At 71.3% G+C, this 57,671-nt stretch carries 51 protein-coding genes and 1 tRNA gene (1 of these 52 cut by a window edge); 41 read left to right on the top strand and 11 right to left on the bottom strand.

Annotation, left to right across the window (positions count from 1 at the left end):
• On the top strand, positions 1-384 hold the 3' portion of the coding sequence (locus ACZ5NW_RS26025; protein WP_468746334.1) for a hypothetical protein. The gene continues 207 nt to the left of window position 1, outside the view; only the last 384 of its 591 coding nucleotides appear in the window; its start codon lies off the left edge, out of view; its stop codon occupies positions 382-384.
• A gap of 88 nt (positions 385-472) precedes the next feature.
• Positions 473-3,208 (top strand): exo-rhamnogalacturonan lyase family protein, encoded by a 2,736-nt coding sequence (locus ACZ5NW_RS26020; protein WP_468746333.1) that lies wholly within the window; start codon positions 473-475, stop codon positions 3,206-3,208.
• Between the two features lie 75 nt (positions 3,209-3,283).
• On the opposite strand, the gene ACZ5NW_RS26015 is transcribed toward ACZ5NW_RS26020, so the two are convergent.
• The gene (locus ACZ5NW_RS26015) at positions 3,284-5,698 is read right to left on the bottom strand and encodes an SCO7613 C-terminal domain-containing membrane protein (protein ID WP_468746332.1); all 2,415 of its coding nucleotides are present in this window, start codon (positions 5,696-5,698) and stop codon (positions 3,284-3,286) included.
• Between the two features lie 125 nt (positions 5,699-5,823).
• Here ACZ5NW_RS26015 and ACZ5NW_RS26010 point away from each other — a divergent pair, with 125 nt between their 5' ends.
• Positions 5,824-6,270 carry an SRPBCC family protein gene (locus ACZ5NW_RS26010; protein ID WP_468746331.1) on the top strand — a complete coding sequence of 149 codons (447 nt, stop codon included), beginning with the start codon at positions 5,824-5,826 and terminating at the stop codon, positions 6,268-6,270.
• 39 nt (positions 6,271-6,309) lie between these two features.
• Positions 6,310-6,381, top strand: a tRNA-Val gene (locus ACZ5NW_RS26005).
• A gap of 65 nt (positions 6,382-6,446) precedes the next feature.
• On the opposite strand, the gene ACZ5NW_RS26000 is transcribed toward ACZ5NW_RS26005, so the two are convergent.
• Positions 6,447-7,172, bottom strand: coding sequence for an exonuclease domain-containing protein (locus ACZ5NW_RS26000; RefSeq protein WP_468746330.1), 726 nt, complete (start codon positions 7,170-7,172; stop codon positions 6,447-6,449).
• 168 nt (positions 7,173-7,340) lie between these two features.
• Here ACZ5NW_RS26000 and ACZ5NW_RS25995 point away from each other — a divergent pair, with 168 nt between their 5' ends.
• The 3 genes from ACZ5NW_RS25995 to thrS all read left to right on the top strand — a co-directional run bounded on the left by ACZ5NW_RS25995 (position 7,341) and on the right by thrS (position 11,188).
• On the top strand, positions 7,341-7,907 hold the full coding sequence (locus tag ACZ5NW_RS25995; RefSeq protein WP_468746329.1) for a DUF4365 domain-containing protein: 567 nt from the start codon (positions 7,341-7,343) through the stop codon (positions 7,905-7,907).
• Positions 7,904-9,121: a serine/threonine-protein kinase gene (locus ACZ5NW_RS25990; protein ID WP_468746328.1), complete on the top strand. Its 1,218-nt coding sequence runs from the start codon at positions 7,904-7,906 to the stop codon at positions 9,119-9,121. The genes ACZ5NW_RS25995 and ACZ5NW_RS25990 overlap by 4 nt, the downstream gene beginning before the upstream one ends.
• 90 nt (positions 9,122-9,211) lie before the next feature.
• On the top strand, positions 9,212-11,188 hold the full coding sequence (gene thrS / locus ACZ5NW_RS25985) for a threonine--tRNA ligase (RefSeq protein ID WP_468746327.1): 1,977 nt from the start codon (positions 9,212-9,214) through the stop codon (positions 11,186-11,188).
• 24 nt (positions 11,189-11,212) lie between these two features.
• Here the strand turns inward: thrS and ACZ5NW_RS25980 are convergent, their stop codons facing one another.
• Positions 11,213-11,866: a potassium channel family protein gene (locus ACZ5NW_RS25980; RefSeq protein ID WP_468746326.1), complete on the bottom strand. Its 654-nt coding sequence runs from the start codon at positions 11,864-11,866 to the stop codon at positions 11,213-11,215.
• A gap of 67 nt (positions 11,867-11,933) precedes the next feature.
• On the opposite strand from ACZ5NW_RS25980, the gene ACZ5NW_RS25975 reads away from it, so the two are divergent.
• Positions 11,934-12,491 carry an HIT family protein gene (locus ACZ5NW_RS25975; protein WP_468746325.1) on the top strand — a complete coding sequence of 186 codons (558 nt, stop codon included), beginning with the start codon at positions 11,934-11,936 and terminating at the stop codon, positions 12,489-12,491.
• 53 nt (positions 12,492-12,544) lie between these two features.
• Here the strand turns inward: ACZ5NW_RS25975 and ACZ5NW_RS25970 are convergent, their stop codons facing one another.
• The gene (locus ACZ5NW_RS25970) at positions 12,545-14,206 is read right to left on the bottom strand and encodes a hypothetical protein (protein ID WP_468746324.1); all 1,662 of its coding nucleotides are present in this window, start codon (positions 14,204-14,206) and stop codon (positions 12,545-12,547) included.
• A 187-nt stretch (positions 14,207-14,393) separates the two neighbouring features.
• The gene (locus tag ACZ5NW_RS25965) at positions 14,394-16,589 is read right to left on the bottom strand and encodes an elongation factor G-like protein EF-G2 (RefSeq protein ID WP_468746323.1); all 2,196 of its coding nucleotides are present in this window, start codon (positions 16,587-16,589) and stop codon (positions 14,394-14,396) included.
• 294 nt (positions 16,590-16,883) lie between these two features.
• Between ACZ5NW_RS25965 and pgsA the strand changes: the two genes are divergently transcribed.
• The 15 genes from pgsA (at position 16,884) to ACZ5NW_RS25890 (ending at position 32,386) form a co-directional block, all read left to right on the top strand.
• Positions 16,884-17,561: a phosphatidylinositol phosphate synthase gene (gene pgsA / locus ACZ5NW_RS25960; protein ID WP_468746322.1), complete on the top strand. Its 678-nt coding sequence runs from the start codon at positions 16,884-16,886 to the stop codon at positions 17,559-17,561.
• Positions 17,558-18,475, top strand: a complete 918-nt coding sequence (locus tag ACZ5NW_RS25955; protein WP_468746321.1) for a phosphatidylinositol mannoside acyltransferase — start codon at positions 17,558-17,560, stop codon at positions 18,473-18,475. The genes pgsA and ACZ5NW_RS25955 overlap by 4 nt, the downstream gene beginning before the upstream one ends.
• Positions 18,472-19,644, top strand: coding sequence for a glycosyltransferase family 4 protein (locus ACZ5NW_RS25950; RefSeq protein WP_468746320.1), 1,173 nt, complete (start codon positions 18,472-18,474; stop codon positions 19,642-19,644). The genes ACZ5NW_RS25955 and ACZ5NW_RS25950 overlap by 4 nt, the downstream gene beginning before the upstream one ends.
• A gap of 422 nt (positions 19,645-20,066) precedes the next feature.
• Positions 20,067-20,609 carry a LemA family protein gene (locus tag ACZ5NW_RS25945; RefSeq protein WP_468746319.1) on the top strand — a complete coding sequence of 181 codons (543 nt, stop codon included), beginning with the start codon at positions 20,067-20,069 and terminating at the stop codon, positions 20,607-20,609.
• Between the two features lie 150 nt (positions 20,610-20,759).
• Positions 20,760-21,665 (top strand): pyridoxal 5'-phosphate synthase lyase subunit PdxS, encoded by a 906-nt coding sequence (gene pdxS / locus ACZ5NW_RS25940; protein WP_468746318.1) that lies wholly within the window; start codon positions 20,760-20,762, stop codon positions 21,663-21,665.
• Between the two features lie 13 nt (positions 21,666-21,678).
• Positions 21,679-22,284, top strand: a complete 606-nt coding sequence (pdxT, locus tag ACZ5NW_RS25935; RefSeq protein ID WP_468746317.1) for a pyridoxal 5'-phosphate synthase glutaminase subunit PdxT — start codon at positions 21,679-21,681, stop codon at positions 22,282-22,284.
• Between the two features lie 48 nt (positions 22,285-22,332).
• Positions 22,333-23,085, top strand: coding sequence for a YebC/PmpR family DNA-binding transcriptional regulator (locus tag ACZ5NW_RS25930; protein ID WP_468746316.1), 753 nt, complete (start codon positions 22,333-22,335; stop codon positions 23,083-23,085).
• A gap of 118 nt (positions 23,086-23,203) precedes the next feature.
• The gene (gene ruvC, locus ACZ5NW_RS25925; RefSeq protein ID WP_468746315.1) at positions 23,204-23,746 is read left to right on the top strand and encodes a crossover junction endodeoxyribonuclease RuvC; all 543 of its coding nucleotides are present in this window, start codon (positions 23,204-23,206) and stop codon (positions 23,744-23,746) included.
• On the top strand, positions 23,743-24,348 hold the full coding sequence (gene ruvA / locus ACZ5NW_RS25920; RefSeq protein ID WP_468746314.1) for a Holliday junction branch migration protein RuvA: 606 nt from the start codon (positions 23,743-23,745) through the stop codon (positions 24,346-24,348). The genes ruvC and ruvA overlap by 4 nt, the downstream gene beginning before the upstream one ends.
• Positions 24,349-24,380: 32 nt before the next feature.
• Positions 24,381-25,448 carry a Holliday junction branch migration DNA helicase RuvB gene (gene ruvB, locus ACZ5NW_RS25915; RefSeq protein ID WP_468746313.1) on the top strand — a complete coding sequence of 356 codons (1,068 nt, stop codon included), beginning with the start codon at positions 24,381-24,383 and terminating at the stop codon, positions 25,446-25,448.
• A 187-nt stretch (positions 25,449-25,635) separates the two neighbouring features.
• The gene (yajC, locus tag ACZ5NW_RS25910) at positions 25,636-26,136 is read left to right on the top strand and encodes a preprotein translocase subunit YajC (RefSeq protein WP_468746312.1); all 501 of its coding nucleotides are present in this window, start codon (positions 25,636-25,638) and stop codon (positions 26,134-26,136) included.
• 132 nt (positions 26,137-26,268) lie between these two features.
• Complete coding sequence (gene secD / locus ACZ5NW_RS25905; RefSeq protein ID WP_468746311.1) at positions 26,269-28,059, top strand: protein translocase subunit SecD; 1,791 nt, start codon at positions 26,269-26,271, stop codon at positions 28,057-28,059.
• Between the two features lie 3 nt (positions 28,060-28,062).
• Entirely contained in the window at positions 28,063-29,145 is a 1,083-nt protein-coding gene (gene secF / locus ACZ5NW_RS25900) for a protein translocase subunit SecF (RefSeq protein WP_468746310.1), read from the top strand.
• Positions 29,142-29,690, top strand: coding sequence for an adenine phosphoribosyltransferase (locus ACZ5NW_RS25895; protein WP_468746309.1), 549 nt, complete (start codon positions 29,142-29,144; stop codon positions 29,688-29,690). The genes secF and ACZ5NW_RS25895 overlap by 4 nt, the downstream gene beginning before the upstream one ends.
• Before the next feature lie 170 nt (positions 29,691-29,860).
• Entirely contained in the window at positions 29,861-32,386 is a 2,526-nt protein-coding gene (locus ACZ5NW_RS25890; protein WP_468746308.1) for a RelA/SpoT family protein, read from the top strand.
• Between the two features lie 74 nt (positions 32,387-32,460).
• On the opposite strand, the gene ACZ5NW_RS25885 is transcribed toward ACZ5NW_RS25890, so the two are convergent.
• Both ACZ5NW_RS25885 and ACZ5NW_RS25880 read right to left on the bottom strand, forming a co-directional pair.
• On the bottom strand, positions 32,461-33,690 hold the full coding sequence (locus ACZ5NW_RS25885; protein WP_468746307.1) for a DUF349 domain-containing protein: 1,230 nt from the start codon (positions 33,688-33,690) through the stop codon (positions 32,461-32,463).
• A gap of 140 nt (positions 33,691-33,830) precedes the next feature.
• Positions 33,831-34,646, bottom strand: a complete 816-nt coding sequence (locus tag ACZ5NW_RS25880) for a peptidylprolyl isomerase (protein WP_468746306.1) — start codon at positions 34,644-34,646, stop codon at positions 33,831-33,833.
• 188 nt (positions 34,647-34,834) lie between these two features.
• Here ACZ5NW_RS25880 and ACZ5NW_RS25875 point away from each other — a divergent pair, with 188 nt between their 5' ends.
• Together ACZ5NW_RS25875 and hisS are read left to right on the top strand one after the other, a co-directional pair.
• Positions 34,835-35,548 carry an MBL fold metallo-hydrolase gene (locus ACZ5NW_RS25875; RefSeq protein WP_468746305.1) on the top strand — a complete coding sequence of 238 codons (714 nt, stop codon included), beginning with the start codon at positions 34,835-34,837 and terminating at the stop codon, positions 35,546-35,548.
• A gap of 12 nt (positions 35,549-35,560) precedes the next feature.
• Positions 35,561-36,823 (top strand): histidine--tRNA ligase, encoded by a 1,263-nt coding sequence (hisS, locus tag ACZ5NW_RS25870; protein WP_468746304.1) that lies wholly within the window; start codon positions 35,561-35,563, stop codon positions 36,821-36,823.
• A gap of 93 nt (positions 36,824-36,916) precedes the next feature.
• Here hisS and ACZ5NW_RS25865 read toward each other — a convergent pair whose 3' ends face one another.
• The 4 genes from ACZ5NW_RS25865 to ACZ5NW_RS25850 all read right to left on the bottom strand — a co-directional run bounded on the left by ACZ5NW_RS25865 (position 36,917) and on the right by ACZ5NW_RS25850 (position 40,531).
• Entirely contained in the window at positions 36,917-37,543 is a 627-nt protein-coding gene (locus ACZ5NW_RS25865; RefSeq protein ID WP_468746600.1) for a response regulator, read from the bottom strand.
• A 65-nt stretch (positions 37,544-37,608) separates the two neighbouring features.
• On the bottom strand, positions 37,609-38,826 hold the full coding sequence (locus ACZ5NW_RS25860) for a sensor histidine kinase (RefSeq protein WP_468746303.1): 1,218 nt from the start codon (positions 38,824-38,826) through the stop codon (positions 37,609-37,611).
• A complete protein-coding gene (locus ACZ5NW_RS25855) occupies positions 38,823-39,668 on the bottom strand; it encodes an ABC transporter permease (protein WP_468746302.1) in 846 nt (281 codons plus the stop codon). Before ACZ5NW_RS25855 ends, ACZ5NW_RS25860 begins: the two co-directional genes overlap by 4 nt.
• Positions 39,665-40,531 carry an ABC transporter ATP-binding protein gene (locus ACZ5NW_RS25850; RefSeq protein ID WP_468746301.1) on the bottom strand — a complete coding sequence of 289 codons (867 nt, stop codon included), beginning with the start codon at positions 40,529-40,531 and terminating at the stop codon, positions 39,665-39,667. The genes ACZ5NW_RS25855 and ACZ5NW_RS25850 overlap by 4 nt, the downstream gene beginning before the upstream one ends.
• Before the next feature lie 146 nt (positions 40,532-40,677).
• Here ACZ5NW_RS25850 and ACZ5NW_RS25845 point away from each other — a divergent pair, with 146 nt between their 5' ends.
• From ACZ5NW_RS25845 to nusB, 16 genes are all read left to right on the top strand, one after another.
• Complete coding sequence (locus ACZ5NW_RS25845) at positions 40,678-41,337, top strand: vitamin K epoxide reductase family protein (protein WP_468746300.1); 660 nt, start codon at positions 40,678-40,680, stop codon at positions 41,335-41,337.
• Positions 41,338-41,379: 42 nt separating this feature from the next.
• The gene (locus tag ACZ5NW_RS25840) at positions 41,380-42,735 is read left to right on the top strand and encodes a replication-associated recombination protein A (RefSeq protein ID WP_468746299.1); all 1,356 of its coding nucleotides are present in this window, start codon (positions 41,380-41,382) and stop codon (positions 42,733-42,735) included.
• Between the two features lie 314 nt (positions 42,736-43,049).
• Positions 43,050-43,664: a 30S ribosomal protein S4 gene (rpsD, locus tag ACZ5NW_RS25835; RefSeq protein ID WP_468746298.1), complete on the top strand. Its 615-nt coding sequence runs from the start codon at positions 43,050-43,052 to the stop codon at positions 43,662-43,664.
• 212 nt (positions 43,665-43,876) lie between these two features.
• Positions 43,877-44,314 (top strand): DUF948 domain-containing protein, encoded by a 438-nt coding sequence (locus ACZ5NW_RS25830; protein WP_468746297.1) that lies wholly within the window; start codon positions 43,877-43,879, stop codon positions 44,312-44,314.
• 16 nt (positions 44,315-44,330) lie between these two features.
• Positions 44,331-44,678: a hypothetical protein gene (locus tag ACZ5NW_RS25825; protein WP_468746296.1), complete on the top strand. Its 348-nt coding sequence runs from the start codon at positions 44,331-44,333 to the stop codon at positions 44,676-44,678.
• On the top strand, positions 44,678-47,350 hold the full coding sequence (alaS, locus tag ACZ5NW_RS25820; protein ID WP_468746295.1) for an alanine--tRNA ligase: 2,673 nt from the start codon (positions 44,678-44,680) through the stop codon (positions 47,348-47,350). Before ACZ5NW_RS25825 ends, alaS begins: the two co-directional genes overlap by 1 nt.
• Positions 47,351-47,352: 2 nt before the next feature.
• Complete coding sequence (ruvX, locus tag ACZ5NW_RS25815; RefSeq protein WP_468746294.1) at positions 47,353-47,817, top strand: Holliday junction resolvase RuvX; 465 nt, start codon at positions 47,353-47,355, stop codon at positions 47,815-47,817.
• 124 nt (positions 47,818-47,941) lie between these two features.
• A complete protein-coding gene (mltG, locus tag ACZ5NW_RS25810) occupies positions 47,942-49,678 on the top strand; it encodes an endolytic transglycosylase MltG (protein WP_468746293.1) in 1,737 nt (578 codons plus the stop codon).
• Positions 49,659-50,498, top strand: a complete 840-nt coding sequence (locus ACZ5NW_RS25805) for a shikimate dehydrogenase (RefSeq protein ID WP_468746292.1) — start codon at positions 49,659-49,661, stop codon at positions 50,496-50,498. Before mltG ends, ACZ5NW_RS25805 begins: the two co-directional genes overlap by 20 nt.
• 75 nt (positions 50,499-50,573) lie before the next feature.
• Positions 50,574-50,924: a hypothetical protein gene (locus tag ACZ5NW_RS25800; protein ID WP_468746291.1), complete on the top strand. Its 351-nt coding sequence runs from the start codon at positions 50,574-50,576 to the stop codon at positions 50,922-50,924.
• Positions 50,925-51,084: 160 nt separating this feature from the next.
• Positions 51,085-52,269 carry a chorismate synthase gene (gene aroC, locus ACZ5NW_RS25795; protein WP_468746290.1) on the top strand — a complete coding sequence of 395 codons (1,185 nt, stop codon included), beginning with the start codon at positions 51,085-51,087 and terminating at the stop codon, positions 52,267-52,269.
• Positions 52,266-53,909, top strand: coding sequence for a 3-dehydroquinate synthase (gene aroB, locus ACZ5NW_RS25790; RefSeq protein WP_468746289.1), 1,644 nt, complete (start codon positions 52,266-52,268; stop codon positions 53,907-53,909). Before aroC ends, aroB begins: the two co-directional genes overlap by 4 nt.
• 218 nt (positions 53,910-54,127) lie before the next feature.
• Entirely contained in the window at positions 54,128-55,210 is a 1,083-nt protein-coding gene (locus tag ACZ5NW_RS25785; protein WP_468746288.1) for an AAA family ATPase, read from the top strand.
• A gap of 92 nt (positions 55,211-55,302) precedes the next feature.
• Positions 55,303-56,409 (top strand): aminopeptidase P family protein, encoded by a 1,107-nt coding sequence (locus tag ACZ5NW_RS25780; RefSeq protein WP_468746287.1) that lies wholly within the window; start codon positions 55,303-55,305, stop codon positions 56,407-56,409.
• A gap of 51 nt (positions 56,410-56,460) precedes the next feature.
• Complete coding sequence (efp, locus tag ACZ5NW_RS25775) at positions 56,461-57,027, top strand: elongation factor P (RefSeq protein WP_403332981.1); 567 nt, start codon at positions 56,461-56,463, stop codon at positions 57,025-57,027.
• A gap of 2 nt (positions 57,028-57,029) precedes the next feature.
• Positions 57,030-57,458, top strand: coding sequence for a transcription antitermination factor NusB (gene nusB / locus ACZ5NW_RS25770; protein WP_468746286.1), 429 nt, complete (start codon positions 57,030-57,032; stop codon positions 57,456-57,458).
• Positions 57,459-57,671 lie beyond the last annotated feature (213 nt).

The following is a 57,671-nucleotide window of genomic DNA, read 5'->3' as shown; positions in this document are numbered from 1 at the left end:
TTCCGGGCCGCCGCGCGCGGCGGCTGGGCCGTCGGGCTCGCCGGGTGGGCGGCCGCGGCCGCGGTCTGGGTGGACGTCCAGGCGGCCCGGGCCGGGCTGCCCGGCGGGCCGCTGGTCGGGGCCGTCGGACTGTTCGCGCTGATCGGCGCCGCGGTCGCCGGGCTGCGCGCGGCCGCGGTGTGGACGCCCGGCGACACCTGGCGGGCCCTGCTCGCCCGGGCCGGCCGCCGTACGGTCCTCGATCCTGCCGGATCCTTCCTGCTCACCGCCGGGATGGCGGTCGTGGCCCTGTCCGGATGGTTCGTCACGCCGCTGGCGGTCCCCGTCCTGGGGGCCGTCGCGGCGGCGGCCGTCGCCGTGGAGGAGCGGTACCGGCACCGCTGACCGGCGGTGCCCCTTTCGTCAAGGTCGGCGCCCTGCGTGCCTACCTCTCTGTCATGCCCCTGACCGGCTGCCCATGGAAGGAATGGCCATGTCTCCCATCCCCCGCAGGTCCCTCCTCAAAGCCGCGGCCGCCGCCGGAGCCGCCGCGCAGTTCAGCTGGGCGCTGGGGGCGAGGGAAGCGCAGGCCGCCCCCAGCGCCGAGGCCGCCGACGCGGATCCGGTGACCCTCGACTGGCTGGAGGACGGTGGCCTCGGCGCCGCCCCCGGCTCCACCGTCGGCGTGCCCTGGCCGATGGGTGCCCACCAGGAGGACCAGACCTTCGCGCTGACGGACGCCGACGGCAAGGCCGTCCCCGTACAGTCCTGGCCGATCGCGTACTGGCCGGACGGTTCCCTCAAGTGGACCGCCCACGCGGTGAGTTCGGGCTCCGGCAAGCTCACCCTGTCGGCCGGTGAGGCCGCCGCCCCCGACCAGAGGGTCACCGTCGACAAGAGCGGCGGCACCATCGACGTCTCGACCGGTGTGATCACCGCGAAGATCGGGAAGTCCGGCGCCACCCTCGTCAAGTCGGTCACCCGTGGCTCCACCGAGATCGCCCGCAACGGCCGGCTCGTCCTCATCCGCCAGCCCGAGATCGAGGACGAGGACCAGGGCACCGTCAAGACCGAGCGCTTCGACGGCGCCATCGACACGGTCACCGTCGAACAGGACGGCCCGGTCCGCGCGGTCGTCCGCATCGACGGCAAGCACCGCAAGGGCGACCGCGGCTGGCTCCCCTTCTCGATCCGCCTCTACTTCTACGCGGGCGCCGACTCCTTCCGCATGGTCCACACCATCACCTACGACGGCAGGCAGGAGCCCGGCAAGGCGAGCGGCGACTTCATCCGGGGCCTCGGCGTGCGCTTCAGCGTGCCGATGCGCGACCCGTCGTACGACCGCCACATCCGCCTCGGGGGCGAGGGCACCGGCCTGCTGCGCGAGGCGGTCAAGGGCATCACCGGGCTGCGCCGCGACCCCGGAACCGCCGTCCAGGAAGCCCAGTTCGCCGGGAAGAAGCTGCCCGACCCGGCCACCTGGGACCAGCGGGTGACGACCCGGCTCCAGTACATCCCCGAGTGGGGCGACTATACCCTCTCCCAGCTCTCCGCCGACGGCTTCACCCTGCGCAAGCGCACCAAGAAGGGCTACGGCTGGATCGCCGCCGGCGGCGGAAAGCGGGCCTCCGGCTTCGGATACGTCGGCGGCGCCGGCGGCGGATTCTCCTTCGGGCTCCGGGACTTCTGGGAGCGCCATCCCTCCCAGCTCGACATCCGCGACGCCCACACCGACGAGGCCGAGGTCACCCTCTGGCTCTGGTCGCCCGAGGCACAGCCCATGGACCTGCGCTTCTACCACGACGGCATGGGCCAGGACACCTTCGCCGAGCAGCTGGAGGGCCTCAACATCACCTACGAGGACTACGAGCCCGGCTTCGGCACCCCCTACGGCATCGCCCGCACCTCCGAACTCCTCTTCTGGGCCAACGCCTCCACGCCCACCCCGGAGAAGCTCGCCCAGCAGATCGAGGCGGTCCGGGTGCTGCCCCAGCTCGCGGCGCCGCCCCAGCAGCTCATCAAGGCGAAGGTCTTCGGCCCGGGCCTCTACTCCGAGCCCGACCGCTCCACCCCGGCCAAGGCGAAGATCGAGGACCACCTCGACTTCCTCTTCACCTACTACAAGGACCAGGTGGAGCAGCGCCGCTGGTACGGCTTCTGGGACTACGGCGACATCATGCACACCTATGACACGGTGCGGCACCAGTGGCGGTACGACATCGGCGGCTACGCCTGGGACAACTCCGAGCTCTCGCCCGACCTGTGGCTCTGGTACGCGTATCTGCGCAGCGGCCGCGCCGACATCTTCCGCTTCGCCGAGGCGATGACCCGGCACACCGGCGAGGTCGACGTCTACCACCTCGGCCAGTGGGCCGGCCTCGGCACCCGGCACGGCGTCCAGCACTACGCCGACAGCGCCAAGCAGCAGCGCATCGCCAACACCACCTACCGCCGCTTCTACTACTTCCTCACGGCGGACGAACGCGTCGGCGACCTCATGCACGCCAACGTCGACTCCGACGAGACCTTCCTCGTCCTCGACCCGCTGCGCAAGGTCCGCACCGACCCCTACACGCCCGACCGGCACGCCCTGTCGATCGGCTTCGGCACGGACTGGAGCGGCCTGGTCTCGGCCTGGCTGACCGAGTGGGAGCGCAAGGGCCCCAAGTGGGAGAAGGCCAAGGCGCGCGTGCTGTCCACGATGGAGGGCATCGCCGCCCAGCCCAACGGCTTCGTCCAGGGCAGCGGGCTGTACGACCTCGACACCGGCAGGTTCGCCGTCGCCACCGCGCCCGTCGTCGCCGTCTCCCATCTCTCGGCCGTCTTCGGCCTCAACGAGCTGTGCGCGGAGCTGATCCACCTCGTGGACATGCCGAAGTTCCACGAGGCGTACTACGACTACTGCCGCTACTTCAACGCCACCAAGGCCGAGCAGGCGGCCCGGTACGGCTCCCACTTCGGCACGCTGCTGCTCTTCCAGGGACACTCGCGCCTCGACGCGTACGCCGCCGTGCAGACCGGCGACGCGAAGCTCGCCGCGCGGGCTTGGCAGAAGTTCTACAACTCCGATGGGTACAAGGAGTCCGCGCCGTGGGCCACGGAGGCGGTGACCGGGCCGATGGCGCTGGTCGCCGGGAGCGAGGCTGCTTGGGTGTCCACGAATGACACGGCTCTGTATGGGCTTGCGGCCATTGAGAATCTGGCGCTGGTGGGGGACAAGATGCCGTAGTGCTTGAGGTTGTGGGGAACTGCGCGTCCGTCGTGGCTGGTTGCGCAGTTCCCCGCGCCCCTGTCGGGGCGCTTCTCAGGTCATCTTTCCCAGGATGTCCCGCGCTCTTCTCACGTCTCGGATGCGTTGTTCGTATGTTGCTCCCAGGGCCAGGAGCAGGAGGCCTGCCAGGGCCGGAGGGGCCCAGCGGGGGAGGAGGCCCGCCACCTGGATCAGGTAGGGCGCCAACTCGTGCAGGGCGTCCAAGGTGAGGACCGCGCCGCCCAGGACCAGCGGGGCCTGGAGGCTGTGGCCGCCGCCCAGCAGGGTGAGCGCCAGTGCGGCCAGGCCCAGGATCAGGGGGCGGGTCCAGTCCGGGTCGGTCCAGGTCGCGGTCAGGCTCGGGAGCAGCGTGGCCGCCAGGCCGGGGCCGTACGCCGTCCAGGAAGAGGTCAGTGGATCGCGGCGTCTGCGCCACGCGCCGACGAGCAGGGCGGGGACGGTCACCGGGAGGGTGTACGCCTCGGGCGTGCCGACCCCCCAGGCACCCAGTCGTACCCAGGTGGCCAGGACGAACAGGGCGGTGGCCGCGTAGCCGACGGACCGGCGCTCGGGGCGTACGGCCGTCCCCGCGGCGATCACTCCGAGCAGGGCCAGCACCAGGGCCAGCATCGGGGCGTCCATGGCGGCGAGGCCGACGGCCACGAGCCCGGCGACGGCCCCGGTCACCTCGGTGGCGAGCTGCGCGGCACCGTCGAGACGCGGTGCGAGCAGGGCCGCCAGTGCCGGCACCGTCAGGACGAGCACGGCCGTGTACTGCGGCTGCCAGTCCGCCGCGGTACCGATCGCGCAGGCCAGCGCGGTCGCGTACGCCACGGTGGTCGGGGCGGTGAGCGCGGCGAGGCGGAGGCGCGTCGACGCCCGCGCGAAGAGCACGGTGATCGCGGAGAGTGCGGCGAGGGTCGCCGTCCGGTCGGCCAGGGCCTGCAAGGCGAGGTCGAGGGAGGCGGCGAGAGCCAGGAGCGTTCCGGTGAGCGGGAGGGCGCCCTTCAGCGCGGTGGGCCGGAGGACCGCTGCGGCCAGGGCGGCAGCGGCGAGCGCGGCCGGGACCAACAGGCCGATCGCATAGGGGAGTTGGAAGACCGGCGGGAGGGTGAGGGCGGTCACCCAGCCCAGGGTGGTCGCCGCGATCAGCGCGCGCGGGCGCCAGACCGCGTCCCGGACCGTCACGGCCAGGACAGCGGTGACGACCACGATGACGACCAGGGCCTGTGCGGACCACCACGGCCAGGGCGCGTACTCGCCCAGTGCCGCCCGAGCGTCCGCCGGTGCCCCCGTCCACGGTCGCGCGGCCCAGTCGAGGGGGCCCAGGACGACGGCCCCGACCAGCGGCAGCGCACTCAGCAGGCCCAGCGCCTGCACCGAACCGGAGGTCCAGGCCAGGCCGTCGCGCACGGGCTCGGGCAGCCGACCCCGCAGCGCCGCGAGGAGAGCGGCCGCGCAGAGCACGTACGCGGGCACCCACCAGTCATCGGGCAGGGCGTTCCGCAGGATGCCGCCGGCCGCCGCGACGAGGAGCAGCGCACCGAGCGCGGTGGTGCCGGTGGCGATGAGCGGGAGGCCCGATGTGCCCTCCGTCTCGTTCGCCGCCGCATCCGGCGCCTGCGCCAGGCGCCACGCCGCTGCGACCGCGATCGCCGCGCCGAAGGTCAGGAGCGCCGCCGCACGGGCGACGGCGCTCGGGCCGGTTGCCGTCAGGGACAGCGAACCGGCCGCCAGTGCGCCCCAGGCGCCCAGGCCGTACGCGCCGATCGCGGCGATGATCCGTACGGGCCGGGCGGTCGTCCGCAGGGCCACCGCCGTGTCGGCCGCCGCCGTCACCAGCAGCGCGGCCGGGACGCCGTAGTCGCCCGCGTCCAGCGCCGACGCGCCCAGCCACAGCGGGAGTTGGGCGGCGACCAGGGCCGCCGGCAGCGGCAGGCGCAGCGCGCCCAGGGCCCTGCCGTACGCCGCCCACCCGACCGCCAGGACCGACGCCGCGACCGCCGCGTACGCCGTGCCGTCCGTGCCCGCGAGCGCGGCCTCGTGCAGGGCGTAGGCGTCCAGCACCGTCAGCGCCAGCCCCAGCCCGGCCACCGACTCGGCCGTCGAGCCCAGCCCCCGCCGCAGCAGGAACACCGGCGCGGCCAGCGTCGCCGCCGTCACCGTGCCGAGCACCGCGGCCCGCCCGGCGATCCCCAGGTGCCCCCAGCTGACCAGCGTGAACGCCATCGCGGCGATGGTGAGCAGCACCCCGCCGAGCACCAGCAGCACGTTCTGCACGCGTGGCGGCGACGCCTCGACGGGGCGCGGGGCGACCGGCGCCGGGGCGGGGGCGGGCGGCGCCAACTGCCGCAGGGCCGCGACCAGCCAGGCGCGGCGGGCCAGCAACTGGGCGCGCCGGGCGTCCAGTTGCCGGAGCTCGGCGTCGAGGAGCCGCAGTTCCTCGGCCGGGGGCGGAAGGTACGTCATGCCCCGGAGTGTGGTTCGCGTCACGGCCGCGGGGCATGAGTGCGGGTACTCAGGACGTACTCAGATCCGGGGGAAAGGCGCTGCGTACAGGGGAGATCCGGGCGGGATCCGGGCACACTGCCCGCATGGACTGGACCCATTACCGCTTCCTCAGCCTGTGGTCCCTGCCCGCGCCCGTCACGGCCGTCTACGACGTGCTGGAGCGGGCCGAGGAGTACCCCGACTGGTGGCCCCAGGTGCGCGCGGTGACCCGGCTCGACGACACGACCGGCGTGATCAGGATCCGCTCGGCCCTGCCCTACGACCTGACGTTCACCGCGCGCGAGGTGCGGCGAGACCGGGCGGCCGGGGTGCTGGAGATCGCGATGACCGGCGACCTGGAGGGCTGGGCGCGCTGGACGCTGACCCCGCGCGGCAGCGGCACCCTCGCCCGCTACGACCAGGCCGTCGACGTCACCAAGCCGCTGATGCGCCGCCTCGCCGTGCCGGGGCGGCCGGTCTTCCGCGCCAACCACCGGCTGATGATGCGCTCCGGACGGCGCGGACTCATCCGCCGGCTGGAAGCGGTTTGAAGGAAACCCGCGGGGGCCTGTATTGTTCAGTGCGTTCCCGGGCGATTAGCTCAGTGGGAGAGCGCTTCGTTCACACCGAAGAGGTCACTGGTTCGAACCCAGTATCGCCCACCGGGAAAGACCGGTCCGCAGCAGCGGGCCGGTCTTTTTGCTGCCCCGACGCCTCTCGCCCGCTCCTACGCCGCCGCCGGCAGTTCCGGCCGCAGCGGCCACGACGGGTCCACCGTCTCCTCCGTGCCGCTGCGCGCGAACCACGCCTGCAGGCCGCGCGCCTGAGCCGCGTGCCAGCCGGTCTGCAGCGCGTGCAGCTCGACCGGCGTCAGGCGTTCCAGCCGCGCCGCGAAACGGCGGCCCACCGCCCGTACGACCTCCATGGCGGCCAGCGCGTCCGCCGCCGCGTCGTGCGCGTCGGACAGCGTCACGCCGTAGTGCTCGCACAGGTCGGTCAGTGTGCGCCGGCCCTTGCGGTAGCGGTCCAGATGTTTGTCCAGGACCCGCGGATCGAGCACCGTCAGCGGCGCCGACTCGAACCAGCGCGCCAGCGACGAGGCGCGATGGCGGCGCAGCTCACGATCGAGCAGCGTCAGGTCGAACGGCGCGTTCATCACCACCAACGGCCGTCCCGCGGCCGCCTGTTCGCCGAGCAGCTCGGCTATCTCGTACATCACCGGCGACGGCCAGCGGCCGTTGCGCTGCAGGTGATCCTCCGTCAGCCCGTGCACCGCCGTCGCCGCCTCGGGCACCGGCACGCCCGGGTTCACCAGCCACCGGCTCACCCGTGGCCGGGTGCCCGGGGCGTCCTGGACGACGAGCGCGGCCGACACGATCCGGTCGGTCTCGACGTCCACTCCTGTCGTTTCCGTGTCGAACGCCGCGAGAGCGCCCTCATACCAGATGGCCATGCCTGCACAACCCCTCGTTCACCCACGGCAGCTGACGTACCGTCTTCTGCCTGTTTGGTGATACCCGGGCCGTTTGCGCCGTACGCCGGAAGGACACAACACAGATACGGGTCTTTGCAGTTCAGCGGCCCGTTACGGGGATTCACCTGGCTGGGAAGGCTGTTGGACATGGCGATAGCGCAGCCCGAGCGGGGCGGGCTGCTGCCCGAGCGCACGGGCCCCCTTCGCGGCACGCTCGCCACCACCGCCTGCATGGAGACACTGCAGGTGGGATATCTGCACGCCGTCGCCGCGGCCGCGGGATGCTCGCTGTCCCAGCCGTTCCCGGACAACGGCATCGACTGGCACGTCAGCCACAGCGCGCCCGGGCACACGGTGGACGACGAGGTCACCATCAAGGTGCAGCTCAAGGCCACCTACCAGATAGCGCCCAACCCGTCCGGCCGCTTCTTCTCCTTCACGCTCGACAACGACCATCTGCGCAAACTCGCCCGCACACCGGTCTCGGTGCACAAGATCCTGGTCGTGATGATCGTGCCGAGGTCCCAGGACCAGTGGCTGCGGGCCGGCCACGACCGGCTCGACCTGCGGCACTGCTGCTACTGGGTCAACCTCGCCGGCCACCCGATCACCGGCCGTCAGCGCACCACCGTGCGCGTCCCGACCACACGCATCTTCGACGACCGGGCGCTGTGCGAGATCATGACGCGGGTCGGGACGGGAGGCAGACCATGACGCACCGCCCCCTCGACGAGCACCTCAGGCCGGTCAAAGCCCACCCCACCGAGGAGTCCTGGGAGCGCACGCCCGACCCCGGCGAGGTCGACCCCGCCGTCCTCGGCGCCCTCCTGCTGCGACACGGCTGGCAGCGCCGCGGCGGCGCCGCCGGACGGTACGGCCGCTGGACCCCGCCCGGACCCGGTGGCGCCGGGACGAGCCTGCTGGTGCCCGAGAGCCGCGCCTTCCCCGACAGCGACGACCTGCTCGCGGAGGCCCTGCTCGCGCTCTCCCGCAGTGCCACGCCCTCCGCGCGCGAGGTGCTGGTCGGCCTCGCCGTGCCCAGCGACGAGATCCGCTGGTGGCGGGACGCGCCCACCGGACCCGCCGGGGCCGCGCCGTGGACCGTCGAGGAACAGCTGCGCACCGCCGCCCGCCAGATGCTGCTGGCCGGCGCCCTCGCCACCCGCGCGCGGGCCGGCTACTACGGCGCCCGGCACCGCCGCACCGCCGCCGCCCTGCTCGACGACGTCCTGGTCGGCTCGGCCACCGGCGGCCGCAGGCTGACCGCGTTCGTGCCGGTCGGCGCCGCCCGCCCGGTCGCCGTACGTCTCCACCAGGCCCTGTACGCGGCCCGTGAGGCCATCGACTACCAGCGGGCCACCGGCGGCATGGACGCCTTCGACGCCGCCGTCGAGGCAGGCGTCAGCCGGGAGCTCACCGACGCGATCGTCGCCCTCGTGCGCGGCACCGAGGGAGCGCGCATCGCGGTCGCCTGGGCGCCCGGCGTCCCGGTCCCCGAGGACGTCGCCGCGAGCGTCGAGCCCGTCGAGTTCTCGCCCGGTGACCTGCCCGTGCTGCGTGAGGCCGGCGCCCGCTATCTGCGCGAGGAACCCTCCGTGTCCGTGCGCGTCACCGGCGCGGTCGTCCGGATGCGCAGGGCCGGGCCGCGCGGCGAGGGCAGCGTACGGCTGCGGGTGCTCGCCGGCGCCGAGATCCCGTACATCCGGCTGACGCTGGACGAGGAGGACTACCGGATTGCCGGGCAGGCCCACCTCGTCGGGCTGCCGGTGCGGGTGCGGGGGCGGCTGGAGAGCCGGGGCGGCTTCCGGCGGCTCACCGGAGCCTGCGGCGTCGTCCCCGTGCAGGTGGACGAGGCGGAGCGGGACCGGCTGATGAAGTCCCTCCAGGAGAATCTGGACTTCTTCGAGGAGGCCTGCGGAGGGGACTGATTTCGCGGAGGGTGGCCCCGGGTCGGTACGATCCGGTCATGCGCGCGCTCCTCGTACGGCGCCGCACCCACCTTCAGTCAGGAGAGACCGGTGTCAGACGTCCGTGTGATCATCCAACGCGATTCCGAGCGGGAAGAGCGCACGGTGACGACGGGCACTACGGCCGCCGAGCTCTTCGCCGGCGAGCGCTCGATCATCGCCGCGCGCGTCGCCGGCGAGCTCAAGGACCTGTCGTACGTGCTCTCCGACGGCGAGGAGGTCGAGGGCGTCGAGATCTCCTCCGAGGACGGTCTGAACATCCTGCGCCACTCGACCGCGCACGTGATGGCGCAGGCCGTACAGGAGATCTTCCCCGAGGCCAAGCTGGGCATCGGCCCGCCGGTCAAGGACGGCTTCTACTACGACTTCGACGTCGAGAAGCCGTTCACGCCCGAGGATCTCAAGGCCATCGAGAAGAAGATGCAGGAGATCCAGAAGCGCGGGCAGAGGTTCGCCCGCCGCGTCGTCACCGACGAGGCCGCCCGCGAGGAGCTGGCCGACGAGCCGTACAAGCTGGAGCTGATCGGCCTCAAGGGCTCCGCGTCCAGCGACGACGGCGCGGACGTCGAGGTCGGCGCCGGCGAGTTGACGATCTACGACAACCTGGACGCCAAGACCGGCGAGCTGTGCTGGAAGGACCTCTGCCGCGGTCCCCACCTGCCCTCCACCCGCCTCATCCCGGCGTTCAAGCTGATGCGCAACGCGGCCGCCTACTGGCGCGGCAGCGAGAAGAACCCCATGCTCCAGCGCATCTACGGCACCGCCTGGCCGTCCAAGGACGAGCTGAAGGCGTACCTCGACTTCCTCGCCGAGGCCGAGAAGCGCGACCACCGCAAGCTGGGCAACGAGCTCGACCTGTTCTCCATCCCCGAGCAGATCGGCTCCGGCCTCGCCGTCTTCCACCCCAAGGGCGGCATCATCCGCCGGGTCATGGAGGACTACTCGCGCCGCCGCCACGAGGAGGAGGGCTACGAGTTCGTCTACACCCCGCACGCGACGAAGGGGAAGCTCTTCGAGACCTCGGGCCACCTGGACTGGTACGCCGACGGCATGTACCCGCCCATGCAGCTCGACGAGGGCGTGGACTACTACCTCAAGCCCATGAACTGCCCGATGCACAACCTGATCTTCGACGCGCGCGGCCGCTCCTACCGTGAACTGCCGCTGCGCCTCTTCGAGTTCGGGACCGTGTACCGGTACGAGAAGTCGGGCGTCGTGCACGGCCTCACGCGTGCCCGCGGCTTCACCCAGGACGACGCGCACATCTACTGCACCCGCGAGCAGATGTCGGAGGAGCTCAACAAGACGCTCACCTTCGTCCTCGGCCTGCTGCGCGACTACGGCCTGGAGGACTTCTACCTGGAGCTGTCCACCAAGGACCCGGAGAAGTTCGTCGGCAGCGACGAGGTCTGGGAGGAGGCCACGGAGACCCTTCGCCAGGTCGCCGAGAAGCAGGGCCTGCCGCTCGTTCCCGACCCGGGCGGCGCCGCCTTCTACGGGCCGAAGATCTCCGTCCAGGCCAAGGACGCCATCGGCCGCACCTGGCAGATGTCGACCATCCAGCTGGACTTCAACCTGCCGGAGCGCTTCGACCTGGAGTACACCGCGGGCGACGGCTCCAAGCAGCGCCCGGTCATGATCCACCGCGCGCTGTTCGGCTCCATCGAGCGCTTCTTCGCCGTGCTCCTGGAGCACTACGCGGGCGCCTTCCCGGCGTGGCTGGCCCCCGTCCAGGCGATCGGCATCCCGATCGGCGACGCGCACGTGGAGTATCTGGAGAAGTTCGCCGCCACCGCCAAGGCCAAGGGCCTGCGGGTCGAGGTGGACTCCTCCTCGGACCGGATGCAGAAGAAGATCCGCAACGCCCAGAAGCAGAAGGTGCCCTTCATGGTCATCGCGGGCGACGAGGACATGTCGAACGGCTCGGTGTCCTTCCGCTACCGCGACGGCTCCCAGGAGAACGGCATCCCCTTCGACGAGGCGATCGCGAAGATCATGACCGTCGTCGAGGAGCGGACGCAGGTCTGACCCGGCTGATCGGAGGCCCCCAGGTCACCCTGGGGGCCTCTCGTCGTCCTCCCGGGTGAAGACCTGGATCAGCCAGGACGAGAAGGATCCGGTGACCGCGCCCAGCAGGGCCAGGCCGCACGCCATCATGCCGACCGCGATCAGCCGGCCCCGTGGCGTCACCGGGGTGATGTCGCCGTAGCCGACGGTCGTCAGCGTCTCGCAGGCCCACCACAGAGCGTCCCCGAAGCTCTTCATGCTCCCGCCCTGAGCGCCGCGTTCCTGCTGATAGACGGCGACCGCGCCGGCGAACCCGAGCAGCGCGGTCGACAGCGTCGCGTAGGTGATCACGCGGGCGTGCAGCGACAGCCGCGGCTCCCCGTGGCGCCGCTGCATGACCTCGTACAGCCGTACGATCCGCAGGGGGCGCAGCAGCGGCAGCAGTACCACCACGGTGTCCAGCCAGTGCGTCGGTACGAAGCGCAGCCGCTGTCCGCTGAGCCACCAGCGCACCCCGTAGTCCGCCACGAACAGCGCCCACGTGGCCAGCGTCACCGCCAGCAGCAGGTCGTGCCAGGCGCCGGGCAGACCCGGGGCGAGGACGTGGGTCGTGTACGCGGCGAGGAAGACCAGCGAGGCGATGCCGAGGGGGACCTCGGTGCGCTCCTCCCAGCGGGCCTGAGGGGTGTCTTCGTCCACCGGCCCAGCTTCGCCCGAGGGACGCTCGCGCGAACCCCGGCGACACGCCGCGAACGGGCGAAGCCATATGCTGCCTTGCATGACGAGTGAGCCGGAACAGCAGATCGGAGTCGGGACGCGGGACGCGTTCCAGCGCCTGTGGACGCCCCATCGGATGGCCTACATCCAGGGTGAGGGCAAGCCCACCGGCCCGGGGGCCGACGACGGCTGTCCCTTCTGCTCGATCCCGGCGAAGTCCGACGAGGACGGCCTGATCGTCCGGCGCGGGGAGCACGTGTACGCGGTGCTGAACCTGTACCCGTACAACGGCGGCCATCTGATGACGGTGCCCTATCGGCACGTCGCCGACTACACCGACCTCACCGACGCGGAGACCACGGAACTCGCCGAGCTCACCAAGCAGGCGATGACCGCGCTGCGCGCCGCGTCCGGCGCGCACGGCTTCAACATCGGGATGAACCAGGGCACGGTCGCGGGCGCCGGCATCGCCGCCCATCTGCACCAGCACATCGTCCCGCGCTGGGGCGGCGACACGAACTTCATGCCGGTCGTCGGGCACACCAAGGTGCTGCCGCAGCTGCTGGCGGACACCCGCAAGATGCTCGCGGAGTCCTGGCCCGTCTGAGCCCCGGTGCCGCCCCCGGCCGGGGGCGGCGCAGTCTCATACGTCGGCAGCTCTCATGCGTCGTAGGTGTCGGCCTTCTTCGGCGTCGGGTCCTGCACGGCCCCGCTGAGGACCGACGACCGCGCGCTGAACTTCTCTATGTCGACCCGGTGGTCCCGGAGGACCTGGAGCGCCGCGTCGTGGACCCGGCGCAGCACCGGGGTGGCGGTGCGCAGCACGTCGTCGCTCATGAAGCGGTTGGGCCAGGGCTGGTCGGCCCAGGCATGCCGCAGGCCGAAGGGCTCGGGCAGCCCTATCGAGCCGCCCAGCCAGTTCAGCAGCGGCGGATACCAGCTGAGCGTGGCCCGCGCGGCCAGGCGGACGACCTCGTCCGAGGTGACGAGCGGCAGGGTGATCTTCCGGGTCTCCCAGAACCTGACGGTCTTGGCGACCTCCTTGGTCGGGGCCTCCGGCTTGGTCAGGAACAGGCCGTTCACCGGGCCCAGCGCGTGTCCGGTGACCTCGATGCGCAGGGTCTCCTTCAGCACCGTCACGGTGATCATCATGGTGATGATCAGCTGGCCGCCCCAGGTCGACCACTGCACACCGAGGTAGTGCCGGTTTCCGCTGTCCCACTGCTGCTCGTTGCAGATGGTCTCCAGGGCCTTCGGCTTGACCTGGTACGCCTCCACGTCCGGGCCTTCGGGCCGGACGACCGCCTTGGCGTCGTGGGCGACATGGGTGACGACCCAGTCCTTCACCGACGGGGCCGGGAAACCGCCGGTCTTCAGGCGCTGTCGGGGCAGCAGCTTCAGCTCGTCGTGGATGGCGCGGGCGACCGTCCAGCTACGGAACTCGTGGATGCCGAGCTGGGGGTCGGCGGGCGCCAGATCCTCCGCGAGGGTCCAGATGCCCCAGCGGGTGCCCATGCCGAGTATGCCCTTGCGGCCGGCGTAGAAGACCGCGTTGGACTGCTGCTCGGCGCTCAACCTGGCCAGGGACTGGCGCAGTTGCTCGGCCGCCGTCTGGTTGGGGCTGGTCGGCACGGCCTCGGGGACCTTGGCGCCGATACTGCTGCCGGACAGCAGGCTGTCCCAGCGCCCGCGCAGGTCCTTCGCGGTGCTCTCGCAGACCCGCTTGGCCAGGAACCAGCCGGCGACCGGGGCGACCACCGCGCCGCGCGCGTACCACCCCCAGAAGCCGCTGAAGGGCATGCGGACCAGGAACAGCACGGCGAGGGCGCCGACCGCGACGAGCAGCGCGGTGGCGGCGCCGGACACCCGCCTGTTGTCCTGCCTGGCCATCGTGGCGCGCAGCTGGAAGACCAGCAGCCACACCAGGAGCCCCGGCAGGAACACCACCCCGGCCAGCAGCATGATGGCCGTGAGCTTCTGGTCGCGCTCCCGGCGGATGCGGTTGGCGGCCAGGCAGTGTTCGACGACCACCTGCGGCTCGGTGCCGAAGGACTGGATCAGGGAGTTGCGGCCGACGCCGAGCATGCGGTCGATCACGGCCTGGGAGAAGGCCTCGCCCAGGTTCGGGCGGAAGATCTTCGCCCAGGGGCGGCCGGGGTTGACGGTGGACTGATGCCACTCGTTGTCGGCCTTCTTGATGTCCTCGACCTTGTTGTCCCGGTAGGCCGCCGACGCCAGCGCGAACGTCGCTATCTGCCCCTCGTCGCCCGTCCGCGGCACCTGGGGTCCGAAGAAGTCCGCGTAACCGCCGTCAAAGGTCATTCCCGCCCCCGATCGCCGCCACTCCCGCTCCTGCGGCCTTCCCGACTTCCGTGCTCCGCACACCTGTTGATCAGGTCATCAGGGTATCCGCCCCCACCGACATCCGTCGGCGGACGCCCGAAGCCGGCCGTCCCGCCCGTCGGCGGACGCCCGAAGTCGCCCGCCGATTCCGGATGTCGGTCAACTCCTAGCTGTCCCGCGCCTGTTCGCGGACCTTCTCGGCCACCTGGACCGGCATCGGCTCGTGCCGGGCGTAGGAGCGGTTGAAGCGGGCCGTGCCGTGCGAGAGGGAGCGCAGGTCGACCGCGTACCGGCCGATCTCGATCTCGGGCACCTCGGCGCGTACGAGCGTGCGCCCGCCGCTGGTCTGCTCGGTGCCCAGGACCCGGCCGCGCCGCCCCGACAGGTCGCTCATCACGGCGCCCACGTACTCGTCGCCGACGAGCACGCTCACCTCGGCCACCGGCTCCAGCAGATGGATCTTGGCGTCGGCCGCCGCCTCGCGCAGCGCGAGCGCGCCCGCCGTCTGGAACGCGGCGTCGGAGGAGTCGACCGAGTGCGCCTTGCCGTCCACCAGCGTGACCCGCACGTCGATGAGCGGGTAGCCGGCCGCTACCCCCTTGGCCGCCTGCGCCCGGACGCCCTTCTCGACCGACGGGATGAACTGCCGCGGCACGGCCCCGCCGACGACCTTGTCGACGAACTCGATGCCGGAGCCGCCCGGCAGCGGTTCCACCTCGATCTCGCAGATCGCGTACTGCCCGTGCCCGCCGGACTGCTTCACATGCCGCCCGCGCCCCGCCGACTTCCCGGCGAACGTCTCCCGCAGCGACACCTTGTGCGGTACGACGTCCACCTGGACGCCGTAGCGGCTGCGCAGCCGCTCCAGCGCGACGTCCGCGTGCGCCTCGCCGAGGCACCACAGGACGACCTGGTGGGTGTCCTGGTTCTGCTCCAGGCGCATCGTCGGGTCCTCCGCGACCAGCCGGGCCAGACCCTGCGAGAGCTTGTCCTCGTCGGGCTTGCTGTGCGCCTGGATGGCCAGCGGCAGCAGCGGGTCGGGCATCTGCCACGGCTCCATCAGCAGCGGGTCGTCCTTGGCGGACAGGGTGTCGCCGGTCTCCGCGCGGCCCAGCTTCGCCACACACACCAGATCGCCGGCGACGGCGTGCGTGACCGGCCGCTGCTGCTTGCCGAAGGGCGTGGACAGCGCGCCGATCTTCTCGTCGACGTCGTGGTCCTCGTGTCCCCGGTCGGCCAGGCCGTGCCCGGAGACGTGCACCGTCTCGTCGGGCCGCAGCGTGCCGGAGAAGACGCGGACCAGCGAGATCCGGCCGACGTAGGGGTCGGAGGACGTCTTCACGACCTCGGCGACCAGCGGACCGTCCGTGTCGCACGCCTTGAGCTCGCGCGGCTTGCCGTCGATCGTGGTGACGCCCGGTGTGGGGTGCTCGAACGGGGTCGGGAAGCCGCGGGTGATCAGTTCCAGCAGCTCGAGGGTGCCGATGCCCTGCCGTCCGCCGTCGATGGGGGGCGAGGCCGCCAGGACCGGGTGGAAGGTGCCGCGCGCGACGGCCCGCTCCAGATCCTCGATGAGCGTCTTGATGTCGACCTGCTCACCGCCGAGGTAGCGGTCCATGAGCGTCTCGTCCTCGCTCTCGGCGATGATCCCCTCGATCAGCCGGTTGCGGGCCTCCTCCATGTCCGGCAGCTCGTCCTCGCCCGGCTCGGACTCCACGCGCGTGCCCGTCGAGTAGTCGAACAGCTTCTGCGACAGCAGCCCGATCAGTCCCGTCACGGGCGCGTGCCCGTCGGGTGCCTGGGGGCCGTGCAGCGGCAGGTAGAGCGGGAGCACGGCGTCGGGGTCGTCCCCGCCGAACGCCTCCGCGCACACCCGGGTCATCTCCTCGAAGTCGGCGCGGGCCGCCTCCAGATGCGTGATGACGATGGCGCGCGGCATGCCGACCGCCGCGCACTCCTCCCACACCATGCGGGTCGAGCCGTCCACGCCGTCGGAGGCGGAGACGACGAAAAGGGCCGCGTCCGCCGCTCGCAGACCGGCCCTGAGTTCCCCGACGAAGTCGGCGTATCCGGGAGTGTCCAGGATATTGATCTTGATGCCGTCCCATTCGACGGGCACCAGGGAGAGCTGCACCGAGCGTTGCTGCCGGTGCTCGATCTCGTCGTAGTCGGAGACGGTGCCGCCGTCCTCCACGCGGCCCGCCCGGTTCACCGCTCCCGCGGCCAGCGCGAGAGCCTCCACCAGAGTCGTCTTGCCCGAACCGGAGTGGCCGACCAGCACCACATTCCGTACGGACGCGGGGTGGTCGGCCGCCACTGCCCTGCCGGCGGCCCCGGGGTGTGTCTGTGTCTTGTCGCCCATGATCCTGCCTCCCGTGCACGGTGAGGTCACTGGGGGCGCGGACACGACGGTTCCTCCCCCAGACTTCGTCCGGGAGGTGCCCCCAGCGATGGCGGCTCCGACGACGCCCGCGGCACTTCGAGCTTTCCACTCCCGTCACGGTGCGTCCATACGACGGACGTGAACGCGCCACCCACCGGGCCTGCCCCGCCCCGCTCCGGGTGCCCGTCGGCCGCCGACACGCGCGCGTGGCTACGATGGGCCAGCCGACGGGCCAGCAGGGGCCGCGTCGGCCACACGACCGTCGGGAAGGCCATGCTGAACAAGTACGCGCGTGCATTTTTCACGCGTGTCCTCACACCGTTCGCCGCGTTTCTCATCCGCCGGGGCGTCAGCCCCGACACGGTCACGCTGCTCGGCACCGCCGGCGTGGTCGCGGGCGCGCTGGTCTTCTACCCCAGGGGCGAGTTCTTCTGGGGCACGGTCGTGATCACGCTCTTCGTGTTCTCCGACCTCGTCGACGGCAACATGGCCCGACAGCTGGGCCGCTCCAGCCGCTGGGGCGCCTTCCTGGACTCCACGCTCGACCGGGTCGCCGACGGCGCGATCTTCGGCGGCTTCGCGCTCTGGTACGCCGGGCACGGCGACGACAACATCCTGTGCGCCGTCTCGATCTTCTGTCTGGCCAGTGGCCAGGTGGTGTCGTACACCAAGGCCCGCGGCGAGTCGATCGGCCTGCCGGTCGCCGTCAACGGGCTCGTCGAGCGCGCCGAACGCCTGGTGATCTCCCTGGTCGCGGCCGGTTTCGCCGGACTGCACAAGTTCGGGGTGCCCGGCATCCAGTACCTGCTGCCGGTCGCCCTGTGGATCGTCGCCGTGGGCAGCCTCGTCACGCTCGTCCAGCGCGTCGTCACCGTCCGCCGGGAGTCCGCCGAGGCGGAGGCCGCGGCCTCCGCCGAGCAGGAGGCCCAGGGGAGGGAGACGGCCAAGTGAGCGCCCAGGAGCGGCTGACCGACGCCCTGTACGGGCTCGGCTGGGGCACCGTCAAGAAGCTGCCCGAGCCGGTCGCCGTACGCCTCGGGCAGTCCATCGCCGACCTCGCCTGGAAGCGACGCGGCAAGGGCGTCCAGCGCCTGGAGAGCAACTACGCGCGCGTGGTGCCCGACGCCTCGCCGGAGCGCCTGGCCGAGCTGTCCCGGGCCGGCATGCGCTCGTACCTGCGCTACTGGATGGAGTCCTTCCGGCTGCCCGCCTGGAGCGCCGAGCGCATCAAGGGCGGCTTCGACCCCAAGGACCTCCACCACCTCACCGACGGCCTCGCCTCCGGCCGCGGCGTCATCCTCGCGCTGCCGCACCTGGCCAACTGGGACCTGGCCGGCGCCTGGGTCACCACCAAGCTGGAGACGCCGTTCACCACGGTCGCCGAGCGCCTCAAGCCGGAGACCCTCTACGACCGATTCGTCGCCTATCGCGAGGGCCTCGGCATGGAGGTCCTCGCGCACAACGGCGGCACCGCCTTCGGCACCCTGGCCCGGCGGCTGCGCGACGGCGGGCTGGTCTGCCTGGTCGCCGACCGCGACCTGTCCGCGTCCGGCGTCGAGGTGGAGTTCTTCGGCGAGGCCACCCGGATGCCCGCGGGACCGGCGCTGCTCGCCCAGCAGACGGGCGCGCTGCTGCTGCCGGTCACGCTCTGGTACGACGACTCGCCGGTCATGCAGGGACGGGTGCATCCGCCCATCGAGGTGCCGCGGACAGGTAGCCGGGGCGAGAAGACGTCTGTCATGACACAGGCGCTGGCCGATGCCTTCGCCACGGGGATCGCCGAGCATCCGGAGGACTGGCACATGCTGCAGCGCTTGTGGCTCGCGGACCTGGAACCGCGGCCGTCCGAGGGGGAACGCGCGTGAGGATCGGGATCGTCTGCCCGTACTCCTGGGACGTGCCCGGCGGGGTCCAGTTCCACATCCGCGACCTCGCGGACTACTTCATCCGCCTCGGCCACGAGGTGTCCGTCCTCGCCCCCGCCGACGACGACACGCCCCTGCCGCCGTACGTCGTCTCGGCCGGGCGGGCCGTCCCGGTGCCGTACAACGGCTCGGTGGCCCGGCTGAACTTCGGCTTCCTGTCCGCGGCCCGGGTCCGCCGCTGGCTGCACGACGGCAACTTCGACGTGGTCCACATCCATGAGCCGACCTCGCCGTCGCTGGGCCTGCTGACGTGCTGGGCGGCCCAGGGGCCGATGGTCGCCACGTTCCACACCTCCAACCCGCGCTCCAAGGCGATGATCGCCGCGTACGCCATCCTCCAGGCCGCCCTGGAGAAGATCAGCGCGCGGATCGCGGTGAGCGAGTACGCCCGCCGCACGCTGGTGGAGCACCTCGGCGGCGACGCGGTCGTGATCCCGAACGGCGTCGACGTGGAATTCTTCGCCCGGGCCGAGGCCAAACCGGAGTGGCAGGGCGGCACGATCGGCTTCATCGGCCGCATCGACGAGCCGCGCAAGGGGCTGCCGGTGCTGATGCGGGCCCTGCCGAAGATCTTCGCCGAGCGTCCCGACGCCCGGCTGCTGATCGCCGGGCGCGGCGACGAGGAGGAGGCGGTGGCCGAGCTGCCGAAGGAGCTGCGCTCGCGCGTGGAGTTCCTCGGCATGGTCAGCGACGAGGACAAGGCGCGGCTGCTGCGCAGCGTCGACCTGTACGTCGCGCCCAACACCGGCGGCGAGAGCTTCGGGATCATCCTGGTCGAGGCGATGTCGGCGGGCGCCCCGGTCCTCGCCTCGGACCTCGACGCCTTCGCCCAGGTCCTGGACCAGGGAGCGGCGGGCGAACTCTTCGCCAACGAGGACGCGGACGCGCTCGCCGAGGCGGCGGTACGCCTCCTGGCCGATCCGGCGCGCCGCGAGGAGCTCAGGGCCCGCGGCAGCGCCCACGTCCGCCGCTTCGACTGGTCGACGGTCGGCGCGGACATCCTGTCGGTCTACGAGACGGTGACCGCGGGCGCGGCGGCGGTGGCCGCGGCGGACGACGACCGAGGCTCCCCGGGCCTGAGGGCCCGCTTCGGCCTGGCACGGGACTGAGGGGGCCGGACGGGGCTGACGCGCCGGCTGAGGGCGGGGTGCGGCTTGCCACGGGCCTGAGGGCGGACGGCATGGCGGCGCCGGGGTGAGGGTGCGCTGGGGGGTGGCCGTGGCTGGGAGCACTGCGCGCCGGGCTACGAGGGGCTGCGGGGTGGCGCGGGGCTGAGGGCGCGCTTCGGGCGGGGCGGGACCGAGGTGCGCTGCGGGTCGGCGTGGGGCTGTGGTTCGCACGGGCGGTACTGAGTCGCGCTCCGGGTCGGCCCGGGGCTGACGGCGCGGTTCAGGGGCTGCCGGGACGGCTCGTATGCCCGGCGGGGGAGCGGTCGTGGGCCAGGCCGTAGCGTCGGGCGTCCGGTCGGCTGCCCCGGGGGCGGTACGCCCATGGGCTTCACGGTGCTCTCGTCCCGCTAGCCTTGCTCGCCGTGACCGCAACCCTCATCTGGATCCTCGTCGCCCTCGTCGCGATCGGCCTGTACCTGAGCTGGACGGCGGGGCGGCTGGACCGGCTGCACGCCCGTATCGACGCCGCGCGGGCCGCGCTGGACGCCCAGCTGCTGCGCCGGGCCTCCGTGGCACAGGAACTGGCCACCTCGGGCGTGCTCGACCCGGCCGCCTCGATCGTGCTGTACGAGGCCGCGCACGCCGCCCGGCAGGCCGAGGAGGAGCAGCGGGAGGTCGCCGAGAGCGAGCTGAGCCAGGCGCTGCGGGCGGTCTTCGCGGAAGCGGGCCAGGTGGAGGAGGTGCGTGCGGCGCCCGGGGGAGTGGAGGCGGCCCACGAGCTGACCGAGGCGGTCCGCCGCGTCCCGATGGCCCGCCGCTTCCACAACGACGCGGTCGGCGCGGCCCGTCGCCTGCGCGAACACCGCAAGGTCCGCTGGTTCCGGCTGGCCGGCCACGCCCCGTTCCCGATGGCGTTCGAGATGGACGACGAGCCTCCGGCGGCCCTCGTCGACCGGGCGGCGTAGGCCGGCGCGAGCCGTCCTGCCGGAGGCCTCGCGGGAGGCGCGACCCGAAAAGGATCCACCGGCTTGCCATTGGCCCTTGCTGTGGACTGGTCCATTCACGTTTCCTCGGTGCTTGCAGCAAACCCTCTTTCTCTTCAGCGAGGTCAACCCGTGTCCATCACCGAGAACCAGGCTCCCGAGACCGGCACCGCACGCGTGAAGCGCGGCATGGCCGAGCAGCTCAAGGGCGGCGTGATCATGGACGTCGTCACGCCGGAGCAGGCGAAGATCGCCGAGGACGCGGGCGCCGTCGCCGTCATGGCGCTGGAGCGGGTCCCGGCCGACATCCGCAAGGACGGCGGCGTGGCCCGTATGTCCGACCCGGACATGATCGAGGGCATCATCGACGCCGTCTCGATCCCGGTCATGGCCAAGTCCCGCATCGGCCACTTCGTCGAGGCCCAGGTCCTGCAGTCCCTCGGCGTCGACTACATCGACGAGTCCGAGGTCCTCACCCCGGCCGACGAGGTCAACCACTCCGACAAGTGGGCCTTCACCACCCCCTTCGTCTGCGGTGCCACCAACCTGGGCGAGGCCCTGCGCCGCATCGCCGAGGGCGCCGCGATGATCCGCTCCAAGGGCGAGGCCGGCACCGGCAACGTCGTCGAGGCCGTGCGTCACCTGCGTCAGATCAAGAACGAGATCGCCCGCCTGCGCGGCTACGACAACAACGAGCTGTACGCCGCCGCCAAGGAGCTGCGCGCCCCGTACGAGCTCGTCAAGGAAGTCGCCGAGCTCGGCAAGCTCCCGGTGGTCCTGTTCTCCGCCGGCGGTGTCGCCACCCCGGCCGACGCCGCGCTGATGCGCCAGCTGGGCGCCGAGGGCGTCTTCGTCGGCTCCGGCATCTTCAAGTCCGGCGACCCGGCCAAGCGCGCCGCCGCCATCGTGAAGGCCACCACCTTCTACGACGACCCCAAGATCATCGCGGACGCGTCCCGCAACCTCGGCGAGGCCATGGTCGGCATCAACTGCGACACCCTCCCCGAGACCGAGCGCTACGCCAACCGCGGCTGGTAAGGCACCGGATCACATGAACACCCCCGTCATAGGCGTCCTGGCCCTCCAGGGCGACGTACGGGAGCACCTCATCGCCCTGGCCGCGGCCGACGCCGTGGCCAGGCCGGTGCGGCGCCCCGAGGAACTCGCCGAGGTCGACGGTCTCGTCCTGCCCGGCGGCGAGTCCACCACCATCTCCAAGCTGGCCATCCTCTTCGGAGTGATGGAGCCCCTCCGCGCGCGCGTGCGGGCCGGCATGCCGGTCTACGGCACCTGCGCGGGCATGATCATGCTCGCCGACAAGATCCTCGACCCGCGCTCCGGGCAGGAGACCGTCGGCGGCATCGACATGATCGTGCGCCGCAACGCCTTCGGCCGGCAGAACGAGTCCTTCGAGGCCTCGGTCGACGTCCGGGGCGTCGAGGGCGATCCTGTGGAGGGCGTCTTCATCCGCGCCCCCTGGGTCGAGTCCGTCGGCGCCGAGGCCGAGGTGCTCGCCGAGCACGGCGGTCACATCGTCGCGGTCCGCCAGGGCAACGCGCTCGCCACGTCCTTCCACCCGGAACTGACGGGCGACCACCGCGTGCACGCGCTCTTTGTCGACATGGTGCGCGCCAACCGGACGGCGGAGTCCTTGTAGGATCTCTGGCGTTCGTTATGTGGATGGTTACGCGAAGGAGACAGGCAGATGTCCGGCCACTCTAAATGGGCTACGACGAAGCACAAGAAGGCCGTGATCGACGCCAAGCGCGGCAAGCTCTTCGCGAAGCTGATCAAGAACATCGAGGTCGCCGCACGCATGGGCGGCGTCGACCTCGACGGCAACCCGACGCTCTACGACGCCGTCCAGAAGGCCAAGAAGCAGTCGGTGCCGAACAAGAACATCGACTCCGCGATCAAGCGCGGCGGTGGCCTTGAGGCCGGCGGCGCCGACTACGAGACGATCATGTACGAGGGCTACGGCCCGAACGGCGTCGCGGTGCTCATCGAGTGCCTCACCGACAACCGCAACCGCGCCGCCTCCGACGTCCGCGTCGCCATGACCCGCAACGGCGGCAACATGGCCGACCCGGGCTCCGTGTCGTACATGTTCAGCCGCAAGGGCGTCGTGATCGTCCCCAAGGGCGAGCTGACCGAGGACGACGTCCTGGGCGCCGTCCTGGACGCGGGCGCCGAGGAGGTCAACGACCTCGGCGAGACCTTCGAGGTCATCAGCGAGGCCACCGACCTGGTCGCGGTCCGCACCGCCCTCCAGGAGGCCGGGATCGACTACGACTCCGCCGAGTCCAGCTTCGTGCCGTCCGTCCAGGTCGAACTGGACGAGGAGGGCGCCCGCAAGATCTTCCGGCTGATCGACGCGCTCGAGGACAGCGACGACGTGCAGAACGTCTTCGCCAACTTCGACGTCAGCGACGAGATCATGGAGAAGGTCGACGCGTAACGCTGCCGCGAGCCGAGCGGATCGCTGCGGGCCGGTGGGACACACCCACCGGCCCGCAGCCGTTGTCAGTGGCAGCAGATAGCCTGCACAAACAGGCGATCGAAGCGGAGGGGGCGCGGTGCGGGTACTCGGGGTGGACCCCGGACTGACGCGATGCGGTGTCGGGGTCGTCGAGGGGGTCGCGGGGCGGCCGCTGACGATGCTCGGCGTCGGTGTCGTCCGTACGCCCGCCGACGCCGAACTGGGCCACCGCCTCGTCGCCATCGAGCAGGGCATCGAGCAGTGGCTGGACGAGCACCGGCCCGAATTCGTCGCCGTGGAGCGGGTGTTCAGCCAGCACAATGTCCGTACGGTGATGGGCACCGCCCAGGCCAGCGCCGTCGCCATGCTCTGCGCCGCCCGCCGCGGCATCCCCGTCGCCCTGCACACCCCCAGCGAGGTCAAGGCCGCCGTCACCGGCAGCGGTCGCGCCGACAAGGCGCAGGTGGGCGCCATGGTCACCCGCCTGCTGCGGCTCGGCGCGCCGCCCAAGCCCGCCGACGCGGCCGACGCCCTCGCGCTCGCCATCTGCCACATCTGGCGCGCCCCCGCCCAGAACCGACTCCAGCAGGCCGTCGCCCTGCACACCGCCCACGCCTCGTCGAAAGGCCGTACCGCATGATCGCCTTCGTCAGCGGCCCGGTCGCCGCCCTCGCCCCGGACTCCGCGGTCGTCGAGGTCGGCGGGATCGGCATCGCCGTCCAGTGCACGCCCAACACCCTCTCCGGACTGCGGACGGGCCGGCAGGCCAAGCTGGCCACCTCCCTCGTCGTCCGGGAGGACTCGCTGACGCTCTACGGCTTCGCGGACGACGACGAGCGGCAGGTCTTCGAGCTGCTCCAGACCGCGAGCGGGGTCGGCCCCCGCCTGGCCCAGGCGATGCTGGCCGTGCACACCCCGGACGCCCTGCGCCGCGCCGTCGCCACGGGAGACGAGAAGGCGCTCACGGCCGTCCCCGGCATCGGCAAGAAGGGCGCCCAGAAGCTGCTGCTGGAGCTGAAGGACCGGCTCGGCGCCCCGACCGGCGCGCCCGGTGTCGGCGCGGCGGTCAGCACCGGCTGGCGCGACCAGCTCCACGCCGCCCTGATCGGCCTCGGATACGCGACCCGGGAGGCCGACGAGGCCGTCACCGCCGTGGCACCGCAGGCCGAGGCCGCCGAGGGCACCCCGCAGGTGGGCCAGCTGCTGAAGGCCGCCCTGCAGACCCTGAACCGAGCCCGCTGACCCGCCGACTCCTTGGACCCGAGGCACACCACATGAACTGGGACGACACGACCGACACCGCCGCCGAGCGGCTCGTCGGTGCGTCCGCCGACCGCGAGGACCAGGCCGTCGAGGCCGCCCTGCGCCCGAAGGACCTGGGCGAGTTCATCGGCCAGGAGAAGGTGCGCGAGCAGCTCGACCTCGTGCTGCGCGCCGCCCGCGCGCGCGGCGCCACCGCCGACCACGTGCTGCTCTCCGGCGCCCCCGGTCTGGGCAAGACGACCCTCTCCATGATCATCGCGGCCGAGATGGGCGCCCCCATCCGCATCACCTCCGGCCCCGCCATCCAGCACGCCGGCGACCTCGCCGCGATCCTCTCCTCCCTCCAGGAGGGCGAGGTCCTCTTCCTCGACGAGATCCACCGCATGTCGCGGCCCGCCGAGGAGATGCTCTACATGGCGATGGAGGACTTCCGCGTCGACGTCATCGTCGGCAAGGGCCCCGGCGCCACCGCGATCCCGCTCGAACTGCCCCCCTTCACCCTGGTCGGCGCCACCACGCGCGCGGGCCTGCTGCCGCCCCCGCTGCGCGACCGCTTCGGCTTCACCGCGCACATGGAGTTCTACGAACCCGCCGAACTCCAGCGCGTGATCCACCGCTCGGCCCATCTCCTCGACGTCGGGATCGACACCGACGGCGCCGCCGAGATCGCCGGCCGCTCCCGTGGCACCCCTCGCATCGCCAACCGCCTGCTGCGCCGCGTCCGCGACTACGCGCAGGTCAAGGCGGACGGCCGGATCACCCGTGAGATCGCCGCGGCGGCCCTCGCGGTCTACGAGGTCGACGCCCGCGGCCTCGACCGGCTCGACCGCGCCGTCCTGGAGGCCCTGCTGAAGCTGTTCGGCGGCGGCCCGGTCGGTCTGTCGACGCTCGCCGTCGCGGTGGGGGAGGAGCGCGAGACCGTCGAGGAGGTCGCCGAGCCCTTCCTCGTCCGGGAGGGACTGCTCGCCCGCACCCCGCGCGGCCGGGTCGCCACTCCCGCGGCATGGGCGCATCTCGGCCTCACGCCGCCGCGCGCGTCAGCAGCGGGAAACGGACAACAGGACCTGTTCGGGACGTGACGGCGTCGTGATGCAGACGTGACGGCATGGGCAGTGGCCCGAGCAGGAACCCGGGTGCCATGCTGAGCGTTGTTCCATGCGCGGGGACTCGCTTAGACTCCGCCGATGCCGCCTTTGTCGGTGGCACACAAAACCCCCATCCAACTGGCCGCTCACGTCCGCGGTCGCGCGAAGGAAATGTCGTCCCGTGAACCTCGTGACCCTCCTCCCGTTCATTGTGCTCATCGGGGCCATGTTCCTGATGACCCGCTCGGCCAAGCGCAAGCAGCAGCAGGCAGCCGACATGCGGAACCAGCTGCAGCCCGGCTCCGGCATCCGCACGATCGGGGGCATGTACGCCACGGTCAAGGAGATCAACGAGGACACGATCCTCCTCGACGCCGGCCCGGGCGTGGAACTGCTCTTCGCGAAGAACGCGATCGGTGCCGTCCTGACGGACGACGAGTACAACCGCATCGTGCACGGCGTGGAGCACGACCTGAAGAGCGACGTCGTCCCGGACGACGCCTCCTCCCTCACCGAGAGCGACGAGTCCGCCGCCGACGCTGCCGCCGCCTCCGACGACAAGGTCGATCTCGGTAAGAAGGACGCGGACGAGGCGCCGTCCGAGGACAAGGACGCCCCGGCCGCCGAGGCCGCGACGGACGACGAGCCGAAGAAGACCGACGGCGACTCCGACGCGAAGTAGTCATGTTCCGGGGCGCGCGGGCCAGGTCTCCGCGCGCCCCGGGCCATGCCGATCTCGCAAGGGATCCCGACACCATGTCATGGCCGCCCGCCCCTGACCCGGCGCGAGTGGCCCGAGAGGGAGTACGAGAAGGTGGCAGCACCTAAAAAGGGCCGGAGCGCGAGCGCCCAGAGCAAGCCGGGGCGCTCGCTGGCCCTGATCCTGATCGCCATCGCGGGGCTCACCGGCGGCATGTTCGCCTCCGGCAACACCACGCCGCGTCTGGGCATCGACCTTGCCGGTGGTACGAGCATCACGCTCGAGGCCAAGGCCGACCAGGGGTCCGCGATCAACAAGGCCAATATGAACACCGCGGTCGACATCATGAACCGCCGTGTCAACGGCCTGGGCGTCTCCGAGGCGGAGGTGCAGACCCAGGGTGATCGCAACATCATCGTGAACATCCCCAAGGGCACCAACTCCAAGGAGGCCCGCGAGCAGGTCGGCACCACCGCCAAGCTGTACTTCCGTCCGGTCCTGGCCCAGGAGGCCACCGGCGCCGCCGCGTCTCCCTCCCCGAGCGCGTCCGCCAGCGGCACCGCGAGCCCGACCGCCTCGCCGAGCGCCTCGGCGACCTCGGGCAAGAAGACGACCTCGGGCGAGAAGGCGACCTCGTCCTCCTCCGCCTCCCCGTCGGCCTCCCCGACCGCCCAGGGCCGCGCCGTCAGCGACGCGCTGAAGGCCGACGCCACCGCGTCGCCGTCCGCCTCCGCCTCCGCCTCCGCGTCCGCGAGCGCCTCGCCGTCCGCGAGCAGCGGCTCCGGCGCCTCCGCCGGCGCCGCCGCGCTCCAGGCCAAGTTCGCCGCGCTGGACTGCACCAACGACTCCGTGCGCGCCAAGACCGCCGAGGGCACCAAGCCCACCGACTCGGTCGTGGCCTGCGGCAAGACCGACAAGGTCTGGTACAAGTACCTGCTCGGCCCGGCCGCCGTCGACGGCACCGACGTGAAGAAGGCCGACGCGGTCTACGACACCCAGACCGCGGGCGGCTGGCAGGTCAACATGACCTTCACCGGCAAGGGCTCCGACAAGTTCGCCGACGTCACCGGCAAGCTCGCGAAGAACCAGCAGCCGCAGAACGAGTTCGCCATCGTCCTCGACGGCGACGTCGTCTCCAGCCCCTACGTCCGGTCCGCCATCACCGGCGGCCAGGCCCAGATCTCCGGCAGCTTCACGCAGGACGAGGCGCAGAACCTCGCCAACATGCTGAAGTACGGCGCGCTCCCGCTCTCCTTCAAGGAGCAGAGCGTGACCACCGTGACCGCCGCGCTCGGCGGTGAGCAGCTGCACGCCGGTCTGCTCGCCGGCGCCATCGGCCTCATCCTGGTCGTGATCTACCTGGTGGCCTTCTACCGCGGTCTGTCGGTCATCGCGATCGCCTCCCTGCTGGTCTCCGCGGCCCTGACCTACGTGCTCATGTCGCTGCTCGGCCCGGCCATCGGCTTCGCGCTGAACCTGCCGGCCGTCTGCGGCGCCATCGTCGCCATCGGTATCACGGCGGACTCGTTCATCGTCTACTTCGAACGCATCCGGGACGAGATCCGTGAGGGCCGCACCCTGCGCCCCGCCGTCGAGCGGGCCTGGCCGCGCGCCCGGCGCACCATCCTGGTCTCCGACTTCGTGTCGTTCCTCGCCGCGGCGGTGCTGTTCATCGTCACCGTCGGCAAGGTCCAGGGCTTCGCGTTCACGCTGGGTCTGACCACCGTCCTCGACGTGGTCGTGGTGTTCTTCTTCACCAAGCCGCTGATGACGCTCCTCGCTCGCCGGAAGTTCTACGCCAGCGGCCACAAGTGGTCCGGGCTCGACCCGAAGAGCCTGGGTGCCAAGCCGCCGCTGCGCCGTACCCGCCGTCCCTCCGCCCCCGTCGACCCGAAGGAGGCGTGAGCGATGTCGAAGATCGGCAACATCGGCGCCCGACTGCACCGCGGCGAGATCAGCTACGACTTCATCGGCCACCGCAAGCTCTGGTACGGCATCTCGATCCTGATCACCATCACGGCGATCCTGGGCCTCGCGGTGCGCGGGCTCAACATGGGCATCGACTTCCAGGGCGGCGCCGTCTTCACCACCCCGAAGACCAGCGTCTCCGTCTCCCAGGCGGAGGACTACGCCAAGGAAGCCTCCGGCCACGACGCGGTCGTGCAGAAGCTCGGCAACGGCTCGCTGCGCATCCAGATCGCCGGCATGGACACCCAGCAGTCCGACGAGATCAAGAACGACCTCGCCAAGGACTTCAAGATCGACCCCGAGAAGATCGGCGCCGACCTCGTCGGTCCCAGCTGGGGCGACCAGATCGCCAAGAAGGCCTGGCAGGGTCTGGCGATCTTCATGGTCCTCGTCGTGATCTACCTGGCGATCGCCTTCGAGTGGCGGATGGCCATCGCGGCGCTCGTCGCCCTGATCCACGACATCACCATCACCACCGGCATCTACGCCCTCGTCGGCTTCGAGGTCACGCCCGGCACCGTGATCGGTCTGCTGACGATCCTCGGTTACTCGCTCTACGACACGGTCGTCGTCTTCGACTCCCTCAAGGAGCAGACGAAGGACATCACCAAGCAGACCCGCTTCACGTACAGCGAGATCGCCAACCGCTCCATCAACGGCACCCTGGTGCGCTCCGTCAACACCACGATCGTGGCGCTGCTGCCGGTGGCGGGCCTGCTGTTCATCGGTGGCGGCTTCCTCGGCGCGGGCACGCTCAACGACATCTCGCTGTCGCTGTTCGTGGGCCTCGCGGCCGGCGCGTACTCCTCGATCTTCATCGCCACGCCGCTCGTCGCCGACCTCAAGGAGCGCGAGCCGCAGCTGAAGGCCCTCACCAAGCGCGTCCTGGCCAAGCGGGCCCAGGCCGAGGCCGAGGAGGAGCTCGCGGAGACCCGTGGGCTCGCCGACGAGCCGCAGGACGCCACCCCGGCCGTCGTCGGACCGCGCGCCGGCCGTCGCCGTTCTCCCGGGAAGCGCCGATGACCGACACCACCGGCATCCAGGAGCTGCTGTTCAGCCGCATCCGGGACGTGGCCGACTATCCGGAGCCGGGCGTGATGTTCAAGGACATCACCCCGCTCCTGGCGGACCCGGCGGCCTTCACCGTGCTCACCGACACGTTCGCGGAGATCGCCCGGCGCACGGACGCCACCAAGGTCGTCGGCCTGGAGGCCCGGGGCTTCATCCTGGGCGCCCCGGTCGCCGTCCGCGCGGGCCTCGGCTTCATCCCCGTCCGCAAGGCGGGCAAGCTCCCCGGAGCCACCCTCAGCCAGGCCTACGACCTGGAGTACGGCTCGGCCGAGATCGAGGTGCACGCCGAGGACCTGACCGCCGACGACCGCGTTCTGATCGTCGACGACGTCCTCGCCACCGGCGGCACCGCCGAGGCCTCGATCCAGCTGATCCACCGCGCGGGCGCCGAGGTCGCCGGTGTGGCCGTCCTGATGGAGCTCGGCTTCCTGGCCGGCCGCCCCCGTCTGGAGGCGGCGCTGAAGGGCGCGCCGGTCGAGTCGCTGCTGGTCGTCTGAAAACCGCCGTACCGCAAGGGGCGGGCCCGGAGGAATCCGGCGCCCGCCCCTCGCGTTTCTCCGGTAGACGGCCCTCACATCGGCCTGAAGGCGATCCTGCGGCGCAGGATCGCTACGATGGGTGCTCCGGAGCCTGACCGGGGGACCCGGATCGCGCACGAGGAGTCCTCTTGCCAGACGAGGCCCAGCACCTGACCGCCGCCAAGCCCGAGTCCGACTCGGCGCCCGCGGCCCAGCCCGCGTCGCACGCGAAAGCCGACTCTCGCGGGCCGGTCGAACACGACCGCAGCGCACCGGCCGACCGGCCGGCCGAGCAGCCGCGCCCCAAGCCGGCGCCGGCCGAGCGCCCCGCCACGCCCGCGGTCCGTCCCTCGGCCCCGCAGCCGCCGGCCCGCACCGGCTCCTCCAACCGCGTCCGCGCCCGCCTCGCCCGCCTCGGCGTCCAGCGCGCGAACCCGTACAACCCGGTCCTGGAGCCGCTGCTGCGGATAGTGCGCAGCAACGACCCCAAGATCGAGACGTCGACGCTCCGCCAGATCGAGCGCGCCTACCAGGTCGCCGAGCGCTGGCACCGCGGCCAGAAGCGCAAGAGCGGCGACCCGTACATCACGCATCCCCTCGCGGTGACCACGATCCTCGCCGAGCTGGGCATGGACCCGGCCACCCTGATGGCGGGCCTGCTGCACGACACCGTCGAGGACACCGAGTACGGCCTGGACGACCTGCGCCGCGACTTCGGCGACGTCGTCGCTCTCCTCGTCGACGGCGTCACCAAGCTGGACAAGGTCAAGTTCGGCGAGGCCGCGCAGGCCGAGACCGTGCGCAAGATGGTCGTCGCCATGGCCAAGGACCCGCGCGTCCTGGTCATCAAGCTCGCCGACCGCCTGCACAACATGCGCACCATGCGCTACCTCAAGCGCGAGAAGCAGGAGAAGAAGGCGCGCGAGACGCTGGAGATCTACGCGCCGCTCGCCCACCGCCTCGGCATGAACACCATCAAGTGGGAACTGGAGGACCTCGCCTTCGCGATCCTCTACCCCAAGATGTACGACGAGATCGTACGGCTGGTGGCCGAGCGGGCACCGAAGCGTGACGAGTACCTGGCCATAGTGACCGACGAGGTCCAGGCCGACCTGCGCGCCGCCCGTATCAAGGCGACCGTCACCGGCCGCCCGAAGCACTACTACAGCGTCTACCAGAAGATGATCGTCCGCGGCCGTGACTTCGCGGAGATCTACGACCTGGTGGGCATCCGCGTCCTCGTCGACACCGTCCGGGACTGCTACGCGGCGCTCGGCACCGTGCACGCGCGATGGAACCCGGTCCCCGGCCGGTTCAAGGACTACATCGCGATGCCCAAGTTCAACATGTACCAGTCGCTGCACACGACGGTCATCGGCCCCAACGGCAAGCCGGTCGAACTCCAGATCCGCACCTTCGACATGCACCGCCGCGCCGAGTACGGCATCGCCGCGCACTGGAAGTACAAGCAGGAGGCCGTCGCCGGCGCCTCCAAGGTCCGCACCGACGCGCCGAAGGCGGGCGGCAAGGACAAGGACGCCATCAACGACATGGCGTGGCTGCGGCAGCTCCTGGACTGGCAGAAGGAGACCGAGGACCCCAGCGAGTTCCTGGAGTCCCTGCGCTTCGACCTCTCCCGCAACGAGGTCTTCGTCTTCACCCCCAAGGGCGACGTGATAGCGCTGCCCGCCGGGGCGACCCCGGTCGACTTCGCCTACGCCGTCCACACCGAGGTCGGGCACCGCACGATAGGAGCACGGGTCAACGGCAGACTCGTCCCCCTGGAGTCGACGCTGGACAACGGCGACCTGGTGGAGGTCTTCACCTCCAAGGCGGCCGGCGCCGGTCCCTCCCGCGACTGGCTGGGCTTCGTCAAGTCGCCGCGCGCCCGCAACAAGATCCGCGCCTGGTTCTCCAAGGAGCGCCGCGACGAGGCGATCGAACAGGGCAAGGACGCCATCGCGCGCGCGATGCGCAAGCAGAACCTGCCGATCCAGCGCATCCTCACCGGCGACTCGCTGGTCACGCTGGCGCACGAGATGCGCTACCCGGACATCTCCTCGCTCTACGCGGCGATCGGCGAGGGCCATGTGGCCGCGCAGAACGTCGTACAGAAGCTGGTTCAGGCGCTCGGCGGCGAGGAGGCGGCCACCGAGGAGATCGACGAGGCGGTTCCCCCGTCCCGCACCCGCGGCCGCAAGCGGCGCAGCAGCAACGACCCGGGTGTGGTCGTCAAGGGCGTCGACGACGTGTGGGTCAAGCTGGCCCGCTGCTGCACGCCCGTCCCCGGCGACCCGATCATCGGTTTCGTCACCCGCGGTAGTGGCGTATCGGTTCACCGCAGCGACTGTGTCAACGTGGAGTCACTCTCGCGCGAGCCGGAGCGCATCCTCGACGTCGAGTGGGCGCCCACCCAGTCCTCGGTCTTCCTGGTCGCCATCCAGGTCGAGGCCCTGGACCGCTCCCGCCTGCTCTCGGACGTCACCCGCGTCCTGTCGGACCAGCACGTCAACATCCTCTCCGCGGCCGTCCAGACCTCCCGCGACCGCGTCGCCACCTCCCGCTTCACCTTCGAGATGGGCGACCCCAAGCACCTCGGCCACGTCCTGAAGGCCGTACGCGGCGTCGAGGGCGTCTACGACGTGTACCGCGTGACGTCGGCCCGCCGGCCGTAGCGGCACGCACGAGGAAGCCCCGTACCGGACGGTACGGGGCTTCCTCGTATGACGGATCAGCGAGGGATCGGCGATCAGCCGCCGAACTCGTGGAGTCCCTTCAGCGCCTGGTCCAGCAGGGCCTGCCGGCCCTCCAGCTCACGCTCCAGCTTGTCGGCACGGGCGGAGTTGCCCTGGGCGCGGGCCTGCTCGATCTGCGCCTTCAGCTTGTCCACCGCGGCCTGGAGCTGACCGGTCAGACCCTCGGCACGCGCACGCGCCTCCGGGTTCGTACGGCGCCACTCGGCCTCCTCGGCCTCCTGGAGCGCCCGCTCCACGGCGTGCATCCGGCCCTCGACCCGCGGCCGGGCGTCCCGCGGGACATGGCCGATGGCCTCCCAGCGCTCGTTGATCGAGCGGAACGCGGCCCGGGCCGCCTTCAGGTCACCGATCGGCAGGAGCTTCTCGGCCTCCTCGGCCAGCTCCTCCTTCAGCTTCAGATTCTCCGACTGCTCGGCGTCCCGCTCGGCGAACACCGAGCTGCGCGCGGCGAAGAAGACGTCCTGGGCGCCGCGGAAGCGGTTCCACAGGTCGTCCTCGTGCTCGCGCTGGGCCCGGCCGGCGGCCTTCCACTCCGCCATCAGCTCGCGGTAGCGCGCGGCCGTCGGACCCCAGTCCGTCGAACCCGACAGCTGCTCGGCCTCCGCGACCAACCGCTCCTTGATCCGGCGGGCGTCCTCGCGCTGCGCGTCCAGCTGCGCGAAGTGCGCCTTGCGGCGCTTGGAGAACGCCGAGCGCGCGTGCGAGAAGCGGTGCCACAGCTCGTCGTCCGACTTGCGGTCCAGCCGCGGCAGCCCCTTCCAGGTGTCCACCAGAGCCCGCAGCCGCTCACCGGCCGCCCGCCACTGGTCGGACTGCGCCAGCTCCTCCGCCTCGACGACCAGCGCCTCCTTGGCGTGCCGGGCCTCGTCGGACTGCTTCGCGCGCTGCTGCTTGCGCTCCTCGCGGCGCGCCTCGACGGTGCTGACCAGCTTGTCCAGACGGGCCCGCAGCGCGTCCAGGTCACCGACCGCGTGATGGGCGTCGACCTGCTCGCGCAGATGGTCGATGGCGGTCTGGGCGTCCTTCGCCGACAGGTCGGTCGTCTGCACGCGCTTTTCGAGGAGGCCGATCTCGACAACCAGGCCCTCGTACTTGCGCTCGAAGTAGGCCAGCGCCTCCTCGGGGGAGCCGGCCTGCCAGGAACCGACGACCTGCTCGCCGTCGGCCGTACGCACGTACACGGTCCCCGTCTCGTCGACGCGGCCCCACGGGTCGCTGCTCACAGCGCCTCCTCCACATGATGCCTGCGGAGGGCCTCAGCACCCCCGGGCATCGTCCACAGTTTCGTCACGGCCAACATAGGCGACCGGCGGGTCGCCTGTCCGCATCCAGCGACCGAAATTCCTGATGGCCGCCCTGGTCGTCAGGACTTCGAGACCGTCGCCTTGTTGATCACAACGGTCGCGTTCGGGGCGCCGTCACCGGCTCCCGTGCTCTCGCCCGCGGCGGCGATCTTCTTCAGGACCTTCATGCCCTCGGCGGACACCGTACCGAACGGTGTGTAGCTGGGCGGCAGCTGACTGTCCTCGTAGACCAGGAAGAACTGGCTGCCCCCGGTGTGCGCCTGCCCCGTGTTGGCCATCGCCACCGTGCCAGCGGGGTACTTGTTGTTCTTGAGGCTCGCGTCCTTCAGGTTCTCGTCCGGGATCGTGTAGCCGGGGCCACCGGTGCCCTGGGCCGTCGGGTCGCCGCACTGCAGGACGTAGATGCCGTTGGTGGTCAGGCGGTGGCACTTCGTGTGGTCGAAGTAGCCCTTGCCGGCCAGGAAGGCGAAGGAGTTCGCCGTGTGCGGCGCCGCCTTCGCCTTCAGCGCGACGTCTATGTCGCCGCAGGTCGTCGCGAGCTTCATCGTGTACTTCGCCGACGTGTCGATCGTCATCGCCGGCTCCTTCTTCCAGCTCATCGACGCGACCTTGCCGGGCGCGGGCTTCTCGCAGGGGTCCGCGGCGGCGCTGGGGCTGGCGTCGGCCGTGGCGCTCGCGTTGGCCTTGTCGTCCTTGTCGTCCTTCAGCACGCCCGTGGTGTAGAGCGCCAGGCTGCCCACCAGGATCACGCCGAGCACCGACGCGATCACCGAGTTGCGCACGCGCGCCTTGCGCCGTGCGCTGGTGCGCCGCTGCTGCTGCCGCAAGAACTTCTCCCGGGCGAGCTGGCGCCGCCGCTGTTCCTGGGTGACCACCGGGTTGTCTCCTCATGCGTCTTCGGGCGTCCGGTGCGGCACCCGGGACACGTGCGTCCGGTGAGCCGACCGTTGGTATGTGCCCCGTACCGTATATGGGTTCGCTGAGGAATCGGCAGCGCCGGTAGGCTCAGACGACGGCCGCGGCCGACCAAGCCGTCATCTATCGACACAAACTAAGGACGATCGTGCTCATTGCCGGGTTCCCCGCCGGGGCCTGGGGGACGAACTGCTATCTCGTCGCCCCCGCCCCCGGTGAGGAGTGCGTGATCATCGACCCGGGCCACGAGGCCGCCCCAGGAGTCGAGGAAACGCTGAAGAAGCATCGGCTCAAGCCCGTCGCCGTCGTCCTCACCCACGGCCACCTCGATCACGTGGCCTCGGTCGTCCCCGTGTGCGGCGCGCACGACGTGCCCGCGTGGATCCACCCCGAGGACCGGTACATGATGAGCGACCCCGAGAAGGCGCTCGGCCGTTCCATCGGCATGCCGCTGCTGGGCGAGCTGACCGTGGGGGAGCCGGACGACGTCCGGGAGCTGACCGACGGCGCGCGGCTGGAGCTGGCCGGTCTGGAGCTGACCGTCGCGCACGCGCCGGGCCATACCAAGGGGTCGGTGACGTTCAGGCTTCCCGAGACGGCCGACATCCCGTCGGTGTTCTTCTCCGGGGACCTGCTGTTCGCCGGCTCCATCGGCCGCACCGACCTGCCGGGCGGCTCCATGACGGACATGCTGGAGTCGCTGGGCCGCGTGTGCCTGCCGCTCGACGACTCCACCGTGGTGCTGTCCGGCCACGGCCCCCAGACGACCATCGGCCAGGAGCGCGCCACCAACCCGTATCTGCGGCAGGTGGCGGCCGGCCAGGGAGCGGGACTCGACGCCGCTCCCCGACGAGGAATGTGACGAGAGACCTCCGTGAGCACCTTTCAGGCCCCCAAGGGCACGTACGACCTGATCCCGCCCCGTTCCGCGATGTTCCTCGCGGTGCGCGAGGCGATCGCCTCCCCGCTGCGCAACTCCGGCTACGGCTACATCGAGACGCCCGGCTTCGAGAACGTGGAGCTCTTCGCGCGCGGTGTCGGCGAGTCCACCGACATCGTGACCAAGGAGATGTACGCCTTCGAGACCAAGGGCGGCGACCGGCTCGCCCTGCGCCCCGAGGGAACCGCCTCCGTCCTGCGCGCCGCCCTCGAGGCCAACCTGCACAAGGCCGGCAACCTGCCCGTCAAGCTCTGGTACTCGGGCTCCTACTACCGCTACGAGAAGCCCCAGGCGGGCCGCTACCGCCACTTCTCCCAGGTCGGCGCCGAGGCCATCGGCGCGGAGGACCCCGCCCTCGACGCCGAGCTGATCATCCTGGCCGACCAGGCGTACCGGTCGCTGGGCCTGAGCAACTTCCGCATCCTGCTCAACAGCCTCGGCGACAAGGAGTGCCGTCCGGTGTACCGGGCCGCGCTCCAGGACTTCCTGCGCGGGCTGGACCTCGACGAGGACACGCTGCGCCGGGCGGAGATCAACCCGCTCCGGGTGCTGGACGACAAGCGGGAGTCGGTGCAGAAGCAGCTGACCGGCGCCCCGCTGCTGCGCGACTACCTCTGCGACGCCTGCAAGGCGTACCACGAGGAGGTCCGTGAGCTGCTGAGCGCGGCCGGGGTGGCCTTCGAGGACGACCCGAAGCTGGTGCGCGGCCTCGACTACTACACCCGGACGACCTTCGAGTTCGTCCACGACGGCCTGGGCTCGCAGTCCGCGGTGGGCGGCGGCGGCCGCTACGACGGGCTGTCGGAGATGATCGGCGGACCCGCGCTGCCCTCCGTGGGCTGGGCGCTCGGCGTCGACCGCACGGTCCTCGCCCTGGAGGCGGAGGGCGTCGAACTCGCCCTCCCGTCCGCCACGTCCGTCTACGCCGTCCCGCTGGGTGAGGAGGCGCGGCGCCTGCTGTTCGCCAAGGTGACCGAGCTGCGCAAGCTGGGCATCGCCGCGGACTTCTCCTACGGCGGCAAGGGCCTCAAGGGCGCCATGAAGAACGCCAACCGCAGCGGCGCCCGGTACGCCGTGGTCGCCGGTGAGCGGGACCTCGCCGAGGGCGTGGTGCAGCTCAAGGACATGGAGTCCGGTGAGCAGACCGCCGTCGGCGTGAACGAGATCGTGGCCGAGCTGGAGGCCCGACTGGGCTGACGCCGGCCCTGAGACACCGCTGAGGGCCTGCTGGACCGACCTCGGTCCGGCAGGCCCCGCCGCACGCACCGGTCACCGCCGCCGTCCGGGCCGTCATTGATCGATCAGCCCGTGGCGCATCGCCTTCGTCACCGCGGCGGTCCGGTCGTCGACGCCGAGTTTGCCGAAGATCCGCAGCAGATGGGTCTTCACCGTCGACTCGCCGATGAACAGCCGACGCCCGATCTCGGCGTTCGTGCAGCCCTCCGCCACCAGCCGCAGCACCGCCGTCTCCCGCTCCGACAGCCGGGGGCGTTCCGGCTTCGCGCGCAGCTGGTCCACCAGGCGGGCCGCCACCGACGGGGCGAGGACCGTCTCGCCGCGCGCCGCCGCCCGTACCGCCTCCGCGAGTTCGGCCCGGGGCAGGTCCTTGAGCAGGTAGCCCGCCGCGCCGGCCTCCACCGCCCGCAGGATGTCCCGGTCCGTCTCGTACGTCGTCAGCACCACGATCCGGCACGGCAGCCCCGCCCGCGTCATCCGGGCGATCGCGTCCACGCCCCCGCCGCCCGGCATCCGCAGGTCCATCAGCACGATGTCCGGCCGCAGCTCCGCCGCCAGCGCCTCCGCCCGTGGCCCGCTCGCCGCGTCGGCGACCACCTCCAGATCCGGCTCGGCGCTCAGCATGGCCCGCAGCCCCTCCCGTACGACGGGATGATCGTCCGCCAGGATGATCCGGATCACCACTTGCGATTTCCTTCCGGGGCTACGGGCTGCGGGACTACGGGGCTGTTCGAGGGGCTGGGGGCCTACGAGGGGCTACGGGTGGCAGCGGGAGCGGTCCGCGGTACCGGGAGTCGGACCGTCACCGTCGTGCCCCGGCCCACCGTGCTGCGCACCTGTGCCGCCCCGCCCGCCTCCTCCGCCCTCGCCTTCAGCCCCGCCAGACCGTAACCGCCGGTGCCGGCCGCCACGGCGTCGGGGTCGAAGCCGCAGCCGTCGTCCCGTACGGTCACCGTCAGCGTCGTCTCGTCGTAGGCGAGCAGGAGGGCGACCCGGGTCGAACTCCCCGTGTGTTTGCGGGCGTTGGTGAGGGCCTCCTGGCAGGCGCGCAGGGCCACGACCTCCGGCCCGGCCGGCAGCGCCCGCACCGGACCGGTCACCTCCAGGCTCGCCGCGTGCCGTTCGGCCAGGCGCCGCAGGGCGTCCGGCAGGGAGGCCCCGTCCAGATCGGCGGGGGCGCCGCCGGCGACCAGCGCCCGTGCCTCGGCCAGGTTCTGCCGGGCCGTCTCGTCCATCAGCCGCAGATGCCGACGGGCCTGCTCCCGGTCGTCGTCCAGCTCGGCCTCCACCGCCTGAACCAGCATCAGCAGACTGGTGAAGCCCTGCGCGAGCGTGTCGTGGATCTCCCGGGCCATGCGCTCCCGCTCGGCCAGCGCCCCGTGCGCCGCCGACAGCCGTGCGACCTCGCTCCGGCTGGCGTCCAACTCGGCGATCAGCTCCGCCCGTTCGGCGCTCTGCTCGATGATCCGGATGATCCAGCTGCCGACGGCCGCCGAGAAGACGAGGGTGACCACGGCGAACAGCCCGTTGAAGAACACGTCCCGGTCGTCGGGCCACCACAGCAGCGCCCAGCCCGCCACCGGCGCGAGGTTGATCACCGCGACGGCCATCAGCGCCCGGCGCAGCCTCAGCGTCATGAAGCACTGCGGGACCAGCGCGAACGTCATCAGCCTGGTCTCCCCGACCAGCACCGCCGACGGCAGGAACAGGGCCATCCCGGCGGCCAGACTGGTCAGCGCCCGGCGGTCGTCCGGCGCCGGTTCGCCCCTCATCTGCGGGCGGCCCAGCAGGACGTACCACGGCACGAGCGGCACCAGCAGCGCCGCCGCGGTGAGGCGGACCGGCCACCCCGGGTGGGACGCGCCGAGCACGAACACCAGGGTGGCCAGCCACACCAGCGCGAAGTACACGTCCCACAGGCCGAAGGAGCCGTCCCAGATGTTCACTCCGGCCCGGTCGCTCATCCGTCGCGCCGGTTCTTCCACCGAAAGGTCAGCAGACACAGCGCCAATCCTCCGACGCACCACGCCCCGAGGACCAGTGCGGCCCGCCCGAACTCCCAACTGCCCGCCTGCTCCAGCACCTGGGCCGAGTCCGGCAGGAACACCCCGCGCAGCCCCTGGCACATCCACTTCAGCGGGAACAGCGCACCGACGGTCAGCATCCAGTCGGGAAGCGTGTCGATCGCGATGTAGACGCCCGAGATGAACTGGAGCACCAGGAAGGGCAGGACGACCACCGACGTGGCACTGCGCCCGGACCGGGGCACCGAGCTGATCGCGATGCCGAGCAGCGCGCACGCGGTCAGGCCCAGCACGAAGATCCACCCGAAGGCGAACCAGCGGCCCGCCGTCGACGGCAGGTCCACGTCGTAGAGCGTGGTGCCGACCAGCAGCAGTACGGCGGTCTCCAGCGCGCCGGTGACGAGAACGAGCCAGATCTTGCCGAGGAAGTACGCGGCCGGAGGCATCGGCGTGCCCCGCAGCCGGCGCAGCACCTTCTCGTCCCGCTCGATCGCGATGGAGATGCCCAGGGACTGGAAGCTCGTCGACATGATGCCGGCGGCCGTCATCGCCGGGACGTACAGCTGCGAGGCCGTGATGCCCGCGCCGCTCACGTCGTCGCGGAAGATCGACGCGAACAGGAACAGGAAGACCACCGGGAAGGCGAAGGTGAACACCACCTGTTCGCGCTGGCGGAAGAACTGCCGCAGCTCCAGCAGTCCCCGGTGCAGCCCCAGGGACCAGGCGCCGGGCAGCGGCTCGGCACGCTCCCGCGCCCGCGTTCGTACGGTGGTCGCGGTCATCGCGTGCCCTCCTGTCCCGTCAGGCGCAGATAGACGTCCTCCAGCGTGGGGCGGGTCACCAGCAGTCCCGGGATCTCCCCGTCGAAGCGCTGGGCCAGCTCGGCCACCGTGCGGGTGGGGGTGTCGGTCCGCCTGGAGCGTGCGGTGCCGTCGGCCTCGGTCCACTCGACCGTGGCGCCGGTGCCGTACCGTTCCCGCAGCGCCGCCGGCTCGCCCTCGGCCACCACCCGGCCCCGCGCGACCACGGCGAGCCGATCGGCCAGCGCCTCGGCCTCCTCCAGGTAGTGCGTGGTCAGCAGGATGGTCGTGCCCTCGTCGGCCAGCAGCCGGATCAGCTCCCAGAAACGGCGCCGGGCGGCCGGGTCGAAGCCGGTGGTCGGTTCGTCGAGCAGCAGCAGTTCGGGCCCGCCGATCACGCCGAGCGCCACATCGAGCCGTCTGCGCTGGCCGCCCGAGAGCGCCTTGATCCGGGCGTCCGCCTTCGCCTCAAGGCCCACCAGGGCGATGACCTCCTCCGGGTCGCGCGGTCGCGGGTAGTAGCGGGCGAAGTGCCGCACGGTCTCCCGGACCGTCAACTCCGCGGGCGCGGATTCGTCCTGCCAGACGATTCCGACCCGCGAGCGCCACGCGCGCGTGGCACGCGCCGGATCCGTCCCCAGGACCCTCACCTCGCCCGCGTCCCGGCCGCGGTGCCCCTGAAGAATCTCCACCGTGGTGGATTTGCCCGCGCCGTTCGGCCCGAGCAGACCGAAGATCTCGCCCGGGCGGATGCCCAGGTCGACGCCGTCCACGGCGGTCACGTCCCCGTACTGCTTGCGCAGTCCCCGTACGTCCACCGCGAATTCCTCCGCGTATGTCGTCATGTCCGCCAGCGTCGGCCGGAAGCGAACGCCGGGGGACGACCGTGCGTACGTTCCTGTGTCCACCGAACGGTGGACTTACGGGCCCGTGCGGCACAATGGCGCCTGCCCGAAGAAGGTCCACCCCTCCAGCAGACGGAATCGGCCTGATGAGCAAGACGACAGTGAAAGACGTCTCCACCGTGCCCGAACCGGAGCGCGCCGACGCGGCCGCCCCCCGGACGGTCGGCGGCAGCCGTGCCTTCGCGCTGCTTCTGGTGATCACCGGCGCGGCCGGCCTGCTCGCCGCGTGGGTCATCACGATCGACAAGTTCAAGCTCCTGGAGGCCAAGGTCGAGGGCAAGACCTTCACCCCGGGCTGCAGCCTGAACCCCGTCGTCTCCTGCGGCAGCGTGATGGAGTCCAAGCAGGCCGCCGCCTTCGGGTTCCCCAACCCGATGCTCGGCCTGGTCGCCTACGGCATCGTCATCTGCGTCGGCATGAGCCTGCTGGCCCGCGCCCGCTTCCCGCGCTGGTACTGGCTCACCTTCAACTTCGGCACGCTCTTCGGCGTCGCCTTCTGCACCTGGCTGCAGTTCCAGTCGCTGTACCGGATCAACGCCCTGTGCCTGTGGTGCTCCCTGGCCTGGGTCGCCACGATCACCATGTTCTGGTACGTGACCTCGTTCAACGTGCGCAACGACTTCCTGCCCGCCCCGCGCTGGCTGAAGAACTTCTTCGGCGAGTTCACCTGGGTCCTGCCGGTGATGCACATCGGCATCATCGGCATGCTCGTCCTGACCCGCTGGTGGGACTTCTGGACCAGCTGACGGCCGGGGGGATTGTCAGTGCGGTGAACTAGGGTTCTGGACGTGGAGCCCGACCTGTTCACCGCAGCCGCAGAAGAACGCCAGGAGAAGGATCCGGCAGGAAGCCCCCTGGCGGTCCGGATGCGCCCGCGCACCCTCGACGAGGTCGTGGGCCAGCAGCACCTGCTGAAGCCGGGCTCCCCCCTGCGCCGCCTGGTCGGCGAGGGTGCCAAGGGCCCGGCCGGTCCCTCCTCGGTGATCCTCTGGGGCCCGCCCGGCACCGGCAAGACGACCCTGGCCTATGTCGTCTCCAAGGCCACCAACAAGCGCTTCGTCGAGCTCTCCGCGATCACCGCCGGCGTCAAGGAGGTCCGCGCGGTCATCGACGGCGCCCGCCGCGCCACCGGGGGCTACGGCAAGGAGACCGTCCTCTTCCTCGACGAGATCCACCGCTTCAGCAAGGCCCAGCAGGACTCCCTGCTCCCCGCCGTCGAGAACCGCTGGGTGACCCTGATCGCGGCGACCACCGAGAACCCCTACTTCTCGGTGATCTCCCCCCTGCTCTCCCGCTCCCTGCTGCTCACCCTCGAACCGCTCACGGACGACGACCTGCGCGGCCTCCTCCGGCGGGCCCTGGCCGACGAGCGCGGCCTGAAGGGCGCCGTCACCCTCCCCGAGGACACCGAGGCGCACCTGCTGCGCATCGCCGGCGGCGACGCCCGCCGGGCCCTGACGGCCCTGGAGGCCGCCGCCGGTGCCGCCCTCGACCAGGGCGCGACCGAGATCACCCTGGAGACCCTGGAGCAGACCGTCGACCGGGCGGCGGTGAAGTACGACCGTGACGGCGACCAGCACTACGACGTGGCGAGCGCCCTGATCAAGTCCATCCGCGGCTCCGACGTGGACGCCGCGCTGCACTATCTGGCCCGCATGATCGAGGCCGGCGAGGACCCCCGCTTCATCGCGCGCCGGCTGATGATCTCCGCGAGCGAGGACATCGGCCTCGCCGATCCCAACGCCCTGCCCATCGCGGTCGCCGCCGCCCAGGCCGTCGCGATGATCGGCTTCCCGGAGGCCGCGCTCACCCTCAGCCACGCCACGATCGCCCTGGCGCTGGCCCCCAAGTCCAACTCCGCGACCACGGCGATTGGCGCCGCCCTGGAGGACGTACGCAAGGGACTGGCCGGACCGGTCCCGCCGCACCTGCGCGACGGGCACTACAAGGGCGCGGCCAAGCTCGGTCACGCGCAGGGGTACGTGTACCCGCACGACCTCGCGGAGGGCATCGCGGAACAGCAGTACGCCCCGGACGCGATCAAGGACCGGGAGTACTACGCCCCGACGCGGCACGGCGCGGAGGCGCGGTACGCGGACGCGGTGGAGTGGACCAGGAAGCACCTCGGTCGCAAGCGGTCCTGAGCAGCCTGTAGACTTCTCCGAAGTGCTGTGTCCCGTGCTGTCAGAACGGGACGGTCAGCCGGAGCCAGTTCAAGGACCTCGTCCCCGGACCGGCTCCAGGAGCGTCGCGCACCGTCGATCGGTGTCGCGGGCAGCCCACCACCACTCGTCGTACGACGAGAAGGGTCGGTGGGCCACTCGCGTGCTGCACGTATGTGCCCAGACCAGGGGAGCGGCTGCCCACCAGGCCCTTGAGGGGTCCGGCGGGATTCCCCGGCTGCGGATGCGACCTCCTCAACACCCTGACGAGCCGAAAACCAGGAAAAGAGAGATAAGTGGCGAATCAGTCCCGCCCCAAGGTCAAGAAGTCGCGTGCCCTCGGTATCGCGCTGACCCCGAAGGCCGTCAAGTACTTCGAGGCCCGCCCCTACCCGCCGGGTGAGCACGGCCGTGGCCGCAAGCAGACCTCGGACTACAAGGTCCGTCTGCTGGAGAAGCAGCGTCTGCGCGCGCAGTACGACATCTCCGAGCGCCAGCTGGTCCGCGCCTACGAGCGTGCCTCCAAGGTGCAGGGCAAGACCGGTGAGGCCCTGATCGTCGAGCTGGAGCGTCGTCTCGACGCCCTGGTCCTGCGTTCGGGCATCGCCCGCACGATCTACCAGGCCCGTCAGATGGTCGTGCACGGCCACATCGAGGTCAACGGCCAGAAGGTCGACAAGCCGTCGTTCCGCGTCCGTCCCGACGACGTCGTGATGGTCCGCGAGCGCAGCCGCGAGAAGACCCTCTTCGCGATCGCCCGCGAGGGCGGCTTCGCCCCCGAGGGTGAGACCCCCCGCTACCTTCAGGTGAACCTCAAGGCCCTGGCGTTCCGCCTGGACCGCGAGCCGAACCGCAAGGAAGTTCCGGTCATCTGCGACGAGCAGCTCGTCGTCGAGTACTACGCCCGTTGATCCTTCAGCGGCCGTAGGACTTCTGCGCCTCAGCCCGTCGTCTCCCCGCCCCTCCCGGGTGGCGGAGGCGGCGGGCTTTCGCATGCTCGTAATGCGGTACGGAACGCCGCGTCCGGCGCGATAGGCTCAGCCTCGGAACCAGGTTCAATACTAGATTCGGAACCCAGTTTCGAACCCAGGTTCAATGACAGGTACAGACGCTTAGGGAGCGGGTGCACACAGTGTCCGGTGGAGAAGTTGCCGGGATCCTGGTGGCCGTCTTCTGGGCGATCCTGGTCTCCTTCCTCGCCGTCGCCCTGGTGAGGCTGGCCCAGACGCTCAAGGCGACCACCAAGCTCGTGGCCGACGTGACCGACCAGGCCGTCCCGCTCCTGGCAGAGGCCTCCACGGCGGTGCGCTCCGCCCAGACCCAGATCGACCGGGTCGACGCCATCGCCTCCGACGTCCAGGAGGTCACGTCGAACGCCTCCGCGCTGTCGACCACCGTCGCCTCCACCTTCGGCGGCCCCCTGGTCAAGGTCGCGGCCTTCGGCTACGGCGTGCGCCGCGCCCTCGGCGGCCGCAAACAGCAGGACGCGCCCGCCGACTCGCCCCGGCGTACGGTGATCGTGGGCCGGACGGTCCCTGCCGCACGACGCAAGCGGAAGTAAGGACTGAGACCGAGCGATGTTCCGCCGTACGTTCTGGTTCAGCACGGGTGTCGCCGCCGGTGTGTGGGCCACCACCAAGGTCAACCGCAAGCTCAAGCAGCTCACCCCGGAGAGCCTCGCCGCCACCGCGGCGAACAAGGCGCTGGAGACGGGCCAGCGGCTGAAGGACCGCGCGGTGGGCTTCGCCCTCGACGTCCGCGACAACATGGCCCAGCGGGAGGCCGAGTTGGAGGACGCGCTCGGCATCAAGGAGAACCCCGAACTCCCCGCACCCCGGCGGTACGCCGCCATCGAGAACGACCGAAGCAACCCGAAGTACATCGAGAACCCGACGTACACGTACAACCGGAATGAGGACCACTGATGGAGTCGGCCGAGATTCGCCGCCGCTGGCTGAGCTTCTTCGAGGAGCGCGGGCACACCGTCGTCCCTTCGGCGTCGCTCATCGCGGACGACCCGACTCTGCTCCTCGTCCCGGCCGGCATGGTGCCCTTCAAGCCCTACTTCCTGGGTGAGGTCAAGCCGCCGTTCGAACGCGCCACCAGCGTCCAGAAGTGCGTGCGCACGCCCGACATCGAAGAGGTCGGCAAGACCACGCGCCACGGCACGTTCTTCCAGATGTGCGGCAACTTCTCCTTCGGCGACTACTTCAAGGAAGGCGCCATCAAGTACGCCTGGGAGCTGCTCACCAGCCCCCAGGACAAGGGCGGTTACGGCCTGGAGCCGGAGAAGCTCTGGATCACCGTCTACAAGGACGACGACGAGGCCGAGCGCATCTGGCACGAGGTCGTCGGCGTGCCCAAGGAGCGCATCCAGCGTCTCGGCATGAAGGACAACTACTGGTCCATGGGCGTCCCCGGCCCCTGCGGCCCCTGTTCCGAGATCAACTACGACCGCGGCCCCGAGTTCGGCGTCGAGGGCGGCCCCGCCGTCAACGACGAGCGGTACGTGGAGATCTGGAACCTCGTCTTCATGCAGTACGAGCGCGGCGAGGGCATCGGCAAGGACAACTTCGAGATCCTCGGCGAACTGCCCAGCAAGAACATCGACACGGGCCTCGGCCTGGAGCGACTCGCCATGATTCTGCAGGGCGTGCAGAACATGTACGAGATCGACACCTCCATGGCCGTCATCAACAAGGCCACCGAGCTGACCGGGGTGGCCTACGGCGACGCCCACGACTCGGACGTCTCCCTGCGCGTGGTCACCGACCACATGCGCACCTCGGTGATGCTCATCGGCGACGGCGTGACCCCCGGCAACGAGGGCCGCGGCTATGTGCTGCGCCGCATCATGCGCCGCGCCATCCGCAACATGCGCCTGCTGGGCGCCACCGGCCCGGTCGTGCTCGACCTGATCGACACCGTGATCGGCATGATGGGCCAGCAGTACCCCGAGCTGGTCACCGACCGCGAGCGCATCGAGAAGGTCGCCCTCGCCGAGGAGAACGCCTTCCTCAAGACGCTCAAGGCCGGCACCAACATCCTGGACACCGCCGTCACCGAGACCAAGGCCTCCGGCGGCACGGTCCTCGCCGGCGACAAGGCGTTCCTGCTCCACGACACCTGGGGCTTCCCGATCGACCTCACCCTGGAGATGGCCGCCGAACAGGGCCTCTCCGTGGACGAGGACGGCTTCCGCCGCCTGATGAAGGAGCAGCGGGAGCGCGCCAAGGCCGACGCTCAGGCCAAGAAGACCGGCCACGCCGGCGCCGGCGCCTACCGTGAGATCGCCGACCGGACCGGCGAGACCGACTTCATCGGCTACTCGGACACCGAGGGCGAGACCACCGTCGTCGGCATCCTCGTCGACGGCGTGTCCTCCCCGGCCGCCACCGAGGGCGACGAGGTCGAGATCGTCCTCGACCGCACCCCGTTCTACGCCGAGGGCGGCGGCCAGATCGGCGACACCGGCCGGATCAAGGTCGACACCGGTGCCGTCATCGAGGTCCGCGACTGCCAGAAGCCGGTGCCGGGCGTGTACGTCCACAAGGGCGTCGTCCAGGTCGGCGAGGTCACCGTCGGTGCCCGGGCCCACGCCTCCATCGACGTCCGCCGCCGCAAGGCCATCGCCCGCGCCCACTCGGCCACGCACCTCACCCACCAGGCCCTGCGCGACGCCCTCGGCCCGACGGCCGCCCAGGCCGGTTCCGAGAACCAGCCCGGCCGCTTCCGTTTCGACTTCGGCTCCCCGTCCGCCGTTCCGACGGCCGTGATGACCGACGTCGAGCAGAAGATCAACGAGGTGCTCGCCCGCGACCTGGACGTCCGTGCCGACGTCATGGGCATCGACGAGGCCAAGAAGCAGGGCGCCATCGCCGAGTTCGGCGAGAAGTACGGCGAGCGGGTCCGCGTGGTGACCATCGGCGACTTCTCCAAGGAGCTCTGCGGCGGCACGCATGTGCACAACACCGCCCAGCTGGGCCTGGTGAAGCTGCTCGGCGAGTCCTCCATCGGCTCCGGTGTCCGCCGCATCGAGGCCCTCGTCGGCGTCGACGCCTACAACTTCCTCGCCCGTGAGCACACGGTCGTCGCCCAGCTCCAGGAGCTGATCAAGGGCCGTCCGGAGGAGCTCCCGGAGAAGGTCTCCGCCATGCTCGGCAAGCTGAAGGACGCCGAGAAGGAGATCGAGAAGTTCCGCGCCGAGAAGGTCCTCCAGGCCGCCGCCGGTCTCGCCGGGTCCGCCAAGGACATCCGCGGTGTGGCCGTCGTCACCGGCCAGGTCCCGGACGGCACGACCCCGGACGACCTGCGCAAGCTGGTCCTCGACGTGCGGGGCCGCATCCAGGGCGGCCGGGCCGCCGTCGTGGCCCTCTTCACGGTCAACAACGGCAAGCCGCTCACGGTCATCGCCACCAACGAGGCCGCCCGTGAGCGCGGTCTCAAGGCCGGCGATCTGGTCCGTACGGCCGCCAAGACCCTCGGTGGCGGCGGTGGCGGCAAGCCGGACGTCGCCCAGGGCGGCGGCCAGAACCCGGCCGCCGTCGGCGAGGCCGTGGAGGCCGTCGAGCGGCTCGTGACGGACACCGCGAAGTGACGATGCGCCGAGGACGTCGGCTCGCGATCGACGTCGGGGACGCCCGCATCGGGGTCGCCTCGTGCGACCCCGACGGGATCCTCGCCACCCCCGTGGAGACGGTCCCCGGCCGGGACGTCCCCGCGGCGCAGCGCCGGCTGAAGCAGCTGGTCGAGGAGTACGAACCGATCGAGGTCGTGGTCGGTCTCCCTCGCTCCCTCAAGGGGGGCGAGGGCCCGGCCGCGGTCAAGGTCCGCGGCTTCGCCGGGGAACTGGCCCGCGCGATCGCCCCGACTCCGGTGCGGCTCGTCGACGAGCGGATGACCACCGTGACCGCGAGCCAGGGACTGCGCGCCTCGGGCGTGAAGTCGAAGAAGGGCCGGTCCGTGATCGACCAGGCGGCCGCTGTGATCATCCTTCAGCAGGCGCTCGAATCCGAACGGGTGTCGGGCGATCCTCCGGGCGAGGGCGTCGAAGTGGTCATCTGATCGCGATACGGTAACGTTCCGCGCGATGTGGTGGTGTTCGAACAGCCTCCGCACAAAAAGAGGCGGAACGGTTAGCCTGGCCCAGCGGCCGCGCCATCGGCCGTCTCGCGGCTCTAGGGGATCGATGACTGAGTATGGCCGGGGCCCAGGCTCCGAACCGTGGCATCCGGAGGACCCGTTGTACGGGGACGGCGGATGGGGAGGGCAGCAGGCCCACGGCGGTCATCAGCCTGCCTACGGGGGCCAGCAGCAGTACCCACAGCAGGCGCAGAACTACGGCGACTGGGGCCAGGGCCAGCCGTACGACCAGCAGTACCCGTCCTCCTACCACCAGCAGAACTACGCCGGTCAGGAGCAGCAGCAGTACGTCCCCCAGGGTGGGCAGCAGCCGTACCACCAGGGTGAGCAGCCGTATCAGCAGGAACAGCAGCAGTACCAGCAGGGCGGCTGGGACGGCACCGGCACGCACGCGCAGATGCCCTACGCCGCCGACCCCGGCGACCCCTACGGGCAGCAGCCCGGGGCCTACGGCGCCGAGCAGCCCGACTTCTACCAGACCTCCGACGCCTACCCGCCGCCGGAGCCCCCGGCCCGCAGGCGCGCCGAGCCGGAGCCCGAACCCGACTGGGACCCGGGCCCCGACCAGGGCGAGCACGCGTTCTTCGCGGGCGGCGACGACGAGGACGGCGACGCGGACGACGACGAGCCGGGCGAGGGCCGCGGCCGCGGCGACCGGCGCGGCGGCAAGGGCGCGAAAGGCGGCAAGGGGGGCAAGGGCAAGAAGCGCCGCAGCGGCTGTGCCTGCCTGGTGGTGCTGCTGGTCTTCGGCGGCGGCGTCGGCGGCGTGGGGTACATCGGCTACAAGTTCTACCAAAACCGTTACGGCTCGGCCCCCGACTACGCGGGCGACGGCGTCGGCCAGACCGTCAGCGTGGAGATCCCCAAGGGCGCGGGCGGCGCGGAGATCGGCCGCCTGCTGAAGGAGGCCGGCGTCGTCAAGAGCGTCGACGCCTTCGTCTCGGCGTTCACCCAGAACCCCCAGTCGGGCTCGATCCAGGCCGGCGCGTACATCATGAAGAAGGAGATGTCCGCCGCCAGCGCCGTGAAGATGATGCTCGACCCGAAGAGCCAGGCCAATGTGATGGTCACGCCCGGGCAGCGCAACGCCCAGGTCTACAAGATGATCGACACCAAGCTCGGCCTGTCCTCCGGTGCCACCAAGAAGGTCGCCGACGCGCAGTACAAGAGTCTGGGCCTGCCGAGCTGGGCGAACGACAACAGCGAGATCAAGGACCCGCTGGAGGGCTTCCTCTACCCGGGCACCTACGCCGCCGCCAAGGGCATGAAGCCCGAGACGGTGCTGAAGGAGATGGTCGGCCGGGCCACCGCCAAGTACAAGGAGGTCGACCTCCAGAACAAGGCGAAGGCGCTCAACCTGGACACCCCGCTGCAGCTGCTCACCGTGATGAGCCTCGTCCAGGCCGAGGGCAAGACCACGGACGACTACCGCAAGATGGCGGAGGTCGTCTACAACCGCCTCAATCCCGCGAACCACGAGACCTACGGGGCCCTCCAGTTCGACTCGACGTACAACTACGCCAAGGGCCAGAGCAACATCGACGTCAGCGAGTCGGAGGTCAAGGGCGACGACGACCCGTACAACACGTACGCGCACAAGGGTCTGCCCCCCGGGCCGATCGGGAACCCCGGCGACGGCGCGATCGCGTCGGCCATGAACCCGACCCACGACGGCTGGTACTACTTCGTGGCGGTCGACGGCGTGAGCAAGACCGAGTTCGCCAAGACGCATGCCGAATTCCTGCGACTCAAGGAAAAGTTCAATGCGAGCAGGGGCAACTGACGCGCGCCGGGCCGCCGTGCTCGGTTCGCCCATCGCCCACTCCCTGTCCCCGGTGCTGCACCGCGCCGCGTACAAGGAGCTGGGCCTCGCGGGATGGTCTTACGACCGCTTCGAGGTCGACGAGGCCGCGCTGCCCGGCTTCGTCGCGGACCTCGGGCCGGAGTGGGCCGGGCTGTCGCTGACCATGCCGCTGAAGCGGGCCGTCATCCCGCTGCTCGACGAGATCAGCGAGACCGCCGCCTCCGTCGAGGCCGTCAACACCCTCGTCCTCACCGAGGACGGCCGCCGCGTCGGCGACAACACCGACATCCCCGGCATGGTCGCCGCACTGCGCGAGCGCGGCGTCGAGCAGGTCGACTCCGCGGCGATCCTCGGCGCCGGCGCCACCGCCTCGTCGGCGCTGGCCGCGCTGGCCCGGGTGTGCACCGGCGAGGTCGTCGCCTACGTCCGCAGTGAGGCCCGGGCCGCCGAGATGCGGCAGTGGGGCGAGCGGCTCGACGTCGACGTGCGTACCGCGGACTGGGCGGACGCGGCACAGGCGCTGCGCGCCCCGCTGGTCGTCGCCACCACGCCGGCCGGGACGACCGACGCCCTCGCGCACGCCGTGCCCGAGCGCCCCGCCACCCTCTTCGACGTGCTGTACGACCCCTGGCCCACCGAGCTGGCCGCGCGCTGGTCGATGTACGGCGGGGCCGTCGTCAGCGGCCTGGACCTGCTGGTGCACCAGGCCGTCCTCCAGGTGGAGCAGATGACCGGTCGCCACCCGGCGCCCGTGGAGGCCATGCGAAAAGCGGGCGAACACGCGCTCGCCGCCCGCTAGGATCCGAGGGGTTCCGCAGGGGGCGGGGCCGCATGACAGGGGGGAGTCACGGTCTTGTCCAGCATGTCCGCAGACATGCCACTGGCATCCGGAAAGAGCGAGATCTTCGAGCTCGTCCTGAGATTCCTGCCCGACTGGGCGCAGCTCACGGTGATCGGCCTGGTCCTGCTGGTCCTCGTCGGCTCGTGGCTGCTCAAGCTCAAGCGCAGGATCGCCTACCGGCGCGCGGTGCGCGCCGGCCGCCCCGTCCACGCGGCGGCCCAGTACGGACAGCGGCGCGGCGTCGACTACCTCGGCTCCTACGCCCCCCAGCGGGCCGAGCGGAGCGAACAGACCAGCGGCGCCGACTTTTTGGGCGCCTACGCGCCCTCCCGACCGCAGGACGCCACCGCGTCCGCGGCCCTCGGCGGCGAGGCGGCGCGATGAGCCCGTCGCGTCCGCCAGGTGGACCGGCGGCCGGTCCCACGTCCCGGACGTGGGAGGATCGTCAGTGGCGGGCCCGGGGCGCGCACCCGGTCACGCCGCCGCCGTACGCGAGGACCCGCGTACGCGGAGCAGTATCAGGCGCGAACACGGAGGAGCACCGTTGAGCAGGTTGCGCTGGCTGACAGCGGGGGAGTCCCACGGTCCCGCACTCGTGGCGACGCTGGAGGGCCTTCCCGCCGGCGTGCCGATCACCACGGACATGGTGGCGGACCACCTCGCGAGACGGCGGCTCGGCTATGGACGCGGTGCCCGGATGAAGTTCGAGCGGGACGAGGTCACCTTCCTCGGCGGTGTCCGCCACGGCCTCACGCTCGGCTCCCCGGTCGCGATCATGGTGGGCAACACCGAGTGGCCGAAGTGGGACCAGGTCATGGCGGCCGACCCCGTCGACCCCGAGATTCTGGCGGGCCTCGCCCGCAACGCCCCGCTGACCCGGCCCCGCCCCGGTCACGCCGACCTCGCCGGCATGCAGAAGTACGGCTTCGACGAGGCCCGTCCGATCCTGGAGCGCGCCTCCGCCCGTGAGACGGCGGCCCGGGTGGCGCTCGGCGCGGTGGCCCGGTCGTACATCAAGGAGACCGCCGGCATCGAGATCGTCTCGCACGTCGTCGAGCTGTGCTCCGTGAAGGCCCCGCAGGGCGTGTACCCCACGCCGGCCGACGTCGAGAAGCTGGACGCCGACCCGCTGCGCTGCCTCGACGCGGACGCGTCGAAGGCGATGGTCGCCGAGGTCGACCAGGCCCACAAGGACGGCGACACCCTCGGCGGTGTCGTCGAGGTGCTGGCCTACGGCGTCCCGGTGGGCCTCGGCTCGCACGTGCACTGGGACCGCAAGCTGGACGCCCGGCTCGCGGGCGCCCTCATGGGCATCCAGGCGATCAAGGGCGTCGAGATCGGCGACGGCTTCGAGCTGGCCCGGGTACCCGGCTCCAAGGCCCACGACGAGATCGTCAGCACGCCCGAGGGCATCCGGCGCGTCTCCGGCCGCTCCGGCGGCACCGAGGGCGGCCTGACCACCGGCGAGCTGCTGCGGGTACGCGCCGCGATGAAGCCCATCGCGACCGTGCCGCGCGCCCTGCAGACGATCGACGTCGCCACCGGCGAGGCGGCCCAGGCCCACCACCAGCGCTCCGACGTGTCCGCCGTCCCGGCGGCCGGCATCGTCGCCGAGGCGATGGTGGCCCTCGTCCTGGCCGACGCGGTCGCGGAGAAGTTCGGCGGCGACAGCGTGGCCGAGACCCGCCGCAACGTCCGCTCCTACCTCGACAACCTCCACATCCGATGAGCGGTCCGCTGATCGTCCTGGTGGGCCCGATGGGCGTCGGCAAGTCGACCATCGGACAGCGGCTCGCCGAGCGGCTCGGCGTCGGCTACCGGGACACGGACGAGGACATCGTCGCCGCCGAGGGCCGCGCCATCGCGGAGATCTTCGTCGACGAGGGCGAGGCCGCCTTCCGCGTCCTGGAGAAGGAGGCCGTGCGCGTCGCGCTGGCCGGGCACGAGGGCGTCCTCGCGCTCGGCGGCGGCGCGATCCTCGACGCCGACACCCGCGCCCGCCTCGACGGGCAGCGCGTCGTGTACCTCTCCATGGACGTCGAGGAGGCGGTCCGGCGCACCGGCCTGAACACGGCCCGCCCGCTGCTCGCGGTCAACCCGCGCAAGCAGTGGCGCGAGCTGATGGACGCTCGCCGCCATCTGTACGAGGAGGTCGCCTCGGTCGTCGTGGCCACGGACGGCCGCACCCCCGACGAGGTCACCCAAGACGTCCTGGACGCACTGGAGCTGACCGCACTTCCCGGGGGACGACCCTCGGACCCACGGCCGGAGGACACGATGACCAGCCAGGTGACAAGGATCCACGTGGGCGGCAGCGCGGGCAGCGAGCCGTACGACGTCCTGGTGGGCCGCCAACTCCTCGGTGAGCTGGGCGGGTTGATCGGCACCAAGGCCAAGCGGGTGGCCGTGATCCACCCCGAGGCCCTCGCCGAGACCGGTGACGCGCTGCGCGCCGACCTGGCCGATCAGGGCTACGAGGCCGTGGCGATCCAGGTGCCCAACGCGGAGGAGGCCAAGACCGCCGAGGTCGCCGCCTACTGCTGGAAGGCGCTGGGCCAGTCCGGCTTCACCCGCTCCGACGTGATCGTCGGCGTGGGCGGCGGCGCCACCACCGACCTGGCGGGCTTCGTCGCGGCCACCTGGCTGCGCGGGGTGCGCTGGATCGCCGTCCCCACCACCGTGCTGGCCATGGTGGACGCGGCCGTCGGCGGCAAGACCGGCATCAACACCGCCGAGGGCAAGAACCTGGTCGGCTCCTTCCACCCGCCGGCCGGCGTGCTGTGCGACCTGGCCGCGCTGGACTCCCTCCCGGTCAACGACTACGTCTCCGGGCTCGCCGAGATCATCAAGGCCGGCTTCATCGCCGACCCGGTGATCCTCGACCTCATCGAGGCCGACCCCGAGGCCGCCCGCACCCCGGCGGGCCCGCACACCGCCGAGCTGATCGAACGCTCCATCAAGGTCAAGGCGGACGTGGTCTCCTCCGACCTGAAGGAGTCGGGCCTGCGGGAGATCCTCAACTACGGCCACACGCTCGCCCACGCCATCGAGAAGAACGAGCGCTACAAGTGGCGGCACGGCGCGGCCGTCTCCGTCGGCATGCACTTCGCCGCCGAACTCGGGCGTCTGGCGGGCCGGTTGGACGACGCCACCGCCGACCGGCACCGCACGGTGCTCGAAGCGGTCGGCCTGCCGCTGCACTACCGCTACGACCAGTGGCCCAAGCTGCTGGAGACGATGAAGGTCGACAAGAAGTCCCGGGGTGACCTGCTGCGCTTCATCGTCCTGGACGGCCTGGCCAAGCCGACCGTCCTGGAGGGTCCCGACCCCGCGGTGCTGCTCGCGGCCTACGGCGAGGTCGGCGAGTAGGGCGACCGGGCGGGTACGTCCCCTGGAGCCCGTTCCGCCCGATTCGCTTCTCCCCGTGGGCACTTCGGACCGCCCCCCGGCCGTTCACCGATCGACGGCCGGGGGCGGTACCGTGCGTCGGGGGCATCCCGAGGGCCCTTTAGGCTGTGGGGAAGAGCGGGGGACACCTCTCCGCCTGTCAGTGTGAGAAAAGCCTGTACGAGACGGAGTGGCACCGGATGCAGCACGCAGTGGGTTCTCCGCTGCCGCCGCCCCACCAGCCGGGGCACGGGCCGGCCACCGGCTGGACGCCGGCCGCACACCACCCGGGCCAGCCCCACCCGGGCACCCACCCGCCCCACCCTCCGGCGCCTTCCGGCCCACCGGCCCCGCACGCACCGCAGCAGCCGGGCCCGCACGCGCCGCAGCCTCCGGCGCCTTCCGGCCCTCCTGCTCCGCAACAGCCCGCACCGCACCCTCCGGCACCCCAGCAGCCGGTACCTCAGCACCCTGCGCCGCAGCAGCCCGCACCCCAGCACCCTGCGCCGCACGCGCCTCAGCCGCCCGTAGCGCCGGTGCCGCACCCCCCGGTCCCGCACACGCCTCAGCCTCCGGTGCCCCCGGCCCCGCACCCCCCGGCACCCCCGCACGCCCCGGCTCCGCAGGGACCGCCGACGGACACCACCGGCCACGTCCCGCTGCCGCCCGGCGGCCCGGTCGGCATACCGAGCGCGCCGCCCGCCGCAGCCACCCCGGACCCCGGGACCACCACCCTCGCGGTGCTGCTCATCGGCCCCGCGGGGGCCGGCAAGACCAGCGTCGCCAAGTACTGGGCCGACCACCGCCGGGTCCCCACGGCCCACATCAGCCTCGACGACGTGCGCGAGTGGGTCCGCTCCGGCTTCGCCGACCCCCAGCGCGGCTGGAACGACCACTCGGAGGCCCAGTACCGCCTGGCCCGCCGCACCTGCGGCTTCGCCGCGCGCAACTTCCTGGCCAACGGGATCTCGTGCATCCTGGACGACGCGATCTTCCCCGACCGCCCCGCCGTGGGCCTGGGCGGCTGGAAGCGCCATGTGGGCCCCGGCCTGCTCCCGGTCGTCCTCCTCCCGGGCCTGGAAGTGGTCCTGGAGCGCAACGCCGAGCGCTCGGGCAACCGCCGCCTCACCGACGAGGAGGTCGCCCGTATCCACGGCCGCATGGCGGGCTGGTACGGCTCGGGCCTGCCGATCATCGACAACTCCCAGATGGACGTCCCCACCACGGCACGCGTTCTGGACGAAATCCTGGCCAGGGCGATTGCCAGCCCGCCGAAGTGGTAATCGAGGGTTGACCGTCCTCACCGACGGAGTACCGAAACACAACCAGACCACCACAAAGCGCACATTCCCGTCACCGCTCCTACGCTCGACTCATGCCAGAGATGTACGCAGCCCGCAGAACCCGGCTCAAAGAGCGCTGCACCGCGGCCGGCAGCGCGGCAGCGCTCGTCTCCCGCCCTGCCAACGTCCGCTACCTGGCCGGCCCGGCCCCCCGCGGCGCCGTCCTCCTCCTCGGCCGGCACGAGGACGTCCTCGTCCGTACCGGGCCGCCGGACGAACGCCAGCCCGACGGCCGCCCCGACGAGACCCTCCGGGTGCACGCGCTCCCCGGTTCCGCCGGTGACCCCGCGGTCGCGGCCGTCGGCCTCCTCGCCGCGGAGGGCGGGGACTCCCTCGCCGTGGAGGAACACCACCTCACCGTGGCCCGCCACCGCGCCCTGCGCTCCGTCGCCCCCCGCCTGCGCCTCGCCGACCTCGGCGGGGCCGTGGAACAGCTCCGGGTGGTCAAGGACGAGGAGGAGATCTCGTGCCTCCGGATCGGCGCCGAGATCGCCGACCAGGCCCTCGGTGAGCTGCTGGAGTCGATCCTCGTCGGCCGGACCGAACGCCATCTCGCCCTCGAACTGGAGCGCCGTCTCGTCGACCACGGCGCCGACGGCCCCGCCTTCCCCACCTCGGTCGCCACCGGCCCCAACGCCGGCCGCCGTGCCCACCGGCCCACCGACCGCCGGGTGGAGGAGGGTGATTTCCTCTCCGTCTGCCTCGGCGCCACCTATCGCGGCTACCGCTGCGAGATCGGCCGTACCTTCGTCATCGGCACGTCGCCGGCCGACTGGCAGATCGAGCTGTACGACCTCGTCTTCGCCGCCCAGCGCGCCGGACGGGAGAGCCTGGTGCCCGGCGCCGCCTGCCGCGACGTGGACCGCGCCGCACGCCAGATCCTGGACTCCGCGGGGTACGGCACGGCCCTCCCGGCGCTCACCGGGCACGGCGTCGGACTCGAAATCGACGAGGACCCGCAGTTGGCTCCCTCGGCCATGGGTAAACTGGACGCTTGCGTGCCGGTCACCGTCGAACCGGGGGTCCACCTCCCGGGCCGGGGCGGTGTCCGGATCGATGACACGCTCGTCGTCCGCCCCGAGGCGGACGGCGGACCCGAGCTACTCACCATCACGACCAAGGAGCTGCTCGCCCTCTAGGCAGGTGCGTGCCCCGGGGTCGTCCACGTCAGTCCAGGAGATTCCGCAACCGTGGCTTCCACGAACGACCTCAAGAACGGCATGGTGCTCAAGCTCGAAGGCGGCCAGCTCTGGTCCGTCGTCGAGTTCCAGCACGTCAAGCCCGGCAAGGGCCCGGCCTTCGTGCGCACCAAGCTCAAGAACGTGCTCTCCGGCAAGGTCGTCGACAAGACCTTCAACGCCGGCGTCAAGGTCGAGACGGCCACTGTCGACAAGCGCGACATGCAGTTCTCGTACATGGACGGCGATTACTTCGTCTTCATGGACATGGAGACCTACGACCAGCTGATGGTCGACCGCAAGGCCGTCGGCGACGCCGCCAACTTCCTCATCGAGGGCTTCACGGCCACCGTCGCGCAGCACGAGGGCGAGGTGCTCTTCGTCGAGCTCCCGGCCGCCGTCGAGCTCGTGATCCAGGAGACCGAGCCGGGTGTCCAGGGCGACCGCTCCACCGGTGGCACCAAGCCCGCCATCCTGGAGACCGGCCACCAGATCCAGGTCCCGCTCTTCATCACCACCGGTGAGAAGATCAAGGTCGACACCCGCACCAGCGACTACCTCGGCCGGGTGAACAGCTAACCGTGGCTGCCCGCAACACGGCCCGCAAGCGCGCCTTCCAGATCCTCTTCGAGGGCGACCAGCGCGGGGCCGATGTCCTGACGGTTCTCGCGGACTGGATCCGGCTGTCGCGGAGCGACACCCGGCAGCCGCCCGTGAGCGAGTACACCATGCAGCTCGTGGAGGGCTACGCCGAGCACGCCCGGCGCATCGACGAGCTGATCGCGCAGTACTCGGTCGGCTGGACGCTCGACCGGATGCCGGTCGTCGACCGCAACATCCTGCGCCTCGGGGCGTACGAGCTGATCTGGGTCGACGAGACCCCGGACGCCGTCGTCCTCGACGAGATGGTGCAGCTGGCGAAGGAGTTCTCGACGGACGAGTCGCCGTCGTTCGTCAACGGCCTGCTCGGCCGTCTCAAGGAGCTCAAGCCGACTCTGCGTCGCGCTTAGCCTCCTGAGGCCGAGAAGGGGCGCTGTGGGTCTCCCCGCGCCCCTTTCGGCGTTGTGCCCCGCTCGGGGCCGCATCCGCACGGCGTGCACACCACGCAAAACCGCCGGGGTGGGGGGGGAGGGAGGGGTTTCGGCCCCCCCACGGGAGGTTTTTTTTTCATTCCCCGCAGGGGTCACCTTTCTCCTTTGGGGACACGAAGGGGGGTTTCCCCT

Source organism: Streptomyces sp. NPDC032126, assembly GCF_055580085.1.
This window is presented reverse-complemented; position numbering and strand designations above follow the sequence as displayed.

What these genes read in the sequence shown, in the direction of transcription:
- ACZ5NW_RS25850 (WP_468746301.1), bottom strand. Translation starts at nt 40,531, where the DNA reads ATGACGACATACGCGGAGGAATTCGCGGTGGACGTACGGGGACTGCGC.
- ACZ5NW_RS25800 (WP_468746291.1), top strand. Translation starts at nt 50,574, where the DNA reads ATGCCACTGGCATCCGGAAAGAGCGAGATCTTCGAGCTCGTCCTGAGA.
- ACZ5NW_RS26015 (WP_468746332.1), bottom strand. Translation starts at nt 5,698, where the DNA reads ATGACGTACCTTCCGCCCCCGGCCGAGGAACTGCGGCTCCTCGACGCC.
- ACZ5NW_RS25825 (WP_468746296.1), top strand. Translation starts at nt 44,331, where the DNA reads ATGTTCCGCCGTACGTTCTGGTTCAGCACGGGTGTCGCCGCCGGTGTG.
- ACZ5NW_RS25965 (WP_468746323.1), bottom strand. Translation starts at nt 16,589, where the DNA reads ATGGGCGACAAGACACAGACACACCCCGGGGCCGCCGGCAGGGCAGTG.
- ruvX (WP_468746294.1), top strand. Translation starts at nt 47,353, where the DNA reads ATGCGCCGAGGACGTCGGCTCGCGATCGACGTCGGGGACGCCCGCATC.
- alaS (WP_468746295.1), top strand. Translation starts at nt 44,678, where the DNA reads ATGGAGTCGGCCGAGATTCGCCGCCGCTGGCTGAGCTTCTTCGAGGAG.
- ruvB (WP_468746313.1), top strand. Translation starts at nt 24,381, where the DNA reads ATGAACTGGGACGACACGACCGACACCGCCGCCGAGCGGCTCGTCGGT.
- ACZ5NW_RS25785 (WP_468746288.1), top strand. Translation starts at nt 54,128, where the DNA reads ATGCAGCACGCAGTGGGTTCTCCGCTGCCGCCGCCCCACCAGCCGGGG.
- ACZ5NW_RS25855 (WP_468746302.1), bottom strand. Translation starts at nt 39,668, where the DNA reads ATGACCGCGACCACCGTACGAACGCGGGCGCGGGAGCGTGCCGAGCCG.
- pdxT (WP_468746317.1), top strand. Translation starts at nt 21,679, where the DNA reads ATGAACACCCCCGTCATAGGCGTCCTGGCCCTCCAGGGCGACGTACGG.
- ACZ5NW_RS25930 (WP_468746316.1), top strand. Translation starts at nt 22,333, where the DNA reads ATGTCCGGCCACTCTAAATGGGCTACGACGAAGCACAAGAAGGCCGTG.
- aroB (WP_468746289.1), top strand. Translation starts at nt 52,266, where the DNA reads ATGAGCGGTCCGCTGATCGTCCTGGTGGGCCCGATGGGCGTCGGCAAG.
- ACZ5NW_RS25780 (WP_468746287.1), top strand. Translation starts at nt 55,303, where the DNA reads ATGCCAGAGATGTACGCAGCCCGCAGAACCCGGCTCAAAGAGCGCTGC.
- ACZ5NW_RS26020 (WP_468746333.1), top strand. Translation starts at nt 473, where the DNA reads ATGTCTCCCATCCCCCGCAGGTCCCTCCTCAAAGCCGCGGCCGCCGCC.
- ACZ5NW_RS25860 (WP_468746303.1), bottom strand. Translation starts at nt 38,826, where the DNA reads ATGAGCGACCGGGCCGGAGTGAACATCTGGGACGGCTCCTTCGGCCTG.
- ACZ5NW_RS25975 (WP_468746325.1), top strand. Translation starts at nt 11,934, where the DNA reads ATGCTGCCTTGCATGACGAGTGAGCCGGAACAGCAGATCGGAGTCGGG.
- mltG (WP_468746293.1), top strand. Translation starts at nt 47,942, where the DNA reads ATGACTGAGTATGGCCGGGGCCCAGGCTCCGAACCGTGGCATCCGGAG.
- ACZ5NW_RS26000 (WP_468746330.1), bottom strand. Translation starts at nt 7,172, where the DNA reads ATGGCCATCTGGTATGAGGGCGCTCTCGCGGCGTTCGACACGGAAACG.
- ACZ5NW_RS25995 (WP_468746329.1), top strand. Translation starts at nt 7,341, where the DNA reads ATGGCGATAGCGCAGCCCGAGCGGGGCGGGCTGCTGCCCGAGCGCACG.
- ruvA (WP_468746314.1), top strand. Translation starts at nt 23,743, where the DNA reads ATGATCGCCTTCGTCAGCGGCCCGGTCGCCGCCCTCGCCCCGGACTCC.
- ACZ5NW_RS25805 (WP_468746292.1), top strand. Translation starts at nt 49,659, where the DNA reads ATGCGAGCAGGGGCAACTGACGCGCGCCGGGCCGCCGTGCTCGGTTCG.
- ACZ5NW_RS25990 (WP_468746328.1), top strand. Translation starts at nt 7,904, where the DNA reads ATGACGCACCGCCCCCTCGACGAGCACCTCAGGCCGGTCAAAGCCCAC.
- ACZ5NW_RS26010 (WP_468746331.1), top strand. Translation starts at nt 5,824, where the DNA reads ATGGACTGGACCCATTACCGCTTCCTCAGCCTGTGGTCCCTGCCCGCG.
- secF (WP_468746310.1), top strand. Translation starts at nt 28,063, where the DNA reads ATGTCGAAGATCGGCAACATCGGCGCCCGACTGCACCGCGGCGAGATC.
- pgsA (WP_468746322.1), top strand. Translation starts at nt 16,884, where the DNA reads ATGCTGAACAAGTACGCGCGTGCATTTTTCACGCGTGTCCTCACACCG.
- ACZ5NW_RS25970 (WP_468746324.1), bottom strand. Translation starts at nt 14,206, where the DNA reads ATGACCTTTGACGGCGGTTACGCGGACTTCTTCGGACCCCAGGTGCCG.
- ACZ5NW_RS25895 (WP_468746309.1), top strand. Translation starts at nt 29,142, where the DNA reads ATGACCGACACCACCGGCATCCAGGAGCTGCTGTTCAGCCGCATCCGG.
- ACZ5NW_RS25845 (WP_468746300.1), top strand. Translation starts at nt 40,678, where the DNA reads ATGAGCAAGACGACAGTGAAAGACGTCTCCACCGTGCCCGAACCGGAG.